51 protein-coding genes, 1 tRNA gene and 1 pseudogene (1 of these 53 running past the window's edge) are annotated in these 53,443 nt (G+C 30.5%); 34 read left to right on the forward strand and 19 right to left on the reverse strand.

Going from position 1 to position 53,443, the window contains the following annotated elements:
* Positions 1-1,364, reverse strand: the 5' portion of a protein-coding gene (locus OIU83_RS18600) for a hypothetical protein (protein WP_264207764.1). 1,957 nt of this gene lie to the left of the window's left edge; only the first 1,364 of its 3,321 coding nucleotides appear in the window; its start codon is at positions 1,362-1,364; its stop codon lies off the left edge, out of view.
* Positions 1,365-1,528: 164 nt separating this feature from the next.
* Between OIU83_RS18600 and gltX the strand changes: the two genes are divergently transcribed.
* Together gltX and OIU83_RS18610 are read left to right on the forward strand one after the other, a co-directional pair.
* On the forward strand, positions 1,529-3,052 hold the full coding sequence (gltX, locus tag OIU83_RS18605) for a glutamate--tRNA ligase (RefSeq protein ID WP_264207765.1): 1,524 nt from the start codon (positions 1,529-1,531) through the stop codon (positions 3,050-3,052).
* A 146-nt stretch (positions 3,053-3,198) separates the two neighbouring features.
* Positions 3,199-4,176 carry an SPFH domain-containing protein gene (locus OIU83_RS18610; RefSeq protein ID WP_264207766.1) on the forward strand — a complete coding sequence of 326 codons (978 nt, stop codon included), beginning with the start codon at positions 3,199-3,201 and terminating at the stop codon, positions 4,174-4,176.
* Between the two features lie 27 nt (positions 4,177-4,203).
* On the opposite strand, the gene OIU83_RS18615 is transcribed toward OIU83_RS18610, so the two are convergent.
* The 5 genes from OIU83_RS18615 to OIU83_RS18635 all read right to left on the reverse strand — a co-directional run bounded on the left by OIU83_RS18615 (position 4,204) and on the right by OIU83_RS18635 (position 9,430).
* Positions 4,204-4,458: a DUF6327 family protein gene (locus OIU83_RS18615; protein ID WP_264207767.1), complete on the reverse strand. Its 255-nt coding sequence runs from the start codon at positions 4,456-4,458 to the stop codon at positions 4,204-4,206.
* Between the two features lie 3 nt (positions 4,459-4,461).
* Positions 4,462-4,812 (reverse strand): competence protein, encoded by a 351-nt coding sequence (locus tag OIU83_RS18620; RefSeq protein ID WP_264207768.1) that lies wholly within the window; start codon positions 4,810-4,812, stop codon positions 4,462-4,464.
* A gap of 146 nt (positions 4,813-4,958) precedes the next feature.
* Positions 4,959-5,288 carry a YtxH domain-containing protein gene (locus OIU83_RS18625; RefSeq protein WP_264207769.1) on the reverse strand — a complete coding sequence of 110 codons (330 nt, stop codon included), beginning with the start codon at positions 5,286-5,288 and terminating at the stop codon, positions 4,959-4,961.
* 81 nt (positions 5,289-5,369) lie between these two features.
* Positions 5,370-5,849: a hypothetical protein gene (locus tag OIU83_RS18630; protein ID WP_264207770.1), complete on the reverse strand. Its 480-nt coding sequence runs from the start codon at positions 5,847-5,849 to the stop codon at positions 5,370-5,372.
* 1,460 nt (positions 5,850-7,309) lie between these two features.
* Entirely contained in the window at positions 7,310-9,430 is a 2,121-nt protein-coding gene (locus OIU83_RS18635) for a glutamine--tRNA ligase/YqeY domain fusion protein (protein WP_264207771.1), read from the reverse strand.
* Positions 9,431-9,548: 118 nt separating this feature from the next.
* On the opposite strand from OIU83_RS18635, the gene folB reads away from it, so the two are divergent.
* On the forward strand, positions 9,549-9,911 hold the full coding sequence (gene folB, locus OIU83_RS18640; RefSeq protein ID WP_264207772.1) for a dihydroneopterin aldolase: 363 nt from the start codon (positions 9,549-9,551) through the stop codon (positions 9,909-9,911).
* Positions 9,912-10,023: 112 nt separating this feature from the next.
* Positions 10,024-10,094 (forward strand) — tRNA-Cys (locus OIU83_RS18645).
* 299 nt (positions 10,095-10,393) lie between these two features.
* Here the strand turns inward: OIU83_RS18645 and OIU83_RS18650 are convergent.
* From OIU83_RS18650 to rnr, 3 genes are read right to left on the reverse strand one after another with little or no spacing between them, the layout of a single operon-like run.
* Positions 10,394-11,071, reverse strand: coding sequence for a LysE family translocator (locus OIU83_RS18650; RefSeq protein ID WP_264207773.1), 678 nt, complete (start codon positions 11,069-11,071; stop codon positions 10,394-10,396).
* A 17-nt stretch (positions 11,072-11,088) separates the two neighbouring features.
* The gene (locus OIU83_RS18655) at positions 11,089-11,757 is read right to left on the reverse strand and encodes a head GIN domain-containing protein (RefSeq protein WP_264207774.1); all 669 of its coding nucleotides are present in this window, start codon (positions 11,755-11,757) and stop codon (positions 11,089-11,091) included.
* Positions 11,758-11,782: 25 nt separating this feature from the next.
* Positions 11,783-13,963 carry a ribonuclease R gene (gene rnr / locus OIU83_RS18660; protein WP_264207775.1) on the reverse strand — a complete coding sequence of 727 codons (2,181 nt, stop codon included), beginning with the start codon at positions 13,961-13,963 and terminating at the stop codon, positions 11,783-11,785.
* Positions 13,964-14,070: 107 nt separating this feature from the next.
* Here rnr and OIU83_RS18665 point away from each other — a divergent pair, with 107 nt between their 5' ends.
* Both OIU83_RS18665 and rpiB read left to right on the forward strand, forming a co-directional pair.
* Positions 14,071-14,304: a DUF2007 domain-containing protein gene (locus OIU83_RS18665; protein ID WP_264207776.1), complete on the forward strand. Its 234-nt coding sequence runs from the start codon at positions 14,071-14,073 to the stop codon at positions 14,302-14,304.
* Positions 14,305-15,044: 740 nt separating this feature from the next.
* A complete protein-coding gene (gene rpiB / locus OIU83_RS18670; RefSeq protein WP_264207777.1) occupies positions 15,045-15,476 on the forward strand; it encodes a ribose 5-phosphate isomerase B in 432 nt (143 codons plus the stop codon).
* Between the two features lie 597 nt (positions 15,477-16,073).
* Here rpiB and OIU83_RS18675 read toward each other — a convergent pair.
* Positions 16,074-16,385, reverse strand: coding sequence for a DUF1294 domain-containing protein (locus tag OIU83_RS18675; RefSeq protein ID WP_264207778.1), 312 nt, complete (start codon positions 16,383-16,385; stop codon positions 16,074-16,076).
* Positions 16,386-16,547: 162 nt separating this feature from the next.
* Here OIU83_RS18675 and OIU83_RS18680 point away from each other — a divergent pair, with 162 nt between their 5' ends.
* From OIU83_RS18680 to OIU83_RS18690, 3 genes are all read left to right on the forward strand, one after another.
* Positions 16,548-16,892 carry a BRO family protein gene (locus tag OIU83_RS18680; RefSeq protein WP_404827710.1) on the forward strand — a complete coding sequence of 115 codons (345 nt, stop codon included), beginning with the start codon at positions 16,548-16,550 and terminating at the stop codon, positions 16,890-16,892.
* A 135-nt stretch (positions 16,893-17,027) separates the two neighbouring features.
* Positions 17,028-17,342, forward strand: a complete 315-nt coding sequence (locus tag OIU83_RS18685; RefSeq protein ID WP_264207779.1) for a hypothetical protein — start codon at positions 17,028-17,030, stop codon at positions 17,340-17,342.
* Between the two features lie 234 nt (positions 17,343-17,576).
* Positions 17,577-19,310: an SWIM zinc finger family protein gene (locus OIU83_RS18690; RefSeq protein ID WP_264207780.1), complete on the forward strand. Its 1,734-nt coding sequence runs from the start codon at positions 17,577-17,579 to the stop codon at positions 19,308-19,310.
* Positions 19,311-19,344: 34 nt separating this feature from the next.
* Here OIU83_RS18690 and OIU83_RS18695 read toward each other — a convergent pair whose 3' ends face one another.
* Positions 19,345-19,551, reverse strand: a complete 207-nt coding sequence (locus tag OIU83_RS18695) for a DUF1294 domain-containing protein (RefSeq protein WP_264207781.1) — start codon at positions 19,549-19,551, stop codon at positions 19,345-19,347.
* A 116-nt stretch (positions 19,552-19,667) separates the two neighbouring features.
* Here OIU83_RS18695 and OIU83_RS18700 point away from each other — a divergent pair, with 116 nt between their 5' ends.
* Genes OIU83_RS18700 through OIU83_RS18710 form a run of 3 tightly spaced genes read left to right on the forward strand, consistent with a single transcriptional unit; the run spans position 19,668 to position 23,973 of the window.
* The gene (locus OIU83_RS18700) at positions 19,668-21,791 is read left to right on the forward strand and encodes a Tex family protein (protein ID WP_264207782.1); all 2,124 of its coding nucleotides are present in this window, start codon (positions 19,668-19,670) and stop codon (positions 21,789-21,791) included.
* Positions 21,792-21,830: 39 nt separating this feature from the next.
* Positions 21,831-23,132, forward strand: a complete 1,302-nt coding sequence (locus OIU83_RS18705; RefSeq protein ID WP_264207783.1) for an AAA family ATPase — start codon at positions 21,831-21,833, stop codon at positions 23,130-23,132.
* A gap of 10 nt (positions 23,133-23,142) precedes the next feature.
* A complete protein-coding gene (locus OIU83_RS18710) occupies positions 23,143-23,973 on the forward strand; it encodes an HNH endonuclease family protein (protein ID WP_264207784.1) in 831 nt (276 codons plus the stop codon).
* Positions 23,974-24,089: 116 nt separating this feature from the next.
* On the opposite strand, the gene tatA is transcribed toward OIU83_RS18710, so the two are convergent.
* Positions 24,090-24,275, reverse strand: a complete 186-nt coding sequence (gene tatA, locus OIU83_RS18715; RefSeq protein WP_264207785.1) for a twin-arginine translocase TatA/TatE family subunit — start codon at positions 24,273-24,275, stop codon at positions 24,090-24,092.
* Between the two features lie 208 nt (positions 24,276-24,483).
* Here tatA and OIU83_RS18720 point away from each other — a divergent pair, with 208 nt between their 5' ends.
* From OIU83_RS18720 to OIU83_RS18740, 5 genes are all read left to right on the forward strand, one after another.
* Positions 24,484-25,002, forward strand: coding sequence for a peptidase (locus tag OIU83_RS18720; RefSeq protein ID WP_264207786.1), 519 nt, complete (start codon positions 24,484-24,486; stop codon positions 25,000-25,002).
* A 3-nt stretch (positions 25,003-25,005) separates the two neighbouring features.
* Complete coding sequence (locus tag OIU83_RS18725; RefSeq protein ID WP_264207787.1) at positions 25,006-26,493, forward strand: GH3 auxin-responsive promoter family protein; 1,488 nt, start codon at positions 25,006-25,008, stop codon at positions 26,491-26,493.
* A 28-nt stretch (positions 26,494-26,521) separates the two neighbouring features.
* Positions 26,522-28,201 (forward strand): DUF6909 family protein, encoded by a 1,680-nt coding sequence (locus OIU83_RS18730; RefSeq protein ID WP_264207788.1) that lies wholly within the window; start codon positions 26,522-26,524, stop codon positions 28,199-28,201.
* A gap of 139 nt (positions 28,202-28,340) precedes the next feature.
* A complete protein-coding gene (locus OIU83_RS18735) occupies positions 28,341-29,324 on the forward strand; it encodes a UDP-glucuronic acid decarboxylase family protein (protein WP_264207789.1) in 984 nt (327 codons plus the stop codon).
* Positions 29,325-30,674: an exopolysaccharide biosynthesis polyprenyl glycosylphosphotransferase gene (locus tag OIU83_RS18740; protein ID WP_264207790.1), complete on the forward strand. Its 1,350-nt coding sequence runs from the start codon at positions 29,325-29,327 to the stop codon at positions 30,672-30,674.
* Here OIU83_RS18740 and OIU83_RS18745 read toward each other — a convergent pair.
* The 4 genes from OIU83_RS18745 to OIU83_RS18760 all read right to left on the reverse strand — a co-directional run bounded on the left by OIU83_RS18745 (position 30,671) and on the right by OIU83_RS18760 (position 34,971).
* Positions 30,671-31,855 (reverse strand): glycosyltransferase family 4 protein, encoded by a 1,185-nt coding sequence (locus OIU83_RS18745; RefSeq protein WP_264207791.1) that lies wholly within the window; start codon positions 31,853-31,855, stop codon positions 30,671-30,673. The two genes, OIU83_RS18740 and OIU83_RS18745, sit on opposite strands and share 4 nt — an antisense overlap.
* Positions 31,855-32,943, reverse strand: a complete 1,089-nt coding sequence (gene wecB, locus OIU83_RS18750; protein WP_264207792.1) for a non-hydrolyzing UDP-N-acetylglucosamine 2-epimerase — start codon at positions 32,941-32,943, stop codon at positions 31,855-31,857. Before wecB ends, OIU83_RS18745 begins: the two co-directional genes overlap by 1 nt.
* Positions 32,944-33,090: 147 nt before the next feature.
* Complete coding sequence (locus OIU83_RS18755; protein ID WP_264207793.1) at positions 33,091-33,621, reverse strand: ORF6N domain-containing protein; 531 nt, start codon at positions 33,619-33,621, stop codon at positions 33,091-33,093.
* 39 nt (positions 33,622-33,660) lie between these two features.
* The gene (locus OIU83_RS18760; protein ID WP_264207794.1) at positions 33,661-34,971 is read right to left on the reverse strand and encodes a phenylacetate--CoA ligase family protein; all 1,311 of its coding nucleotides are present in this window, start codon (positions 34,969-34,971) and stop codon (positions 33,661-33,663) included.
* A gap of 133 nt (positions 34,972-35,104) precedes the next feature.
* On the opposite strand from OIU83_RS18760, the gene purD reads away from it, so the two are divergent.
* Entirely contained in the window at positions 35,105-36,379 is a 1,275-nt protein-coding gene (gene purD / locus OIU83_RS18765) for a phosphoribosylamine--glycine ligase (protein WP_264207795.1), read from the forward strand.
* Here purD and OIU83_RS18770 read toward each other — a convergent pair.
* Positions 36,371-36,601, reverse strand: a complete 231-nt coding sequence (locus OIU83_RS18770) for a DUF6341 family protein (RefSeq protein WP_264207796.1) — start codon at positions 36,599-36,601, stop codon at positions 36,371-36,373. The genes purD and OIU83_RS18770 overlap by 9 nt on opposite strands.
* Before the next feature lie 143 nt (positions 36,602-36,744).
* Here OIU83_RS18770 and OIU83_RS18775 point away from each other — a divergent pair, with 143 nt between their 5' ends.
* Positions 36,745-37,674, forward strand: a complete 930-nt coding sequence (locus tag OIU83_RS18775) for a DUF6427 family protein (protein ID WP_264207797.1) — start codon at positions 36,745-36,747, stop codon at positions 37,672-37,674.
* On the opposite strand, the gene upp is transcribed toward OIU83_RS18775, so the two are convergent.
* On the reverse strand, positions 37,669-38,322 hold the full coding sequence (upp, locus tag OIU83_RS18780) for a uracil phosphoribosyltransferase (protein WP_264207798.1): 654 nt from the start codon (positions 38,320-38,322) through the stop codon (positions 37,669-37,671). The genes OIU83_RS18775 and upp overlap by 6 nt on opposite strands.
* Positions 38,323-38,432: 110 nt before the next feature.
* Between upp and OIU83_RS18785 the strand changes: the two genes are divergently transcribed.
* Together OIU83_RS18785 and OIU83_RS18790 are read left to right on the forward strand one after the other, a co-directional pair.
* Complete coding sequence (locus OIU83_RS18785; protein ID WP_264207799.1) at positions 38,433-39,038, forward strand: DUF4254 domain-containing protein; 606 nt, start codon at positions 38,433-38,435, stop codon at positions 39,036-39,038.
* Positions 39,039-39,077: 39 nt separating this feature from the next.
* Positions 39,078-40,085 (forward strand): glycosyltransferase family 9 protein, encoded by a 1,008-nt coding sequence (locus OIU83_RS18790; RefSeq protein WP_264207800.1) that lies wholly within the window; start codon positions 39,078-39,080, stop codon positions 40,083-40,085.
* A gap of 109 nt (positions 40,086-40,194) precedes the next feature.
* On the opposite strand, the gene OIU83_RS18795 is transcribed toward OIU83_RS18790, so the two are convergent.
* A complete protein-coding gene (locus OIU83_RS18795; RefSeq protein ID WP_264207801.1) occupies positions 40,195-41,247 on the reverse strand; it encodes a ferredoxin--NADP reductase in 1,053 nt (350 codons plus the stop codon).
* Positions 41,248-41,371: 124 nt separating this feature from the next.
* Between OIU83_RS18795 and OIU83_RS18800 the strand changes: the two genes are divergently transcribed.
* From OIU83_RS18800 to OIU83_RS18860, 13 genes and pseudogenes are all read left to right on the forward strand, one after another.
* A complete protein-coding gene (locus tag OIU83_RS18800; RefSeq protein ID WP_264207802.1) occupies positions 41,372-42,835 on the forward strand; it encodes a DUF5687 family protein in 1,464 nt (487 codons plus the stop codon).
* Between the two features lie 59 nt (positions 42,836-42,894).
* Complete coding sequence (locus OIU83_RS18805; RefSeq protein ID WP_264207803.1) at positions 42,895-43,590, forward strand: ABC transporter ATP-binding protein; 696 nt, start codon at positions 42,895-42,897, stop codon at positions 43,588-43,590.
* 138 nt (positions 43,591-43,728) lie between these two features.
* Positions 43,729-46,293, forward strand: a complete 2,565-nt coding sequence (gene porW / locus OIU83_RS18810) for a type IX secretion system periplasmic lipoprotein PorW/SprE (RefSeq protein ID WP_449757789.1) — start codon at positions 43,729-43,731, stop codon at positions 46,291-46,293.
* Positions 46,294-46,295: 2 nt separating this feature from the next.
* The gene (locus OIU83_RS18815) at positions 46,296-46,703 is read left to right on the forward strand and encodes a bactofilin family protein (RefSeq protein ID WP_264207805.1); all 408 of its coding nucleotides are present in this window, start codon (positions 46,296-46,298) and stop codon (positions 46,701-46,703) included.
* Positions 46,666-46,896, forward strand: coding sequence for an AtpZ/AtpI family protein (locus OIU83_RS18820; RefSeq protein WP_264207806.1), 231 nt, complete (start codon positions 46,666-46,668; stop codon positions 46,894-46,896). Before OIU83_RS18815 ends, OIU83_RS18820 begins: the two co-directional genes overlap by 38 nt.
* 56 nt (positions 46,897-46,952) lie before the next feature.
* Positions 46,953-47,348 carry a hypothetical protein gene (locus tag OIU83_RS18825; RefSeq protein ID WP_264207807.1) on the forward strand — a complete coding sequence of 132 codons (396 nt, stop codon included), beginning with the start codon at positions 46,953-46,955 and terminating at the stop codon, positions 47,346-47,348.
* A gap of 119 nt (positions 47,349-47,467) precedes the next feature.
* Complete coding sequence (gene atpB, locus OIU83_RS18830) at positions 47,468-48,628, forward strand: F0F1 ATP synthase subunit A (RefSeq protein ID WP_264207808.1); 1,161 nt, start codon at positions 47,468-47,470, stop codon at positions 48,626-48,628.
* 94 nt (positions 48,629-48,722) lie between these two features.
* On the forward strand, positions 48,723-48,914 hold the full coding sequence (atpE, locus tag OIU83_RS18835) for an ATP synthase F0 subunit C (RefSeq protein ID WP_077374818.1): 192 nt from the start codon (positions 48,723-48,725) through the stop codon (positions 48,912-48,914).
* A 122-nt stretch (positions 48,915-49,036) separates the two neighbouring features.
* On the forward strand, positions 49,037-49,537 hold the full coding sequence (locus tag OIU83_RS18840) for a F0F1 ATP synthase subunit B (RefSeq protein ID WP_264207809.1): 501 nt from the start codon (positions 49,037-49,039) through the stop codon (positions 49,535-49,537).
* A 6-nt stretch (positions 49,538-49,543) separates the two neighbouring features.
* On the forward strand, positions 49,544-50,077 hold the full coding sequence (gene atpH / locus OIU83_RS18845; protein ID WP_264207810.1) for an ATP synthase F1 subunit delta: 534 nt from the start codon (positions 49,544-49,546) through the stop codon (positions 50,075-50,077).
* 37 nt (positions 50,078-50,114) lie between these two features.
* Positions 50,115-51,692 (forward strand): F0F1 ATP synthase subunit alpha, encoded by a 1,578-nt coding sequence (atpA, locus tag OIU83_RS18850; RefSeq protein ID WP_264207811.1) that lies wholly within the window; start codon positions 50,115-50,117, stop codon positions 51,690-51,692.
* A gap of 89 nt (positions 51,693-51,781) precedes the next feature.
* Complete coding sequence (gene atpG / locus OIU83_RS18855; protein ID WP_264207812.1) at positions 51,782-52,642, forward strand: ATP synthase F1 subunit gamma; 861 nt, start codon at positions 51,782-51,784, stop codon at positions 52,640-52,642.
* A gap of 379 nt (positions 52,643-53,021) precedes the next feature.
* Positions 53,022-53,159: pseudogene (locus OIU83_RS18860) on the forward strand (ABC transporter permease); the annotation flags it as partial.
* Positions 53,160-53,443: the final 284 nt, after the last annotated feature.

The raw sequence follows: 53,443 nt of genomic DNA on the forward strand, positions 1-53,443 counted from the left end.
GGGAGGTTACTTGGGAAAGAAAAAACAAACTGATCGAAAACATTGTTCTTAATGGCAATTGTTCCACGTTTGGCAGTGTTAGGTTTGTTGTGTTCGTAGTACACAACTTGTAGTTTCGACAATCCATAATCATCAGATAATTGTCCCAACATATAGTCCTTACCAAGCTTCAAACTATCGGGAGCAACACTTACACTGATTGTTGGGAACTGATCTTTGATAACTGAAAGCTGATAATTGAGTTTTTCGTAGTTTTTAACCTTATTATTAGATGTAAGAATTTGATATTCTGTATTTTGAGTTATATTTTTAGATAAAACAAAGCTGTTTTCTGCTTTAGCAAAAGGAATAGACGAACTTCCTTCTTTCCAATCAACATTTTGAGTCGATTTAGTATTCATTTTCCAAGTTACACGAGTACCTTCTGGTAAGATTGCATTACCCGTTCCACTAATAGTTTCATTCTTTTTATTTAAATAAGACGGAAAATTTAATTGCATTTCGAAGTTTGCAATAGACGGAACTGTAATAACTTTCAATTCATATGAAGGAGAAGTAACAAGATTACCTTCTAAATAAAATTCAACATTAGTACTAGGTTTCTCAATCTTGAATTCGAAAACTCCAGGTTTAGTAGATTCCATAAAATAACTTTCGTTATCAATATGAATCATAACATTCTCAGGAATTACTTTCCCTTCTGACTGAACTTGAAGAATGAAGTCTTTGTTTTGTTCTGTTTGTAAATTAGAATTTAAAACCACAAACTTAAAAGGAGCTGGTGGTAAGAAAGCAGCATTAAAGTGCACTACCCTATTCAAACTTTGAGAAAGAATATTGCTGTTTCCAGAAACATAAAAAACTAAAAAGAAAAGAATTGGTATTAATGCAAGAGGTAAATATTTCTTATTTGCATTAAGATTTATAGCATTACTAAAAGGAATTGGTTGTAATGAATTTGCTTTTTGTTCTATCGAAGCCAACATCAATTCTGATCTATCGCCATTATTATCCTCAGCAGAAAGCTGCAAAAAGTTTGTTAGTTTATCATTTACATCAGTGAAATGATTACCAATAATAGCTGAAGCCTGATTGTAATCAATTCCTTTTTGAAGTTTGAATAGTTTAAAAACGGGAAACATTATAAAACGAAATAACAGAAAAACTTCTACACATATAAAAGCACAGAATAATAGTGTTCTTCCTACTGGCTTTAACCAAAGAAAATATTCAATGAAAAGGGTAAATAAAAAGTATAATAAACCAAATCCAGTAAAAAGAAGCAAGCCTCGAATCAACTCATTGGTGTAATATTTCCTGATAAAATCCTCTAACTTTTGATATATAAATGGAACTGTTTTCAAAATAGTAATCTGTTTTACTTATAACCTATAAAAGTAGTAATTTTAATTAGATAATGATCAATTAGAAAATTAGTCAATTGAACTGCAAGCAACACATTATCACATTAAAACTCATTTTCAAATTCTCTAATTAGAATCGTATCTTTGCATCAAAATTTAAACAAATGTCAAAGCAAGTTCGTGTGCGTTTTGCACCAAGTCCGACAGGACCATTACATATTGGTGGTGTTCGTACTGCCCTATTTAATTATTTATTTGCAAAAAAACATAACGGTGTTTTTTATCTTAGAATTGAAGATACTGACCAAACCCGTTTTGTTCCTGGTGCCGAAGAATATATCATGGAAGCATTAGAATGGTTAGGAATTTCTCCTGAAGAAACTGTAGGTAAAAATGAAAAATTTGGACCTTACCGTCAGAGTGATCGTAAAGAATTATACCTACAATATGCCGATCAATTGATCAATTCGGGATGGGCTTATTATGCATTTGATACCCCAGAATCATTAGATGCTCATAGAAAACAACACGAAGCCGAAGGAAAAACATTTATATACAATCATCATAATCGTGAAAAACTAGATACTTCTCTAGTAATTTCTGCAGAAGAAACTGCTAAGAGAATTGCAAATGGTGAACATTATGTAATCCGTTTTAAAACTCCGGTTAACGAAACATTACATTTACAAGATATTATTCGTGGTGAAGTTAAGTTTGAAACTAATCTTTTAGATGATAAAGTTTTGTTTAAAAGTGATGGTATGCCTACTTACCATTTGGCAAATATTGTAGATGACCATTTGATGGAAACATCTCATGTAATTCGTGGTGAAGAATGGTTACCATCTATGCCTTTACACGTTTTATTATACAGAGCTTTTGGTTGGGATGCTCCAGAATTTGCACATTTACCATTAATTTTAAAACCAATTGGTAACGGAAAATTATCTAAAAGAGATGGTGATAAACTTGGTTTCCCAGTATTCCCATTAGAGTGGAAAACAGAAGAAGGTGTTTCATCTGGTTACAGAGAAAAAGGATTTTTCCCAGAAGCAGTTATAAACTTCCTAGCTTTATTAGGTTGGAATGATGGAACTGACAAAGAAATCTTTTCTTTAGATGAATTAGTAGAAGCATTTGATTTGAACAGAGTTCATAAATCGGGAGCAAAATTTGATCCAGAAAAAAACAAATGGTTCAATCACCAACATTTGATAAAACAAAATAATGAAGATTTAGCCAAAGACTTCACTCCTATTTTAGTTGAAAAAGGATTCTCGTCCTTCGACTCCGCTCAGGATGACATAACGAAGCTTACAAAAATCGTTTCTTTGATAAAAGAACGTGCTCATTTTGTTTCTGAATTTTGGGAATTAAGTGATTTCTTTTTCCAGGCGCCAACATCTTATGATGAAAAAGCAAGCAAAAACTGGAAAGAAGAAACTCCAGCTTTAATGCAAGAACTAACATCTGTTCTAGAAAATATTGAAGATTTTACATCTGTAAATATTGAAACTATAGTAAAAGATTGGATGACAAAAAATGAAATCGGTATGGGTAAAGTAATGCAACCTTTCCGTTTGAGTTTAGTTGGAGCTCTCAAAGGTCCTCACCTATTTGACATTGTAGAAATCATTGGAAAAGAAGAAACAATCTCAAGAATTCAGAAAGCAATAGTGACTTTATAAACAAATAAAGCCAACAATTATAAGAGCGTTAGGAAGACCAAAAACTGGGATTCTTAACGCTTTTTTATTTTAATGAAAACATAACGTTTTAAAATGGAAGAAATTTCGTAATTTGACAATTAATATTTAAACTAAATTTATCTGTTATGAACATTCCTTTTATTATCCTTATAATCTTCGGATTATTTATTTTCCTGTCCTCGTTCTTTACGGTGAAACAACAAACATCTGTAATTATAGAACGTTTTGGAAAATTTCTAAGTGTGAGAACTTCCGGTTTACAATTAAAAATACCCATGATTGATAGAATTGCCGGACGTGTGAATCTTAAAATTCAACAGCTTGATGTGATCATTGAAACAAAAACTAAAGACAATGTTTTTGTAAAACTTAAAGTATCTGTACAATTTATGGTTATCAAAGAAACCGTTTATGATGCTTTCTATAAATTAGAATATCCACACGATCAAATTACTTCTTATGTATTTGATGTTGTTCGTGCCGAAGTTCCGAAACTAAAATTGGATGATGTTTTTGAAAGAAAAGATGATATTGCAATTGCAGTAAAAAGAGAATTGAACGAAGCAATGACAACTTATGGATATACAATTATCAATACATTGGTAACTGATATTGATCCAGATATCCAGGTAAAAAATGCGATGAACAGAATTAATGCTGCTGATAGAGAAAAAACTGTAGCAGAATTTGAGGCTGAAGCATCTAGAATTAGGATTGTTGCAAAAGCAAAAGCTGAAGCAGAAAGCAAGAGATTACAAGGTCAAGGTATTGCCGATCAAAGAAGAGAGATTGCAAGAGGTCTTGTAGAAAGTGTTGATGTGTTGAATAAAGTTGGAATTAATTCTCAAGAAGCTTCAGCATTAATTGTAGTTACTCAACATTATGATACACTACAAGCAATTGGTGCAGATGCAAATTCAAACTTAATTTTATTACCAAATTCGCCACAAGCAGGAAGCGATATGTTGAATAATATGGTTGCATCTTTTAGTGCTTCAAATCAAGTTGGTGAAATGATGAAGAAAAACAATAAAAAGGTTAAACCAAAAACGGATATAAAACCAGATTATGAAACTCCTGAAACTCCAGAAGCAACAGAATAATCACAAAAATTCATATAAAAAAAGAGGCTAATGGCCTCTTTTTTTGTTCATAAACCATCCTATTAAATATGGAATGGCAGCTTGAATTATTTTCATATAAGAATTCGAAAGAATCGTTTTATAAGATCCCAAGAATCCGTTAATTATATTATGAGGCTCTAAAGACTCCTTGGTTTTTTGAACACTTAAAACTAATTTTTGATAATTAATTTGTTTCTCTATTTTCAAAATTTCCAATTCTCTATCAATTTGCGCGTATGATGAGTACTTTTTAGTTTCCATAGTTTAGTCGTTAAAAAAGATATGTGAAAATTTACCTAGAATTGGGCCTTCAACTATTTTATCTCTTATAAAGAAAATAAGTATTGTCGCTATCAAATATAATCCAGCTACAATAAGAAAACCAAAAGTATAACTTCCTAATGCATTGCTAATTGCAAAAGCTGCAGCAAAAGATCCAAATAACATGACCATACAGAAGCACAATGAAAGTAAAATGAATTTAAAAATTACTGTTGTAGATTTCATTGCTACTTTAAAACCCCACAGCTTATAATAAGCAAGATGACTATCAACATAAGCTTTCGCCTGATCTTGGATATTTTCGGTATGTTCTTTTAATTCTTCAAAAGCCATAATAACAATTTTAATTGATTTTAATAAAAAATGCAAAGTACACAATGAAACCAAAGTATTGTAATTCTTAAAATTAATTAAAAATTTTGAAACAATAACAATAAAATTCAATGTGTACTTTGCTTAATGCCTTAAAATAAAGCTATTTATTTATGAAGTTTCGCGTTCTGTGTTTTTAAGTCAGCCAATTTAGATTCAAGAAACGTAATTACTTCTTCGGTTTTATAACTCATATTAGAAAGTAAATTTTCATAAGTTCCATCTAAATCTTCTTTCGCATTCAAAAACTTTTCACGTAATTCATCAGTCGAAGATTCTAATTTATGTTTTAAATGATGTTTTGCATCATCAATCCCATGTTTAATACGTCCTCTGGTTTTTGAACCTTTATCTGGTGCAAACAAAATTCCAATCCCTGCTCCTATCGCTGCACCAGTAAGAAGTGCCAATATTGTGTTTCCTGTGTTGTTTGACATAACTATAAATTTTAAAAGTTAATAATAAAGGTAATCAAATTTGATAGATAAAATTCTGATTAATATATGTTTAATATAATTTTAATATATGTAAGCAACTGCCTGGTATTTTCCATCTGGTTTTTCGACAATAGAAACAAATGGATAACCATTATCTGCAGACTTAGTTTTAATACGTCTTTCTGTTTGCTCTCTTAAAGCCAAAGGAGATTCTCCCTTAGTTTTTGTAGCCATTCCAGAAAAAATTTCAACTTCTTTGAGTCCAATAGTTTGGCTTGGTTTCAAAACTTTCACTGAACTATAATCCTTTTTATTCGAAACAATAATTTTGGGAGAAATAGATTCCGATTTTGAACTTCCATTTTCGTTCAAAGAAGAAACAGCATATTTACTAATCGTAAATTGTTCCATACTTCCATTCAATGAATAATAAAGAAGATCATTATCTTGCTTTATATAATTAACATCTAATTGTTCTCCATTATGTTTCACTATTTTATGAGTTTGCGAAAAAGCAAAACTTGTAAATAATATACCTAAGATTAAAAATTTAATTTTCATAAATACTGTTATTAAGTTTAAAATATAAATTAAACCTCGTAAAGCAGATTTTTAAAAATGAAATAAATAATTTTAAAATAAGCAAAAAACTAATTTAGGCGATTTTACTAATTATGATATGGAGTTGAAAAAACACTTTAAAAAAAGTATTATCAAAACTAAATCACAATCAAAATACAAACGATAAATCAATTTTTAGAATTTTGTTTAAAATCAATCAAAAACTAAAATTTACATAATTACAAATTTTGAGATTTAAGAAATGATTTTTCAATCATAGCCCATTCCATTTTTATTTTTAAAATGAGTCAAATTGACATTTTAAAAATTGCCTTTTTGGGTTTTTATAAAAATAACACTTTTATGACAATTTCTATGTTAAGAACCCGTTAAACCAGTCTAAATTTGACTAAAAATTAAAATAAAGCACGCTAATTAATCCTTTTTACAAAACCAATATTAGAGTTATCCAATTTCAGAAAACGCCTTAAAAACAATCTATGGAAGCTGTTTTTAATCTATAAAAACTATACTTAAATAAAAAACTATAACAAATACTGATAATAGTGAAAACTATAAAAATTTGCATTTTATATGATTAAAAATGATACTTAACTCTAAACCTATTTTTGCAATAAAATTTTATTAGTTGACAGATTTCTATTTTAAGAGGAATCTAAATAATCTTAAAATTCCATTTTTTAAAATCTAAAAAGTAAAATACAGACAAAACAAAAAATAGAATTGTTAGTTGTCCAAAATATATCAAAATTGGAAAGATCCTGTACTTATAAACAATTCAATGTTAACAATGACTAAATCATATTGAAATTAGGTCTAAAATTAAAATAAAGAATTCTAATCAATTATTTTTACTAAACCAACAAAAGAGTCATCATAATTATAAAAGCGTCTTAAAAACAATATATGAAAGCTGTTTTTAATCTATAAAAACTATAAAAATTATAAAAACAATAATTAATACTAATAATAGATAAAATATAAATATTATAAAATTTACATAATTAAAATTGATACTTAGTTTTATCTCATTTTTGAAAAATATTTTTTCAATGAGCAGAATTATTTTTAGAGGAATCGAAATTATTTTAAATATGAAATGTAAAAAACAGAAATGTAAAACAGTAGCAAAGTGAAAAATTGAATTGAATATCGTGCAAAATACATCAGAATTGTAAATATCTTGTACTTATAAACATTTCGATGTTAACAACGACAAAATCATCTTGAAATTAAGTCTAAAATTAAAATAAAGAACGATAATTAATCATTTTTATAAAAACGGTAATTATACTGACTGATTATAAAAAACGTCTTAAAATCAATTTATGGAGGTTGATTTCAATCTAATAAATCTATATAATTTTAATTTTAGATAGAAATTATAAATAATAAAAAAAGCGCTTATAAAAAGCGCTTTTCGATAAATAAAATTGATATTATTTTTTTAACATTTCTTCCAAAAGTTCCTTTTCTCTATCGGAAGCATTTTTTGGAGGATTTGAATTTAATTTTTGAATTTCTTCTTCAAACTGTTTTACAAATTCAGAATCTGATTCTTTATCTCTTAAATTCAAAAGTGCTTTCGATCGAACATAAGTAGATTCACTTCGTAAGGACATTGTATAAAACTTTTTGATTTCTTCAACATCAAAATCAGAAGATTTTAAATTTGAAAACTTCAAGATGAAATTAGCAAACAACAAAGAACTCTTATTATTATTAATATTCTTTTTGAAAGAATTTTGCAATAAAGAAAAACTAGAAATAGTTGCGATGGTCTCCCCTATTGCATTTTCAATTGCTAAGCGTTCCGGTTTAGTTTCAACTTTAAAATATTTGTTGATTTCTTTTAAGGAATTATTAATGCTATTTTCTTCTTTTTTACCTTTTTCTTCCCAAGCATCTTTAAGTCCAACAGTTTTGTTAAATACTAATTTTGAAGGAGTTGAATCTTTATCAACGGTAAAATAACCTAAACGTTGGAACTGAAATTTATCTTCATTTTGAGATGTTGATAAACTTGGTTCAACAAATCCGGTAACAATTTCTAATGAATTTGGATTAACAAAATCTAAGAAATTTTTCTCTTTATAACTATCTGGTGCTTCATCTGTAAACAAACGATCGTATAAACGAACTTCGGCTTCTATAGCGTGAGCAATCGAAACCCAATGTAAGGTTCCAGATACTTTGCGTTGGCTTGCTTCGCTCCCACTTCCGCTTAAAGAATCGGTGTCATAAGTAACATGAATTTCGGTAATATTACCATTAGAATCTTTTATAACACTTTCTCCTTTAATGATATATGCATTTTTAAGACGTACTTCTTTTCCTAATGTTAAACGGAAAAATTTAGCAGGAGCTTCTTCTAAAAAGTCTTCTCTTTCTATATATAATTCTCTAGAAAAAGGAACTTTTCTGAATCCTGCGCTTTCATCTTCCTGGTTATTTTCGGCTTCAAGCCATTCTTCTTTTCCTTCAGGATAATTGTTAATAACCAATTTTATGGGATCTAAAACTGCCATTACACGAGGTGCAATTTTGTTTAAATCTTCACGAATACAAAACTCTAAAACAGATACACTTATTAAATTATCACGTTTTGCAATTCCTGTTGAATTAGCAAAATTACGTAATGAAGCAGCTGTATATCCTCTTCTTCTCAATCCAGAAATAGTTGACATTCTTGGATCATCCCAACCGTTAACATGTTGTTCTTTAACTAATTGTTGTAACTTTCTTTTGCTTACAACTGTATGCGAAAGATTACGTCTTGCAAATTCTCTTTGCTTAGGACGTAGTTTATTATCATCTATAATTTGGTCCAAAAACCAATCGTATAATTCACGGTGAGGCAAAAATTCTAGTGTACAAAATGAATGTGAAATTTCTTCCAGATAATCACTTTGTCCATGTGCCCAATCATACATTGGATAAATTTTCCATGCATCACCAGTTCTATGATGTTCTTTATGCAAAATTCTGTACATGATAGGATCACGCATCAACATATTAGTTGATTTCATGTCTATTTTTGCACGAAGAATATGAGTTCCAGCCTCAAATTTACCATTTCTCATTCTTTCGAATAAGTCTAAATTCTCTTCTACAGAACGGTTTCTATATGGACTATCTGTACCTGTTGTTGATGGAGTTCCTTTTTGGATCGCCATATCTTCAGATGATTGACTATCAACATAAGCTTTATCTTTTTTAATTAATAAAACTGCCCAATCATATAATTGTTGAAAATAATCGGATGCATAACGTTCTTCTGCCCAAGTATAACCTAGCCATTCTACATCTTTTTTAATTGCATCAACAAATTCTTGTTCTTCTTTTTCGGGATTGGTATCATCAAAACGTAAATTTACAGGAGATTGATAATCAATTCCTAAACCAAAATTTAATGCAATAGAACTTGCGTGACCAATGTGTAAATAACCATTTGGTTCTGGTGGAAAACGAAAATGAAGTTTATTTTTTGATAGACCTGATTTTAAATCTTCTTCTATGATTTGTTCAATAAAATTGAGTGATTTCTCTTCTGATGCCATTATTTTATAGTAATTTTAGCAAAGATAAAAAAGTTTACAGTTTTAGGTTTACAGTTTACATTTTTCTTTAGAAACTTCTCAGTAAACCTGAAACTTAGAACAAGAAATTAAAATTAAAATGGGAATTATTAAGCTAAAAAATATCCGTACTTTTTCTTACCACGGATGTTTAATTGAAGAAGGAAAAATTGGATCTGATTACGAAGTGAATTTAGAAATTCATGCTAATTTAAGAAAATCTGCAGACTCTGATCATCTTGCCGATACAGTAGATTATGTACATTTAAACAAAATTGTTGAAGAAGAAATGGCAATTCGATCAAAATTATTAGAACATGTTGCCAAAAGAATCAATACTAGGGTTCTGGAAGAAATACCTATGATTACAAAAACAATAGTCGAAGTATCTAAAATTAATCCTCCTATTGGCGGTGATGTTGAGTCGGTTACTATTAGGATGAAAGATACTAGAAAGAAATAATTTTGTGGATAAATCATATCTAAAATGATTTCTTATAAAAAAAATAAAAATAGTTGGCTTTAAGTTTTTAAAATTTAAAGATTATGGTTACTTTTGCCATCCGTTCAACAATGGCGTCGTGGCCGAGCGGCTAGGCTGGGCTCTGCAAAAGCTCCTACTCCGGTTCGAATCCGGACGATGCCTCAAAAACCTTCAAAGAAATTTGGAGGTTTTTTTTGTGCTTAATTTTTCCTCAATATTGTCAGACTAAGCGGAGTCGAATTCCATCTAATAACTCTACAATCTAAAAAATACTTTATCTTATTTCAATCTTTTAAATGACTGAATTATGATTATCATATTTAGAAATAGAGTAAATACTCAATCCATTTTCTCAGAAAGACAAGTCTGTATTTAGTTTTATGTATAATACTTTCGTTTATGAACATAAAAAAACCTCTCGTAATGAGAGGTTTAAACCTATATTATTGAGTTATTAACAACTACTTTTCTATCTTTTCAAAAGCGTTTCTAACCATTTGTTTTTCTTTTGGAAACCATCCCTGAACTATTAAAACAAATCCAAAAACCATCAAAACAATACTAATTCCCTTTTTAATTTTAAGAATATTAGTAGGTGTCATTTTAGATTTTAATTGTTTTGCTAAAGCAATTTTTATACAATCAATCACTAAATAAGTTAATATAACTGTAATAAAAAATGTCATCATTCTAGAGGTTTGCATTTCTAATTTTGGACCTATAGAAATGATTATAGCCATCCAAAAACCCAGAACTCCAATATTAATAACGTTTAATAAGAAACCTTTGGCAAAAAGACTCGCATAATTTCTTTTGATTATATCACGATCAATTTCTTCATCATTAAACTTCTCTTCTTTTTTGAGTTTAACAAACGAAATAATACCATAAGCCAGCATAATGATTCCACCAAATATAAAAAGTGCAGGTTTATCCTGTAAACTTTTTATTAATCGATAACTTCCTAAATAAGCAATTGCTATAAAGAATATATCTCCTAAAATTACACCAAGATCAAAAACTAGTGCAGCTCTAAAACCTTTGGTAATACTTGTTTCAAGTAATATAAAAAATACCGGGCCAACCATAAAGCTTAAAAAAACTCCCCATGGAATCCCTGCTAAAATATCATTTATCATTAAAATACAATTTCGATTTATTCTTTCTCTTCGATCTTACCGCCCAGAACAGTTTTTTGATTAATTTGTTTTGGTTTACCATATATGTAAATATAGCCTCCAGCGTTTACTTTTGCATCAACTAAGGTAGTAGCATAGATTTCGGCATTTCCTCCCGCAGAAACGTTTATTGTCGTTTGTGAGGTATGTAATCCTTTTGCTTTCAAGATTCCTCCTGAGCCTAAATTAGCAACTTGCGTTTTGGCATCACCAGATACTTTTATTGTTCCTCCGGATACTGCTCTTACTTTGGCATTATCAACATCTAAAATTACATTGATTTCTCCACCTTCTTTAGAATTTAAATCAATAGTTGTTTGCTTGAAAGTTTCTTTACTGGAAACAACACTTCCTTCACTTACATCAATACTTTCAATGCGTTTGTAATATAACTGGATCGAAACATCATCTCCAGACATAAGTTTAGGAAAAGGCATTCTTAATTTCAACTCACCGTTTTTATTAACAATTTCTACTTCACTTTCTCTGGCTCCTTTTATAACAATTTTATTTTCTGAACCTTGAATAAGTTTTATACTTAATTTATCGAATACTTTAACCTTATCAAAATCTCCTAAGTTTTTGGTTATCTGACCAAATGACATTTGTACAAATAAAATTGCAATGCCTATAACTACCTTTTTCATGTTTTCTTTTTTAAATGTTAACTATTTATTCTGCTCTCCTTAAAAAATGAAAATCCAATTGTTTTTTAACTAAATCTGCATTTTTTACTTTAACGTAAATCTCATCACCTAATTGTAAAATCTTATCTGAAGTAGCACCAACCAGTGCATATTGTTTTTCATCGAATGTATAATAATCATCTTTTATCTCTCTGATTCTTACCATTCCTTCGCATTTATTGGATACAATTTCTACATAAATTCCCCACTCTGTAACTCCAGAAATAACTCCCAAAAATTCTTCGTCTTTATGATCCTGCATGTATTTAACCTGCATGTATTTAATACTATCACGCTCGGCATTTGTTGCTAAACCTTCCATATTCGAACAATGTAAACACTTAGTTTCGTATGTTTCTTCGTCTACAGATTTTCCACCGTCTAGGTAATATTGTAATAATCTATGTACCATAACATCGGGATAACGACGAATTGGTGAAGTAAAATGACTGTAATAATCAAAAGCTAAACCATAATGACCAATATTGTCTGTCGAATATTTGGCTTTACTCATACTTCTAATAGCAAGAGTATCGATTAAGTTTTGCTCTTTTTTACCATTAACCTCTTCCATTAAAGCATTTAATGATTTCGAAATATCTCCTTTATTACGGAAATCTATCTTATAACCAAACTTAGCAATTACAGATTGCATTGCAATTAATTTATCTTCATTTGGCTCATCGTGAATTCTATAAACAAATGTTTTCTTTTGTTTACCAATGTATTCAGCAACTTTTCTATTTGCCAAAAGCATGAATTCTTCGATTAAATGATTGGCATCTTTCGAAATTTTAAAATAAACACCTTCAGGTTCTCCTTCGGCATTCAAATCAAATTTCACTTCGACTTTATCAAAAGAAATAGCTCCATTTGCCATTCTTTTCTTTCTTAAAATTTTAGCTAATTCATCAAGTTTTAAAGTTGCATTTACAATTTCATCCGAAACAACATAAGAACTTCCTGTAATAGAGGTTTCTTCCGGAATAGTATTATCTTTTGTTTCAATGATATATTGCGCTTCTTCGTAAGCAAATCGCTGATCTGAGTAAATTACTGTTCTACCAAACCATTGGTTAATAACTTGTGCATTTTCTGAAACTTCAAAAATAGCCGAGAATGTATATTTCTCTTCATTAGGGCGCAATGAACAAGCAAAATTAGATAATACCTCTGGTAACATTGGTACTACCCTATCGACCAAATAAACTGATGTAGCACGTTGATAGGCTTCATCATCAAGGATAGTTCCTTCTTCGAGATAATACGAAACATCGGCAATATGTATTCCGATTTCATAATTACCGTTTTCTAACTTCTTAAATGACAATGCATCATCAAAATCTTTTGCATCTTTTGGATCTATCGTAAACGTAAGCGTATCTCGCATATCACGACGCTTAGCAATTTCACTGGCTTGTATAGATGTATCTATCTTTTGTGCATAAACCTCTACTTCTGTCGGAAAATCTGATGGTAAACCATACTCAGCAAGAATAGCATGAATTTCGGTATCATGTTCTCCTGGTTTACCTAAAACTTTTACTACCGAACCAAACGGACTATCTGCACGTTTAGGCCAATCTTCTATCGTAACTAAAACAACATCACCGTTTTGAGCCTCACCTATCTTATCCTTTGGAATAAAAATATCAGTATACATTTTTGGATTTGCAGTAGAAACAAAAGCAAAATTATTTTGGATGTCAATAACTCCAACAAAATCTGTTTTATTTCTTTCAACTACTTCAATAACCTCACCTTCAGGACGTTTTCCTTTTCTTCTGTTATAAACGTAAACTTTTACTTTGTCTTTATCCAGTGCACGATTTAAATTATTCGTAGGTATAAAAACATCTTCTGTAAAATCGGGACAAATAAAATAAGCTGTTTTACGGCTTGTCATATCAATCGTACCTTCGTAGTAATCCTGACTGATTGCTTTGATTAAATATTTGCCTGGTTCAGATTCTATAATCTTATTTTGAGAAGCCAGAATCTTTAAATCTTTTATAATTTGGTTACGACTTTTAGTGTCGTCAAGTTCGAGCTTTGCTCCTATTTGTTTGTAATTAAATGGTTTATTAGCATTTTGCGATAAAATTTTTATAATCTTACTTGAGAAATCTTTCTCATTCTTTATCGGTTTTCTAATTTTCTTACTCATATATCTTTTCTTAAAGGTTTAAAATTACAAAGAAGATATCAGATAATGGTTTTTAGACCCCATTTTATTAAAAATATAACTTTCGTATCTTTACGAAAAGACCTTTTATGGAAAGCTTTAAAACCATTGCTATATTCAATTACCTGCACGAAACTGTTGTTCTAAAACATTTATTGGAACAAGAAGAAATTCCATACTTTATGGAAAACGAAATGACCTTGTCGGTTGTTCCTTTTTATTCGGCAGCTTTGGGCGGAATCAAACTCAACGTTCATCCAGAGGATTTCGAAAGAGTTCAGGAAATTCTAGACAATCTCAATAATCCACTTTCAATCGTTTAAATTCAATTTCTCAAATATTTTTTTCTTTTTAAATTTTAGAAGTTGTTAACATATATTATATATATAAAAAAGAAAAATTTAAATTTAATTAATTTTTGGTTGTTATTATAGTGTGTTAATATGTCATATAAATTTATTTTTAAAAGTATTGAAATGAAGTTTTGGTTACTTATCTTGAGTTATTAACATACTTATATTTACTCAAAGGATTAATTTACAAGACTTTTTATATTTTAATTAACATTGGTTAACAACTATAAATGAATTCATTTTGTAGATAACTTCATATGTTGATTTTTGTTGAAAATGTACTTTTTAGTATTGATAACTTTTCCAAAAATTCTGCAAACTTTATTAGGTTTATAAGTTCACGTTTTGGATTAGGTTTTTTTACGACACAACCAAAAAAAACTTCTAATTTTCTATCTCAACTTATTAACAAATAATGTTAATTTAAAGTTAACTGAATATCAACGAATTAGCATTCGCTATTAACAATATAAAATTTTAACAAAAACATTAAATAATTATAACTGATTATCAATTATTTATAGAATATTAAAATAGTTAATAACTCTGTAATATTCTGTTAAAATGGAAGTTATGATTCAACTAACTTTTATCCTTCAAATCTTAAAAAGAATCACATTTTGCAGCAATGCAAATAAACAAATGTTTAGTAAAGTATATCTGAAATTCTTTGGTTAAATTTGCACAACACAACTTTAATACAATATATAATGAAAATTTCAATAGGAAATGACCACGCAGGACCAGAATATAAAAAAGCAATTGTTACTATGCTTAAAGCAAAAGGATATGAGGTAACTAATTATGGTACAGATTCTGAAGATTCTGTTGATTATCCGGATTTTGGACATCCAGTAGCTACAGATGTAACTGAAGGTAAGGCCGATTTTGGAATTGTTATTTGCGGAAGCGGAAATGGAATTGCAATGACTGTTAATAAACATCCAAAAGTGAGAGCTGGTTTATGCTGGACTAAAGAAATTGCTTATTTAACACGTTTACACAATGATGCAAATATTGTAAGTATTCCAGCGCGTTTTACTTCGATTCCACAAGCAGTAGAAATAGTTGAAACGTTTTTGGCTACTAAATTTGAAGGCGGAAGACACCAAAACAGAGTAAATAAGATTGCTTGTCAGTAAAAAAGTAAAAAACGGGTGCTACGCACCAAATAAAACAATAAGCCGGACGGATTTTTAAAATTCATCCGGCTTATTGTTTTAATTTTTTAATTTAATTACTTGATAAATAATAGATTGTGTAGTTATTAACAACATAAAAATAACTCTTTTATTAATCGATTCTATAAGTAAAACAATACTTTTTAGATTGTGATTATCAAGGATAGTTCTAGTATTTTATTATAAAGGAAGGTTTACTGTTTTTATGTCTTTATAATAACAATGTTAATAATGAATATAGCGGTAGTAGTATCAGTAAATATTTAAAAATTTTAAGTTTAATGTATTGATTAATAATATATTATGTAGTTATTAACAACATAAAAGCAACAGTATTTATTAATCGATTCTATATGTAAAACACACTTTTTAAATTGTGATTATCAAGGACAGTTCTACTATTTTATTATAAAAGAAGGTTTACTGTTTTTATGCCTTTATAATAACAATATTAATAATGAATATAGCTGAATTAGTATCGGTAAATCTTTAAAAATTTTAGGTTTACTTGTTTGATAAATAGTATATTGTGTAGTTATTAACAATGTAAAAACAGAACTATTTACTATTACTTACCATAAACCACTCGAGAGTTTCTAGATCATAGTAATAAAAAAATATAAGGAAAGCGAATACGATCTGGAGGAGGATAATACCTGCATATTTTATCATAAACGATGGTTTACTCGTTTTATGTCTAAACAATAGCATTGCTAATAACAAACCAACACAACCGCCAATAGCAGTTATTGAAAACAGCATATTTTCGGAAATTCTGCGTTTATGTTTAACAGCTAAATATTTATCGTATCCAGCTAAGATAAAGGCAATACTATTTACGATAAAAAAATACACTAATAAAACTTTCATTGGCTTAAAATTAAAAACAAAGATATTATTTTAGTCGATTCAAAATTTAAGGGAAGAATATAAATAATGTAATTCATAATCAATGAGTCCAGTACAATTATTTGAGCAAAAAAAGTAAGAAGTCATTATGATGCTGAAAAGGAGATTTGATATTTCTCGGTAATTGATGTAATTCAGATTTTAACAGATAGTCTCAATCCAAGGGACTATTGGTATAAAATGAAAATTAGAGTAAAAACTGAAGACGGATTTGAACTGTCGACAGTTTGTCGACAGTTCAAAATGATTGCTGAAGATGGAAAAAACAGATTGACAGACACGGCAGATACTGAAACTTTATTACGATTAATTCAATCTATTCCTTCTCCAAAAGCTGAACCTTTTAAGCAATGGTTGGCAAAAGTAGGTTATGAAAGAATTCAGGAATTGGCTGATCCAGCTCAAAGTTTAGATCGCGCCCGCGAAAATTGGCAAAATTTAGGACGTAGTGAGAAATGGATTCAATAGCGAATGACAGGGCAGGAGACTCGTAATAAATTAACTGATTATTGGAAAGAATCTGGAGTAGAGAAGAAGGATGAAATGGAACGCAGTGGAATTCTTGAATTCCAAAATTAAAATAAAATACATGAAAAATTTGCAATGCTTACAAATATTATTCACCAAGAATGGACTGGACTATCTGTAAAGAAACATAAGGAAGTAAAAGGATTAAAATCTCAAAATTTGAGAGATCATATGTCTGAGGCAGAACTAATTTTTACCGCTTTAGCAGAGCTTTCTACCCGACAAATTGCTGAAAGTGATGAAGCTGTAGGACTTGTAGAGAATGCGAAAGCAAGTAAAAAAGGAGGAGCCATTGCAAAAAATGCACGTATAGCCTTAGAAGATAAAACAGGGAAAAGTTTAGTAACAGGAGAAAACTTTTTGGCTCCAGATAAAAAAAGGCTAAAGTAAAGTTGAATTCAATTTTGATAACATTAAAAAAGTAAATAACAAAAACCATTGCAAACTTTGTAAAACACTTTGCATCTCTTTGCGGTTAAAATTAAATAAGAATGACTAATATTCAATTCATTGTCAAATCTGTTCAAACAGCTGCAATAAACATTCAAAACGCAGTTAAATTACTTAGTTTTTAGCGCACGTTTGCAAATAAAATCATGTTATATCAATAAAAATAGTAAGCAAATGACACTCCAGAATTTTGAAAAACAGATAGATTCCAAAATCCTTAAAAGAGGAAAAGAATATTTTAATGACGGAAATGTTGAATTTATAGAAGAAACCGAAAAAAACATTTGGGAAGCCGATGTTTTTGGTACAGATGATTATCATGTAAAAATAGAATTAGGAGCTAAAAATGAAATTAAAGAATGGGAATGTGATTGTCCATATGATTATGGAGACATATGTAAACATGTTATAGCAGTTTTATATAAAGTTCTTGAACAAAAAACAATGGATGTAGCATCAGGAGAAGTCATTGAAAAAACGGCTAAGAAGGAGAAATTTACTTTTGATACTTTGCTTAATAAAATTGAAATTAAAGAATATCAGAATTTTATAAAATATTATTCAGGAATAAATAAAAATTTTAAAGATGAATTTACAATTTATTTTTCAGAAAAAGACGAATCATTCGACTTGGAACAAAAATTCACGGAACAAATAAAAAAAACGATAAAAACATACACTTATAGAGGTTTTGTTGATTATCATGCATCAAATAAGTTAGGAAAAGAACTTAATCATTATTTAGACACAGTCAATTCCTATTTGTCAAAAAACAATTTTAGAGATGCCTCCACGATAATTAAAATTATAATAAAAGAAGTTTCTGCTGTTTTTGAATACTGTGATGATAGTAATGGGTATATTTCAGATTCTCTAAATAGTGCTATTGAACAATTATATCAAATTAGCAAAGCTCCTGCTTCAATCGAATTTAAAAATCAAATCGCTGTTTTTTTGAAGATGGAACTTCAAAAGAAAATTTATTTTAATTACGGAGATACTGGATGTGATTTAACTAATTTATTTGGTGAACTATGCATTACTATTTCTAAAACGGACGATTTTATACAGTTTTTGGATGCTAAAATAGAATCGTCAAAAAAAGATGATTATAATCAAAAGTTTTTTATAGAAACAAAAATTTCTTTTTTAATCAAACTAGGAAAAAAAATAGAAATAGAGGATTTAATTCAGCAAAATCTGGAAGTTCCAGAAATAAGAGCTTTGGAAATTGATAGGGTTATAAAAGAAAAAAATTACGAAAAAGCAAAAAAACTTCTTGCAGATGGAATAAAAATTGCCGAAAATAAGCATCATAAAGGCACTGTAATGAAGTGGGAGAAAATATTGCTGCAGATTGCAGTTTTAGAAAAAGATATTAATATGGAGCGATATTTTTCTCGAAAGTTTGCTTTTGATAGCAATACTTTTTCTGCCGAATATTATGTTCAATGGAAAAAAACTTTTATAAAAGAAGAATGGACTGAAACCATTGAAAAAGTGATCAAAGCCATTATTGAAAAAGTAAAGGAATCAAATAAGAATAATAGTTTTTATAATCATCAAATATTACTATTCCATTTAGCGCCAATTTATATTCAGGAAAACTATTTGGATAGACTTTTACAGCTTGTTCAGAAACAAAATAGACTAGATACGATTTTAATATATCAATCTTATTTAATAAAAGAATATCCAAATGAATTGTTTGCTGTTTATGTTCCTGCTATAGAAGCAGCAGGTGATTATGCAAACGGCAGGGCACAGTATAAAAGTTTAGCTACTACGATGAAAAAAATTATAAAAGACTTTCCAGATAAGAAAGAAAGCATTTTAGAAATTGCCCATAAACTAAAAATAAAGTATCCTCGCCGTCCAGCGATGATTGAAGAGCTTAATAAAATTTGATAATAATAGTAAGAACATATTTAATCTGTAAAAGTTAAAATAAAAAAGAACTTTTTATTGTTTTATGTCTAAACAATAGCATTGCTAATAACAAACCAACACAACCTCCAATAGCAGTTATTGAAAACAGCGTATTTTCAGTAATTCTGCGTTTATGTTTAACAGCCAAATATTTATCATATGCCGCTAAGATAAAGGCAATATTATTTACTATAAAAAAATACAGTAATAAAACTTTCATTGGCTTAAAATTAGAAACAAAGATATTATTTTAGCAGAATTATTGATCAATTTACTATTTCATTTTAATAAGTAAATTATCTTAATTTACAATCAAAAAATTATTCCATTAAAAGTATGACTAATATTCAATTCATTGCCAAATCTGTTCAAACAGCTGCAATAAACATTCAAAACACAGTTAAATTATTAGAGGAAGATTGTACGATTCCGTTTATTTCAAGATATCGTAAAGATACAACTGGAAATCTTGATGAAGTTGTAATTGAGCAAATTGCAAAACTTCAAAAAGAATACGAAGTTATTGTAAAACGTAAAGAAGCAGTTTTAAAGTCGATAGAAGAACAAAAGTTACTTACACCAGAATTAAAACAAAAGATAGATCAGAGTTTTGATTTACAAGAGATAGAAGATTTTTATCTTCCGTACAAAAAGAAGAAAAAAACAAAAGCCGATGTGGCGCGTGAAAATGGTCTTGAACCGTTGGCTAAGATTATCATGTCGCAAGGCAATGATGATGTTGATTTTCTGTCGACACAATATATTAATGACAATGTTATTAACGAAGAAGCTGCTTTGCAAGGCGCACGCGATATTATTGCCGAATGGATTAACGAAAACTTATACGTTCGTAAACAATTACGTAGGTTATATCAACGTAAATCGACAATTGCAACCAAGGTTGTTAAGACTAAGAAAGATGATGAGAATGCGCAAAAATTTAATCAGTATTTCGATTGGTCAGAACCTTTAACCAAAGCGCCATCACACCGATTATTGGCAATGCTACGTGCTGAAAACGAAGGATTTGTAAAAATGAAAGTAGAGGTTGATATTGATGAAGCTTATGATGTTATTGATGAACTGGTTATAAAAGGACAAAATAATACCACGCCGCATATTCAGTTGGCGATTGAGGACAGTTATAAACGGTTGTTGAATCCTGCTATAGGAAATGAAACGTTGCAAGAAGCCAAAGCGAAAGCTGATGCTAATTCTATTCAGGTTTTTGCTAATAATCTAGGACAGTTATTGCTTGCACCGCCACTTGGTGAAAAACGAATTTTGGCCATTGATCCAGGATTTAGAAGTGGTTGTAAAGTAGTTTGTCTGGATGAAAAAGGTGATTTGTTATACAATGAAACGATTTATCCTCATGCGCCACAACATGAAGATGCTATGGCAATGAAAAAAATTCGTTCGATGGTAAACTCTTATAAAATTGATGCAATATCTATTGGTAACGGAACTGCTTCGCGTGAAACAGAATTTTTTATCAAAAAAATTGCGTTCGACAAACCTGTTCAGGTATTTATAGTTTCTGAGGCTGGAGCTTCGGTATATTCGGCATCCAAAATTGCTCGAGATGAGTTTCCTAATTATGATGTTACAGTTCGTGGATCGGTTTCTATAGGAAGAAGACTTTCGGATCCATTGGCCGAATTGGTAAAAATTGACCCAAAAGCAATTGGAGTAGGGCAATATCAGCATGATGTTGACCAATCAAAATTAAAAGAAGAACTTGACAATACCGTGATTCGTTGCGTGAACTCGGTTGGAATTAATATTAACACGGCAAGTAAACATTTGCTAAGTTATGTGAGTGGAATAGGAGAGAAGCTTGCCGAAAATATTGTACAATATCGCTCGGAAAATGGTCCATTTGAAGATCGTAAACAATTAAAAAAAGTACCTCGTTTAGGAGATAAAGCGTATCAACAAGGAGCTGCTTTTATTAGAATCACCAATGCAAAAAATCCGTTGGATAATTCGGCAGTACATCCCGAAGCTTATGGTATTGTTGAGAAAATGGCTAAAGATTTAAAACTAACAGTTAATGATCTTATTGCCAATAAAGAAAGAACAGCATTAATTAAACCAGAGAATTATATCACGCCCGAAATAGGTTTATTAACACTAAAGGATATTATTAAAGAATTAGAAAAACCAGGCTTGGATCCTAGGAAATCAGCTAAGGTTTTTGAATTTGATCCAAATGTAAAAACCATAAAAGATGTAAAAACCGGAATGATATTACCGGGGATTGTTAATAACATCACCAACTTTGGCTGTTTTGTTGACATCGGTGTTAAAGAAAGCGGATTGGTCCACATTTCTCAACTAAAAGCTGGTTTTGTAAGCGATGTAAACGAAGTGGTAAAACTACACCAACATGTAGATGTTAAAGTAACTGAAGTTGACGAGGATAGAAAACGTATTCAATTAACGATGATATTATAAAAGATAATCTTCGTATTTTTGTTAATAATTGAAATTGAAATGGAAAATAAAAAAGATGTTGCAGGAGAAAATAGAGATCATTCTTATTTCTATTCTTTAGAATTAGAAGGGATTAATTGTTTCAAGGATAAGCAAACTTTAGATTTATCGGATGAAAATGGCAATTATTCTCCTTGGACAATTATTTTAGGAGATAATGGCACTGGAAAAACTACTTTGTTGAGAATTTTAGATCGAATGCAGCCGTATGAACAGGTTATGGATTTAAGGAATAGAAAAAGTAAAGTTTCACTTTATTGTTTAAATAAAATTAAAAAAGAAAACTTTATTTCCGATAAGTTAAAGGTAAATTTTTCTATTATCAATAATGGAAAGATAATCCCGTTAAATATATACTCAAAAAAAGAAGGAGTGTTTACTCCTTATCCATTAAGATTTTCTAATATTTTTTTAATTTCTTATGGAGCTGCTAGGAGAATGAGTAGAAGTACTAATATCTCACAAACTGAAAAGAATGAAAATAAAATTACTTCGCTTTTCGATGAGTCATTAGAATTAATAAATGCTGAAGAATGGTTTCTGCAAAAAGAATGGGCATCAATAAAATCAGAAGGAATAACAAAGCTAAAGTTTGAGAACGAATTTAATTTAGTAAAATCTATTTTAATTGATATTTTACCAGATGTTCAAGATATCCAATCAAAACCTATTAATGAGAATAATTCAAACCCTATTTTTGAGGTTAATACATCATTTGGTTGGGTTAATTTGAGAGATTTAAGTTTTGGTTATCAAACTCTAACTGCTTTAATTGTTGATATTGCTTCTAGGATGATGGATCAGTATCCAAAAAGTAATAATCCACTAGAAGAACCTGTAATTATTTTAATTGATGAAATAGATTTGCATTTACATCCTAAATGGCAAAGAACCGTAATTGATAAATTATCTCAGCATTTTCCTAAAGCACAATTTATAGCAACTTCGCATAGTCCATTGATTGTACAAGCTGCTTTAGATAAGAAAGCAAATATTGTTGTATGTAGAAAAGAAGGAGATAAGGTTGTTATTGATAATAATCCAGAAAGTGTGAAAGGATGGAGAATAGATCAGATTTTAACATCAGATTTATTTGAATTAAGTAGTTCGCAATCAGTTAATACTGAAGAAATAAAAAGTGAGAAAATTAAGATTCTTTTAAAAAGTGAATTGACTGATTCTGATAAAGAAAGATTAGATTTTATAAATAATAAGCTTAATGAAAGTCCAATTTTTTCTACTAAAGAAGGAATTAATGCAGAAGAATTGATTAAAAAGACTGCTGAGCTATTAAAAAAATAGTTTTTCTATTATGATAAAGATAATTAAGAATTTAGCTCCTGAAAAATTAATAAAAAAAGGTTCAGTCCAAACTAAAATTGATTTAGAACAATATTCCAGCAATAAAACAAAATATGATTCTGGAGCATTAAAATTCGAAGCTTTAAGCACTATATATAATTCTGATAGTGTTCGAGAGACTTTAGAAACTATTCAAAAAAATAAATGTTGTTATTGTGAAACAAAAAGTACAAGAAGTAATAGTGATGTAGAACATTTTAGACCAAAAGCGGCCTATTCCTCAGATTTTAAAGGGAAAAGTATGTATCCTGGTTATTTTTGGCTAGCTTATGATTGGAACAATTTGTTTTTAGCTTGTCAAGTCTGTAATCAGATTTTTAAAAATGATTTTTTTCCAATTGAAAAAGAGCATACAAGAGCTCAATTACATGATTTTAAAATTGATAATGAAGTTTCCTTATTTATTCATCCCTCAGAAGATGAGCCGGAGGATGAAATAGGATACAGGGAAAGTATACCATTTGGAAAAACAAAAAAAGGGAAAAGTACAATTGCTTATCTTGGATTTGGTTCGATTGAACACGGTAAAGAGTTTGGTGTTGAATATTCTGATAAACACAAAATTAGAATTAATAGACTTTTTGAAGAAAGAGAGAAATTTTATAATGAAAAAGCATTAATTTTTACATCCATTAAAATATTTGAAAATATAGAATTAAATCAAGATCAATCAGATCATTTAGTACTATTGAAACAAGCAATGGAAAATGCTACAAAAGCAGATTCAGTTTGGTCATCTATGATTAAATGTGCAATAAAAAACGAATTCAAAGAATATTAGCTTTTATTGAAACATAGAAAGCGTATTCAGTTGACAATGATATTATAAAACAAAAAAATTCGAAATCCCAATATATTTATTGGTATTTCGAATTTTAAGACTTGAGAACATAAAGTCTATTTTACTTCTTCTTCTTTTTCTTCTTTTTTATCAGCAGGCTGATTATCGTCTTTAGCAGCATTTTTGAATTCTTTAATTCCACTACCTAAACCTTTCATTAATTCTGGAATTTTTTTACCTCCAAAAAGTAATAAAACAACTGCTAATATAACAAGGATTTCTGTAACACCTAATCTTCCCATGATTGAATATTTAATTGCCTGAGCAAATTTGTATAAAATAAAGACAAAGGTATACAGAATTAGTTAATATGAATTGTTTTTATTATAAAATATTTGTTTTTAATAGCGTTAAATATTTGATAAAATCCTATTTTAAAGGCTTTCATATTAATTTTTATGGGTTTTATCAACAGTATTAATTATTATATTTGTCAATTAAAGAGCCACGATGTCTGAGAATAGATTAAAACGAATTAAATTCAGAAACAAATTATTTGTCAAAAACCGTTTGGTTATTTTGAATGAGGATACTTTTGAGGAAATCTTCTCGTTCAAACTAAATTTGATGAATGTTTTTATAGTAGCAACTTCGGGAGCTATTTTTTTAATATTAATTACCACTTTTATAATTGCATTTACGCCATTACGAGAATTTATTCCGGGATATTCATCGACTGAATTGAAAAGAAATGCAACAGAACTGGCTTTAAAATCGGATTCATTAACTGCTGCGTTAAAGAATAATGAAGCTTATATTAAATCTATTCAAAAAGTATTAACGGGTAAATTGGAATATGCTAAGTTTAATAAAGATTCTATTTTATCCAGTGTTGATGAAAAAGTAGACGAGGTAGATTTGGCTCCTTCAAAAGAAGAATTAAAATTGCGTGAAGAAGTAGCAAAGGAAGATAAGATGGAAAGCACTATTTCTGTAAAAAAGAATAAAAGTGACAAAAAACAAAAGTAAAGAATGTCTATAAAATCAGTCGCTGCAAAATTATTTGCCAGCAAAATTTATCATAATACAATGGCTTGGGCCAATAAACCGGTCGAAACCCAGATGGAAGTTTTTAAGAGTTTAATAAATGGTGCAAAAGATACTGAGTTTGGAAAAGACCATCACTTTGATAAGATAAAGACCATCCATGATTTTAAAAACTATGTACCTGTAAGAGATTACGAAGATTTAAAACCTTATATAGACAAAGTAAGATTGGGTGAGAAAGACATCCTTTGGAAAGGAAAACCGCTTTATTTTGCCAAAACATCAGGAACCACTTCGGGAGCAAAATATATTCCGCTTACCAAAGAATCAATGCCATATCATATCGAAGCATCACGAAATGCAATTTTGCATTATATTCATGAAACTGGAAATGCAGATTTTGTAGATGGTAAAATGATTTTCTTACAAGGAAGTCCTGAATTAATCGAAAAAAACGGCATCAAACTAGGTCGATTATCGGGTATTGCGGCACATTTTGTTCCAAAATACCTCCAAAAAAATCGAATGCCATCATGGGAAACCAATTGTATCGAGGATTGGGAAACCAAGATTAATGCAATTGTCGATGAAACGATAGACGAGAACATGACTATTATTTCGGGAATTCCGTCTTGGGTACAAATGTATTTTGAGCGATTGGAGGAAAAAAGCGGGAAGAAAGTAGGTGATTTATTTAAAAATTTCAATCTCTTTATTTATGGTGGAGTTAACTACGAACCATATCGCGCGAAGTTTGAAAATCTGATTGGAAGAAAAGTAGATAGTATTGAGTTGTTTCCTGCTTCGGAAGGTTTCTTTGCTTATCAAGACTCTCAAAAATCAAAAGGAATGCTTTTGTTGTTGAACTCGGGAGTTTTTTATGAGTTTATAAAAGCAGATGAGTTTTTTAGCGAAAATCCAAAACGATTAACAATAGGAGAGGTAGAGTTGGGTGTAAATTATGTCTTGATAATATCTACAAATGCCGGACTTTGGGGTTATAATATTGGAGATACCGTTCAGTTTACGTCTTTATACCCGCATCGGGTTATTGTTTCGGGAAGAATTAAGCATTATATATCTGCATTTGGAGAACATGTTATTGGTAATGAAGTTGAGAATGCAATGAGGATTGCAATGGAAAACACCAATGTTAGGATCAATGAGTTTACAGTTGCACCACAAATTAACCCAACTGAAGGATTACCATATCACGAATGGTTTGTAGAATTTGAAAATGAACCAGAAAATATGTTAACTTTCGCCGAAGCAATAGATGATGCCATGCGGAAACAAAACATTTATTACGATGATTTAATTACTGGCAATATTTTGCAAAAAGTGGTGATAACCAAAGTTACAAAAAATGGTTTTCAAGAATATATGAAATCCCAAGGGAAATTAGGAGGACAAAATAAAATCCCGCGACTGTCTAATAATAGAGATATAGCAGACGCATTAATAAAAGAATAAGACTTAAAAGTTTCAAAAAATAATTAGAATGAAAGAATCAAAAAACATTTCGAGATCAAGAGCGCAAGAATCGTCAGCTGCCATTGAAAAAATGTACATTACAATGCGCCATTTGTTTAACAGAGGTTTTTATAAACCAATGGGAATCTCGGGCGATACATTACGTGAAGCATTATTGGCTTTGCGACCAGAAATTTATGGAAATATAGCCGAAGAGAAAGTAGAACTTAACGGACTTTTATATGTTATAGAACGACTTCCGGTAGGAATTGAACAATGTCGTTTTATCAATTTAACATCAGACGAAGGATATTCTAAATCGCATTTTCAAGCAATTGTTCCTCCTAAAAGAAGAAGAAATTGTTATAGAATTGATGAGGAACAAATGAACGTGGAAATTACCCGCGGACGTTCGGATATCTACGATATTTTAACGCATTTGACGTTTATTTTCATCGAATCTCATAAAATTAGAAATAGAGTTTTACTTGATGATGCCGGTGAAGTTTCGCGTGATTGGTTAAAACTAGAACAAGCTGTAAATCAAACTAAAAAGTTACCACTTGTAGAGAAAGAAAAGGCAATTTCACACGTTGCAAACATCTTAGGAAGAACATTTGAGGATGTTCTTAATATATATGACGCTTTTGGATCGGAAACGGCTCCGGATCGATTTTTACATATCATTTATTGGTTAGGAAAATTAGCAATCGAGGAAGTTATTGAAAATAATAAGCGTACAATTACATTTAGTCCTATTTTGCGAGAGCGTTTAGGACACCATATTCACGGAGAAATCTGGGCTACGAATATCAAGGAGGTTTTAAAAGCTAATGGACTTTTGGATCGCCCTATTCATGTAATTAGTGCTAATATGCATAGTGTGATGAATTCTATCTTTGCAACACCTTTATTGAAAACTAAGTTTAAAGATAAATCTGATTTCTTTATTTATGAAGAGTTAAGTAAATCGGGAGCAACAATACGTAAAGACGTTGAAGCAATTGCATTGAAAAATGGAATGATTTCGCTATTGGATACTTCAGGAACTAATATCGATGTACAAATTTTTGATACTGCCAAGATTGATTGGGCAAAAACTGCATTTCCTAAAGCCGATTTAGGAGATAAAAAACCAGTCATTATCGTAATGGACTATGCATTTGGTGAACAAGCGTATGAAACAATTGATGAGTTATTGAAGCCTTATAAAAAAGATACACTGCTTAATGTAAAATCTGTTTCGATTATGGGGAAAGCCGGAATTCTGGAAGGTGGAAAAGGAGATATCATGATTCCTACTGCACATATAAATGAAGGAACGGCAGATAATTACTTTTTTAAGAATGAACTAACAGCAGAAATGTTTGAAGGAAATGACATTGCTGTTTTTGAAGGTGCTATGGTTACTGTGTTAGGAACATCATTACAAAATCGTGATTTATTAAAATTCTTCCATGAATCTACCTGGAGTGTTATTGGTCTGGAAATGGAAGGATCTTATTACCAAAAAGCAATTCAATCGGCATCAAAAATCAGAAAGAGTGTTCCACACGATATAAAAGTAAGATACGCTTATTATGCATCGGATAACCCACTGGAAACAGGAAGTACTTTGGCTTCGGGAGGATTGGGAACTACAGGTGTAAAACCAACATACTTGATTACTATTAAAATTTTAGAACAGATTTTCAACGTAAAACAATAGTATAAATAAGTACAAAAGTATATCAGATTCAATAAGATCAAGAAATTGATACGAATTGAATTCTGATATACTATTTTAAAGGTTTTGGTTTAAAAATTATTTTTTAAATCAATTACATTTGTGACATAGAAAAATTACCATGAAAAGAATACTTATTACTGGAGCAGCAGGGTTTTTAGGATCACACCTTTGTGACCGTTTTATAAAAGAAGGTTATTATGTAATCGGGATGGATAATCTTATTACAGGAGATTTGAAAAATATAGAACATCTATTTAAACTTGAAAACTTCGAATTTTATCATCACGATATTACAAAATTTGTACATGTTCCGGGAGAGTTAGATTATATCTTGCATTTTGCTTCACCGGCAAGCCCTATAGATTATTTAAAAATTCCAATTCAGACTTTAAAAGTTGGTTCATTGGGGACGCATAATTTATTAGGTTTAGCCAGAGTTAAAAAAGCAAGAATATTAATAGCATCAACATCCGAAGTTTATGGGGATCCATTGGTTCATCCACAAACAGAAGAGTATTATGGCAATGTAAATACGATCGGACCTCGTGGAGTATATGATGAGGCGAAACGTTTTCAGGAATCAATAACAATGGCATATCATACTTTTCACGGAGTAGAAACCAGAATTGTGCGTATTTTTAATACCTACGGACCAAGAATGCGACTTAATGACGGTCGTGTAATTCCAGCTTTTATAGGGCAGGCATTGCGTGGAGAAGATTTAACCATTTTTGGAGATGGTATGCAAACACGTTCATTTTGTTATGTAGATGATCAAGTAGAAGGTATTTTCCGTTTATTGCATTCAGATTATGTTTATCCGGTAAATATTGGAAATCCAGATGAGATTACAATAAAAGACTTTGCCGAAGAAATTATAAAACTTACAGGAACTAACCAAAAAATTGTTTACCATCCGTTACCGATTAATGATCCATTACAACGCCAGCCAGATACGACTAAGGCTAAGGAATTACTTGGTTGGGAAGCAAAAGTTAATCGTGCTGAAGGAATGAAAATTACATATGATTATTTTAGATCGCTTTCCAAAGAAGAACTTTCTAAAGAAGAGCATAAAGATTTTTCAAATTATATAAGGTAAATGCGAACAAAAACAGGAAGATATTCAGGTTATATAAGACCTTTTTCATATTTGATAGATTTAATTATCATCAATATTTTCTCAGCTTATATAATTGATTTTCCATTTAACCCAATTGTATTTCCTTTAGCTTTAAGCTTTGCCTGGATATGTATAGCGGTTCATTTAGGTTTTTATGAAGTATATCGATATACAAAAGTAATTGCAATTTTAAACTGTGCACTTAAGCAATATGTCTTATTTGGCATAGCAACATTTGCTCTTGCTTTCTTTTATTCTCAAAAAACAAGTATACCATCAATAATAGTATTTATTAGTGCTTCTTTTCTGGTAATACTTACGTTTAAATTTTCTATTTACTTTTTTTTAAAAAAGTACAGGATTCTTTTTGGTGGTAACCATAGAAGGGTAGTATTAATGGGGAACCCTAAAAGTGTTGCTCCATTGCAGCATTTTTTTACTGAAAATTTAGATTATGGTTATGAGTTAATTGAAGTATTTGATATTGAGAATGATAAGTCAAAAGTTAATCAATTAATGGATTTTGTTTTATTAAATAGGATAGATGAAATGTATTGTTCTATGTGTGATTTGTCACAAAGTCAAATGAGTGAAATTATTTGTTTTGCTGATAATAATTTAATTACACTTAAGTTTATTCCTGATGAAAAACAAATGTTTTTTAGAAATTTCACTCTGGAATATTATGATTATATACCAGTTATTGCTCTAAGAGATATTCGCTTAAATGATAAATCTACAAAGGTTATAAAACGTGTTTTTGATGTTGTTTTTTCTATTACTATTATAGTTGGAATACTTTCTTGGTTGACACCAATTTTAGGAATTTTAATAAAATTGGAATCCAAAGGGCCAATTTTTTTTAAACAAAGAAGAAACGGATTAAATAATAAAGAGTTTGATTGTTATAAGTTCAGATCAATGAACCTTAATGATACGGCACATTTGAATCAGATTTCTAAAAATGATATTCGAGTAACCAAAATTGGTAAAATAATACGGAAAACGAGTATTGATGAATTGCCACAGTTTTTTAATGTTTTAAAAAACGATATGTCAGTAGTTGGACCAAGACCACACATGGTTAGTTATACAGAGCGATATGCGATTCAGGTTAACAAATTCATGGTACGTCATTTTGTTAAACCAGGAATTACAGGATTGGCTCAAACGAGCGGCTTTCGAGGCGAAGTCGAATCGGATAAAGACATTATCAATAGAGTGAAATATGATCTTTTTTATATGGAAAACTGGTCTATTTTATTAGATATAAAAATTATTTTCATTACAATTTATAACGTGCTGAAAGGCGATGAAAAAGCATATTAAAAAACGTTTTTTTGTATTAATTTGTTCATTTGATTATCGAGATTAAAATGAATTTTCGCATGATTAAAAATTTCTTTTTTTCTTAATTGTACAGCTACTTTTCCCTCTTCGGCAATTTCGATTAAAGTAGCATTCAACTGTTCAAAGTTTTCAACAGGAGTTATCCAGCCCAAATTATTATCTTTTACAATAGATTCACCTTCTCCACCTCCAAAATAAAGTATAGGAAAGCCTAAAGCACTATATTCGAAAATCTTAGATGGCACGGAGCCATATATTCTTGTTTTTAAAGGAACAAGTGCAATATCAAAATTTCTTAATGTTTCGTGCAAAGCATCTCTTTCCAGCATTCCATGAAAGAATATTTTTTTGGTGGGATTATCAGAAAGAAATTTTTCGATTTGAGTTTTTTCGGCACCATCACCAAAAATATGTAATTCAATATCCAGATCTTCTAATTTAAGTTGTTGTATTAATTCAAAAATACCTTGAGCAACACCCAATAAACCGGCATAGAATAGTTTAATCGTTGAACCCGAATTGTTTTTAAATTCAATGTTTTCTGTATAATGATCAGGGTAATTGCGATATAAAAAACATTCTTTGTCTGGGAAAATAGTATGAATATGTGAGATAATTTCGTTGGACTGACCAAAAACAAGAGTTGTTTTTTTATAGATAAAACGTTCAAAAAACAAGGATACTTTGTGAGAAAAACTATTTTCTTTCATTACACCTAGTTCGATAGCAGCAATGGGCCAAAGATCGGAAACGTTTAAAATTATTATTTTTCGCTTAAGCGAAAGTATAAAAACCGAAATAAAAGATAATAATAAAGGAGGTGATTGAACAATTACTTTATTGGGAGTTTTCTTGAATAATAGATAAAAGAACAATGACATCGAAAAAGAAAGAGTCGAAAAAATCCGTTTTAAGATAAGATGACTATTACTTGGATAAATCCAAAGACGGTGTATAGTAATGTTTCGTTTTTTTTCGGAAACAGAAAAATGACCTTTATATTCAGGAAACAATTCGCCTTTAGGGTAATTTGGCAAAGGGCAAAGTACAGTAACAGTATAATTATTTTGATCTAATTTTAGGGCTAATTGCTCTATTCTGTTTGCTGCAGCACCTTTTTCTGGCGGATAATAATTTGATATAATTAAAATGTTGCTCATTATTTTTTATCTAATAAAATAGAAATAATACGTTCCGAAGCTTTTCCATCCCATAATTCCGGAATGCCAGATTTTTTACCTCCATTTTCTAAAAATAAATTAAATATCTTTTTTAGATTTTCGAAAGAAGTTCCCACAATTGTATTTGTCCCAATAGTTTCTGTTTCAGGTCTTTCGGTATTATCACGCATGGTAAAACAAGGAACTCCCATAACGGTAGTTTCTTCAGAAATTCCACCACTATCGGTAATTACTGCAAAACTATTTTTAATTAAGAACATAAAATTTAGATATCCTTGAGGGGAAACAAAAACGATATTCTTAAAAGCCAAATCGGTTTCTTTTAAAATTGCTTTAGTTCTGGGATGAATAGGAAATATAATTTTTTTATCTACAACCATATTATCAATACCTCGAAGTAAGTGTAAAAGAGAGTTTTCTTCATCTACATTTGCTGGGCGATGTAATGTTAGGATAATATAATTTTTTTCTTTTAAATCATATTCATTCCAGAAATCGGGAGCAGAAATTCTATCTAGATTTTGATATAAAGTATCAATCATAACATTTCCAACAAAATGAATATTACTTGATTTTGCACCAAATTTCAGTAAGTTTTCTGATGCTGATGTTGAAGTCGTGAAGAAATAATCGGTAATACTATCAGTTACCATTCGGTTAATTTCTTCGGGCATTGTTAAATCTCCGGAGCGAATTCCTGCTTCAACATGAGCTACTTTTGTATTGCATTTTTTAGCAACAATTGCACAAGCCATAGTAGAATTTACATCGCCAACAACCAAAACTAAATCGGATGGGTTTTGTATTAATTCTTTTTCAAAAGCAACCATAATGGCGCCTGTTTGTTCGGCTTGGGTACCACTTTTTACTTCTAAATTTATATCTGGTTGTGGAATATTTAATTCTTCAAAGAATGTTTCACTAAGGTTTTTATCATAATGCTGACCTGTATGTACTAATCGGAATGAAATGATAAACCCTTCATTTTGCTTTTTCTTGATAGCATTAATGATGGGAGCTATTTTTATAAAATTGGGTCTTGCACCAGCAATTATAGTAATCTTCATAGATTGGTTTTGATTAATTAAGGATATAACTGCTTTAATTTTTTTAGATTAGTTTTTAAAAACTTTCTTTTGGCAAAAGTAAAATTTAAATTAGATTCTAGATTGGAATATTTTTTTTGAATTTGACCAAATGTAATTAAGCATAGTTTATTTTTTATATCCAATTTTTATTCTCTCAGTTTCTTTATCTTTTTTTTCTGTTAGCTCATCCAAATAAGAAAAAACTAATTCTATATTTTTATCGTGATTTTCTAATTTCTTTTGAATATGTAGAATATCTATTTTCATTTCTGTCGTGTCCAAAAGCATTTCTCTCACTTTTGTAAAAATACGCATGATTTGAATATTGGTTTGAATCGCTTTATCACTTTTCAATACACTTGATAACATCAAAACTCCATGCTCAGTGAAAACAAAAGGTAAATACTTTTGATGTCCACCTCTTCCATTCTTTAAGGTCGCAAATTGCGACCTTAAAGAATGATACTCAATTTCAGTAAGTTGAAACATAAAATCTTCTAGAAATCTAGATGTATTCCTTTTCACTTGTTCGTTTAATCTCTTGGTTTCGACTCCATAAAGCATTGCTAAATCACTATCAAACATTATTTTTTGATTGCGAATAAAGTATATTTTGCTAGAAATAGTTTCTTCTGAAAGTAATGATTGATCGTCCATAAGTTTTTAATTTAAAACAAATGTAAGATTTTATTTATATTAAATATAAGACTTAAACTGTTTAAGTTTTCCGCGATTGGTTCTTTCTAAAAGCGTTTTTCGTATAAAATTAAATTTCAAATTTGGCTCTAAATATAAAGCAGTTGCAGCTTCTATTTTCTTAATCTGATCTTGATTTAATTCAATTTCACTAACATATTCTATCTCAAAAGAATCTATTTTGGTTTGTTTGATGATAAACTCTTTTACGTTTCCGTCGTCTTCAATGATGCTTTTGGTAACATAATAAAAGGTCAATCCAGGTGATTTTTTCCCACTTGGTAATAAGGCCACATCATTGGTTCTTCCAGTTAATTGTTTAAGAATAGGCTTTTGCAATGTACTTTTTTCGTCCAGAATTCCTATATCACCTATATCATATCTAATAAAAGGGTGTGCTTTGTTATACAACGACGTGATTACAATTCGACCTTCAATGCCATTTGGAACTGGTTGATTGTCATCATCCAGAATTTCAACAAAAAGAGTTTCGGCATTTACTTGCCATTCTCCTTCTGGATTTTCAAAAGCAATTAAATCAAGTTCAGAGGCACCGTATTCATTTACAATTGGTATCCCAAATTGTTTCTTTAAAAGTATTTTATCGCTTTCGAAAAGCATTTCGGATGTTACGATACATACTCTTAAACTTGGGCACACATCTTTTAATACAATATTCTTTTTTTCTAAAAACTTAGCAAACAAAACAATAGAACTTGTATATCCGTTGAGATAATCAAATTTTTTGGTTTTGAATTTTTCTAAAAATTTTTCTAAAATAGCATCAGATAAATTAAAAACAGGAAATCGTAAACGATTGCCTAAAAAATCTTTAAATCGTTCTTTCGTGTTTCCAATAAAATCCATAGGAATACCATAAAATCGTGCTTGATAAGAAGTATTAAAATCAACTCCATGCCAACCAAATCGTATAATATTTGAACTCCAGGTTAAGGCATGACAATATTTATCTTTGGCAAAAACAAAAGGAGTTCCGCTTGATCCAGAGGTTTTGTTGAGGTAAACGTTTTTGATGGAATACCCTTTGGATAGTCTCTCAGAAAGAGATTTTTGTAAATTTTGCTTGTTTAAAATAGGTAAATCATTCCAGTTTTTGGAATTTTCAGAACCAACTAATGCTGCATAAAAAGCATTGTTTTGTAAATGAAAACCAACTATTTCTTCTTTTTTATTCTGAATGAATTGGGCATGTTCTTCTTCAGAAAACAGAATAATGGTATCCAATTCGGCTTTAGCTTCCTTAATTGGAAACCCATTTATAAAAAGAGAAAGATCAAAAAGTCGAAGCATTTAAAGGATAAATTTCATCAAAAATAATATTTACGAACAACTAAAGACCAAGAACCAACAACTTTTTAAAAATTAATTCTGTTTTAAGGTTAAAAGCAATTATTTTTGCACCACAACTAAATACAACTATACAATGACAATTTTACTATTGGGTTCAGGAGGAAGAGAGCATGCATTTGCATGGAAAATGATTCAAAGTCCGCTTTGCGAGAAACTTTTTGTTGCACCAGGAAATGCTGGAACAGCTGGTATTGCTCACAATGTGAATATTAGCCCAACAGATTTTGAAGCTGTAAAAGCTTTAGTAATTGAGGAGAATATAGGTATGGTCGTTGTTGGACCCGAAGATCCATTGGTAAAAGGGATTTATGATTATTTTAAAAATGACGAAAGTTTAAAACATATTCCAGTTATTGGACCATCAAAATTAGGAGCACAACTTGAAGGAAGTAAAGAGTTTGCCAAAGAATTCTTGATGAAACATAATATTCCAACAGCTGCTTATGATAGTTTTACTGCCGAAACAGTAGAAAAGGGATGTGCGTTTCTAGAAACATTGCAACCTCCTTATGTTTTAAAAGCAGATGGATTAGCAGCAGGAAAAGGAGTTTTGATTATTCAGGATCTTGAAGAAGCAAAAACTGAATTAAGAAATATGCTGGTTCACGAAAAATTTGGTGCAGCAAGTTCTAAAGTTGTTATAGAAGAATTCCTTGACGGAATTGAACTTAGCTGTTTTGTATTAACAGATGGTAAAAGTTATAAAATCCTACCAACTGCCAAAGATTACAAACGTATTGGTGAAGGTGATACAGGATTAAATACAGGCGGAATGGGAGCTGTTTCTCCAGTTCCTTACGTTGATGCTGTTTTGATGGAAAAAATCGAAACTCGTATTGTCAAACCAACAATCGAAGGTTTTCAAAAAGATGGAATCGAATATAAAGGTTTTGTATTTATTGGATTGATAAATGTAAAAAACGAACCAATTGTAATAGAATACAATGTAAGAATGGGAGATCCGGAGACAGAAGTTGTGGTTCCGAGATTAAAAACAGATTTAGTAGAACTGTTTTTGGCGGTTGCCAATGAAAAACTAGATACAATTTCTCTTGAGGTAGATCCAAGAAGTGCTACAACGATTATGGTTGTTTCGGGAGGTTACCCTGAGGATTTTGAAAAGGGAAAAGTAATTTCAGGATTAGAAAATATTTCAGATTCTATTGTTTTCCATGCAGGAACAAAGTTGGATAACGGAAACATCCTAAGTAATGGAGGTAGAGTTTTAACGGTTACTTCGTATGGAGATAATTTCCAAGAGGCCATAAAAAAATCTTATCAAAACATAGACAAGCTAAATTTTGATAAGATGTATTTTAGAAAAGATATTGGCTTCGACTTACTTTAAGAAAGAGTGAGCCGTTGTATCTTGGTTTTCTGTTCCCTGTGCATCGAAAATGCGTAATTGTTTAATCCAATATACCATTGCAGATGCGCAGATGATCATAAAAATCCAGTTAATTGTATTAGCACCAAACCATGATACAAGTTCTAATGAACGTAAAAAATCAAGTGGAGCAAATAAAATGTTTACGAATAAGTACTGTATTCCTTCAAAAAAAGTTGTCATAATTTATAAAATTATTTTGTTATTTATTGTTTTGTAACGCATTGAAGTTATAAATCCCGATATTCAGAATCTTTATTTCAAGTTGTTGGTTTCCTTTTTAAACAAGTATTATATTTACAGTCACAAAAGTATAAAATATCCTTATGATAACAAGTGTTTTTAAAAAATCTACACCATTAAATTATTCTTTGGTCGTAATTTTAATGCTGGTTTTCTTTTTCATCTCTCAATTTCAAGATATTTCTTGGGCAAAATCACTTATTTCTGTTTCAGAAAAAATAAGTCTATTGATAGTTGCATTGGGATCAATGTTGATAACAAATTTTGTTGTCAAGAAAAACGGACTCAGTAAAGACAATGGCTACACGATATTTTTTTACTTATTGTTGTCGTTGTTTTTTCCTTCGGCTTTAAATAATCCGAATATTTTATTGGCCAATTTTTTTGTGCTACTAGCACTGCGTAGGTTGTTATCATTGCAATCTCTAAAGGCGTCCAAAGAAAAAATATTCGATGCTTCTTTATGGATATTATTGGCTTCGTTATTCCACTTTTGGTGTATTTTGTTCATGATATTGGTATTTATATCAATTGTTTTTCACGTAGCCAGAGATTATAGAAACTGGATTTTACCATTTATTGCCCTTTTTGCAATTGCCACACTTTTTTTATTAGTGTCATTATTATTTAATATTGATGTAATCGCCTTTTTCCAAAACCGTGCTTATGTAGATTTTAGAATCAATTATTTTACTAATAATTACCAAAACGGAGCTTTGTCTATTTATGTAGCGGTTGCATTATTTTTTGTGTCTTCATTGTTACTAACTTTATCAAACAGACCATTATTACTACATTCTTCGTATAAAAAGATTGTAGCTTATTTCTTTATAGGAGTTATCATTTATATAATTTCTCCAAATAAAAGCAATGATCTGTTATTGTTTACAGTTGCGCCTTTGGCAATTATGGGAACAAGTCACATTGAATTTACACAACAGAAACTAAATAATGAAATTGTATTTGGTGTTTTGATTTTGTGTAGTCTATTTACTTTTTTCTCTCAATTATAATTTATTTCCATAGGCTAAGTCTCCTGCATCACCTAATCCTGGAACGATATAATTTTTTTCATTTAAGTTATTATCCAAGGCAGCAATCCATAAATGACAAGAATCCGGAAGATGTTTCTCCAGATACGCAACACCTTCTGGGGCCGCAATTACAACAGCCAGATGAATTTCTTTTGGTACACCATTCTGTATTAATTTTTCATACACCGCTACAATAGATTGACCTGTTGCAAGCATTGGATCTATTAATAAAAGAGTTTTATTATTGATATTGGTTAATGCTTGATATTCGACCAAAATAACAAATTCTGCATCATCATTAGGATGATGTCTGCAAGCAGAAACAAAACCATTTTCGGCTTCATCGAAGTAATTTAAAAAACCGATATGCAAAGGTAATCCAGCTCTTAGTATAGAGCATAGAACAAGTTTATCATCTATTTGGGTAGTATTCTTGGTACCAAGAGGTGTTTCTATTTCAATGTTTTTATAGGATAGATCTTTGCTTATCTCATACGCCATAATTTCACCAATGCGTTCAATATTTCTTCGAAAACGCATGCTGTCATTTTGAACGTTTATATTTCGTATCTGACCTAAAAAGTGGTTTAATACGCTATTATTTTCGGATAAATAATGGATTTGCATGATGGTATTTTTAAATTTATTTTGAAGCTATTTGTTATAAATAGATTTATGATTTGATATTTTTTTATAAAAGTATAAAAAGTATCTTTGTATCTATAAAATTTAAAGACATGTTTTCAAAATTAGCATATTCTGTATTCGAACAAAGTATCAAAGATTATCATAAATTTGATAATGTTGATCAGCCAATAAACAATCCATATCCTAAAGATAAATTTGAACATTTATTGTATTTAAAAAACTGGATTGATACTGTGCAATGGCATTTTGAAGATATTATTCGTGATCCGAATATTGACCCAGTTGCTGCACTTACATTAAAAAGAAGAATTGATGCATCAAATCAGGAACGTACTGATATGGTGGAATATATTGATAGCTATTTTTTACAAAAATACAGTAATGTAAAAGTAAAAGACGGTGCAAAAATTAACTCAGAAAGTCCTGCATGGGCGTTTGACAGATTATCTATTCTAGCTTTAAAAATTTACCATATGAATGAAGAAGCTACTCGTGCAGAGGCTACTCAAGAACATAGAGATAAATGTCAGGAAAAACTAAATATACTTTTAGAACAAAGAAGCGATTTGTCTACGGCAATTGATGATTTGTTAACAGACATCGAAAACGGAGATAAATTCATGAAAGTGTACAAACAAATGAAAATGTACAACGACGATGATTTGAATCCTGTTTTATACCAAAACAAAAAATAATTGGCAGAATTGTCCAATACAATTAAGCATATAGCCGTCATGAGACTCTCCGCAATGGGAGATGTTGCCATGACGGTTCCGGTTTTACGCACTTTTGTAAAACAGTATCCAGAGGTAAAATTAACTGTAATTTCCCGCCCTTTCTTTAAACCATTTTTTGATGGAATTCCTAATTTAACTTTCTTTGTTTTTGATGATAAAGAACGTCATAAAGGATTTCTGGGATTAGTGCGTTTATATAAAGATTTAAAAAAGCTTCATATTGATGCTTTTGCAGATTTACACAATGTTTTACGCTCTAAAATAGTTCGAACTTTTTTCGCTTTAAGCGGAAAAAAAACTGCTTTTGTTGATAAAGCCCGAGAAGAGAAAAAGGCATTAATGCGTGCAGAGAATAAAATCTTCAAGCCATTGCCTACTATGTTTGAACGACACAAAAAAGTGTTTGAAGAACTAGGATTTCCATTGGATTTATCCAATCCTGTTTTCCCTACAAAATCAATTCTAAGTCAGGAAATAGTTGATTTAATTGGAGATAAATATCAAAAATTAATAGGTATTGCTCCTTTTGCACAATATGAATCCAAGGTATACCCTCTAGATTTGATGCAGGAAGTAATAGCAAAACTAGCTGAAAATAAAAATTATACAATTTTGCTTTTTGGTGGAGGAAAAAAAGAGATCGAAATTCTGGATTCACTTTCCAAACCTTATGAAAACGTTGTTAATATGGCTGGAAAAATTAAGTTTCAGCAGGAATTACAACTTATTAGTAATCTTGATGTAATGCTTTCTATGGACTCTGGTAATGCTCATATTGCAGCAATGCTAGGCGTAAAAGTAATTTCTCTTTGGGGAGCAACACATCCTTACGCAGGATTCTTACCATTTAATCAAAAACTAGAAGATGCACTGACATCAGACAGAACTAAGTTTCCTTTATTGCCAACATCGGTTTATGGAAATAAAATAGTTCCTGGTTATGAAGATGTAATGCGAACAATTTCACCAGAGAGAATAGTTTCTAGTATTCAGTCGCAGTTGTAATAATTCAGTATTCAGTTACAGTTACATAAAAAAAGAGTTTGCATTGCAAACTCTTTTTTATGGATTTATATTTTATATTCAATATATGTCTGAAAACTGTAACTAAATACTAAACATCATCGTAATCTACATAAATAGACTCCGATGTTGGATGCGCTTGGCAAGTAAGAATTAATCCGTCGGCTATTTCTTTATCGGTTAGGATTGAGTTCTTTTTCATCTCGGCAGTACCTGAAGTTACACGAGCAAGACAGCTGCTACAAATTCCACCTTGACAAGAATAAGGAGCATCGATTCCTTGTTTTAAAGCTGCATCAAGGATAGTTTGTTTTTGAGACATTTCGAAAGAAACTTCTTCGTCATCAACTAAAACAGTAATTTTTGAATGTCCTTCTAAAGACGTATCGATTTTATTTTCTTGTGTAGAAGAAGTAAACAACTCAAACTTTATAGCCGATTCTCTAACATTTTTTTCTTTTAAGATTCCCGAAACAGTATTAATCATTTCTTCGGGACCGCATAAATAGAATTTATCAAACTCTAATTCTTTGTGTTTGTTATTCAATACATAATTCACAGCCGATTTATCAATTCGACCAAATAATGCATTTTCTGCTTTAGCTTGACTAAAAACATAATGTACAAATAAACGCCCTACATATTGCAATTGTAAATCGTGTAATTCTTGGTGAAAAATAGTGTCTTCGACAGTTTTGTTTCCGTAAACCAATACAAATGAACTTTTTGGTTCACTTTTTAAAACCGATTTTAAGATTGAAAGTACTGGAGTGATTCCGCTTCCAGCAACAAATGCAGCGTAGTTTTTTTGTTTTTCCGGTTCAGGCTCAAATGTAAATTTACCTTCTGGTTTGCCTACTTCAAGAACATCTCCAGCTTTTAATTTTGTAGTTGCAAATTGCGAAAAAACACCATTTTTTACAGCTTTTACAGCAATGCGTAATTCACCACTTTCTGGAGAGGAACAAATAGAATAAGCGCGACGAAGTTCTTTATTGTCTAGCGTTAATCGTAAATTAATGTATTGTCCTGCTATGAAATTATAGTTTGATTTTAGTTCTTCTGGAACATTAAAAAGTATTGAAACCGCAGACGCAGTTTCGCGTTTTACTTCTTTTATTATGAGTTTTAGGAATGAAGGCATGATATTATTTTTTTGCAAAAGTAGCAAACAGCTATTAAATGATAGGTATTAAAGAGTAATATTTTATTTTGTTTGTAACGTTTTCCTACATTTACATACTTACTAGCTAACTAAACCCTAAAAAATGATTAAAAAATTTATTTATCTCGAATGGAAATCCTTTTCAAGATCGGCATCTTTTGGTGTTAATGTAGCATTGAAAATCGTAATAGCATTTTTGGTGGCTTATTTTGCTGTTGTTTTTATAGCACTTGGAGTAGGTGTTTTTTATCTTCTCAAAGACATGAATTTGGATCCCTTGCTTTCTATAAATAAATTCTTGCTTTATTATTTCCTGTTCGATTTGGTAATTCGACTTTTAATGCAAGCTATCCCTGTGCTTAATATAAAGCCGCTATTAACATTGGCAATCCAAAAGAAAACCATTGTTCATTTTTCAGTTGGTAAAACAGCCTTATCTTTTTTCAATATCATTCATGCTTTCTTTTTTATTCCTTTTGCAATAATATTATTAATAGAAGGTTATGATATAATAGGTGTTATATTTTGGCTTTCGGCCATTGTTTCATTAATTTATATCAATAATTTTTTGAATATTTTATTAAGTAACATTGATAAATTGTTTGTTATTTTTCTTGGAATTATTGCTGTATTAGGAGGTTTACAGTATTACAATTTCTTTAATATTACGAATTATACCGTTCTGTTTTTCAATGGACTTTATAACATGAAGGGACTTTTTCTTGTCCCGGTTTTGGTTTTGATTGGATTGTATTATGTGGCTTTTAAATATTTTAAAAACAACTTATACCTAGATGCAGGACTTTCGGACAAACATGATATTGCTGCAACCGAAAATCTTACATGGCTTAATCAATTTGGGACTTTAGGAACTTTCCTAAAAAACGATATTAAACTTATAAAAAGAAATAAAAGATCTAAGATGACTATTATTATGAGTCTTTTCTTTTTGCTTTATGGATTACTGTTTTTTAGTGCAAACACACATCAGCAACCAGTAATGCAAATTTTAGCTGGAATTTTTGTTTCGGGTGGATTTCTCTTTACTTTCGGACAATTTGTACCAAGCTGGGACAGTTCGTATTACCAACTTATGATGACACAAAATATTCCATACAAAGGATACATTACTTCCAAGTGGTGGCTAATTGTTATTGCTACAGTTGTATCGACTATCATTGCATCATTTTATCTTTATTTTGGATGGAAAGTTTACCTAACAATTGTTGTTGGGGCGATTTATAATATTGGAGTCAATTCACATTTAGTGCTTTTGGGAGGTGCATTTACAAAAACGCCAATTGATTTAACTTCTACAAGTGGAGCTTTTGGAGATAAAAAGGCATTTAATGTAAATGCAATGTTGCTTACGTTGCCTAAAATGTTGTTACCGTTAGGATTATACTGGATTGGGATTAGGCTCGGAAATCCAAATATAGGATTAGCATTAGTTGCTCTTGCAGGAATAATTGGTTTTGCTTTTAAGGATAAAGTCTTTTTGCTAATCGAAAAAAGATATAAAATCGAAAAATATTCAACCATAAGTGCTTATAAACAAAAGAATTAATTTATTAAATAATTAACTTCAATTGATGTAATCTAAAATCAACAATCTAAAATTAGGCCATGATACAAGTAAGTAAACTTTCAAAAACATATAACGGGACAACAGTTTTAAAAATAGATAATCTTGAAATCCCAAAAGGACAAAGTTTTGGATTAGTAGGTAATAATGGAGCAGGGAAAACTACTTTTTTTAGTTTATTATTGGATTTGATCCAGCCATCAACAGGAAATATCACCACAAATACGATTCAGGTAAACAATGACGAAAGTTGGAAATCGTTTACAGGTTCTTTTTTAGATGAAAGTTTTTTGATAGGATATTTAACTCCCGAAGAGTATTTTTATTTTGTAGGAGATTTACGCGGACAAAATAAAGCGGATATTGATGCCTTATTATTAAAACATGAAGAATTTTTTAATGGAGAAATTCTTAAAAATAAAAAGTATTTACGTGATTTATCCAAAGGGAATCAAAAAAAGGTAGGAATTATAGCTACACTTATTGGTAATCCCGAAGTGATTGTTTTAGATGAGCCTTTTGCAAATTTAGACCCGACAACTGTAAGCAGATTAAAAAAAATAATCAAAGAACTATCTGATAATAAGTTGGTTACTGTTTTGGTTTCTAGCCATGACTTGCAGCATACGGTAGAAGTTTGCGATAGAATTGTGGCTTTAAATAAGGGTGAAATTGTAAAAGATATAGAAACTTCGAGAGAAACACTTCAAGAGCTCGAGGCGTTTTTTGCAGTTTAAATATAAATATGTCAAAAAGAAGCGTATTTTTACCAGTCATTATACTAAAAAGCTTTTTTAGATGTTAAATGATAAAAATGTTTCCCATTGAAAAACAATCGCCTTAAATACATTTTTCCGGTCTTATTTATTTCCCTTTTGATAGCTTGTTCTACCAAAAAGGATACTTTTTTAGCAAGAAATTCTCACGCTTTGAGTACAAAATATAACATTTTGTATAACGGACAACTTGGTTTTGATAAAGGGATGAAAGCTATAGAAGCTACTTATACAGATAATTTTTGGAAATTATTGCCTGTAGAAAGAATGCAAATAGACGAAAGTTCATCAGATACAAAAACTAAAAATCCTGATTTTCAACTTGCCGAGACTAAAGCTACCAAAGCGATTCAGAAACATTCGATGAATATCGGTGGTCGAGAGAAAAATAGTCAAATCGATGAAGCATATTTAATGCTTGGTCAGGCACGATATTATGATCAGCGATTTCTACCTGCACTAGATGCTTTTAATTATATTTTATACAAATACCCAACAAGCAGTAATATTAACACAGCCAGAATTTGGCGTGAGAAAACCAATATGCGTTTAGGTAACGATGAATTGGTTATAAAAAACATTTATAAAATTTTAAAAGGGGTTAAAGTTAAAAAGCAAGTATATGCCGATGCACATGCTTTATTGGCAGAAGCCTTTATTAATTTAGAAGAAAAGGACAGCGCGATTACGAAACTTAAAGTAGCGGAGCAGTTTACCAAAAAAAATCCAGAACGTGCCAGATATCGTTTTATTCTAGGACAATTATATCAGGAAACATCCAAAAGAGATAGCGCACTTTATTTTTATCAATCAGTAATTGATATGAATAGGAGATCCGAGCGAAAATACGTAATACACGCTTACGCAAAAAAAGCACAGTTATTTGATTATCAAAACGGAGACAGCGAATTATTTGTAAAAACATACAATAAATTAGTTGCGGATAGAGAAAATAGACCATTCTTGGATGTGATATATTATGAAATGGGAGTTTTCTATGATAAAAAACAGGATCAGGAAACAGCATTAAAATTTTATAATTCCTCTTTAAAAAGAAAATCCAAAGATCCCTATTTGATGGCATCAGCTTATAGAAATATAGGGAATATGTATTTTAAGAAAGCTAGTTATACATTGGCAGCAAAATACTATGATAGTACTTTGGTGAAAATGGAACCAAAGACCAGAGAATATGTATACATCCAGAAAACGAGAAAAAACTTGGATGATGTAATAAAATATGAAGGAATTGCAAAACGTAATGATAGTATTATAACAGTTGTTGGACTTCCGGATTCGGCTCGAATAAAATATTTTGGGGATTATATTGCAAAGCTAAAAACGGCAGATGAAGCGAAACGTATTTTAGAAGAAAAGAAAAAAGAGAAGATGGCTATTATAGAGCGCAACTCTAATGCTAGTGGATTGGAAACATTAAATGTACCTGGCGCACTACCTGGAAGCCCTGATAAAACTGGGGTTCCTGCACCACCAACAGGAAAAGAGACTGCCAGTGTTTTTTATTTTTACAATCCATCTACAGTTGCTTACGGAAAACTACAGTTTAAGAAATTATGGGGTAATAGAATTGTAAGTGGCAATTGGAGATTATCAAATAATAAATCCAATACATCATCAGATGATGATAAATCGACCGATGTTGTAGCAAATGATACTATTAAAAAAGAGGTAATAGTTGAAAAATATACCACAGATTTTTACGTAAAACAACTTCCAAAAAATAAACAGGCAGTAGACAGTATTGTAGAAGAACGTAATTTTTCATACTATCAGTTAGGGCTTATTTATAAAGAGAAGTTCAAAGAATATGATTTGGCCAGTAATAAGTTAGAGCAATTATTGCGTAATAATCCCGAAGAAAAATTGATTTTACCATCAATGTATAACCTGTATAAAATTTATGAGATTACAAATCCTGCGAAAGCAGCAGCGATGAAAAATGAAATTTCTACTCGTTATCCAACTTCACGTTATGCACAAATTATAAACAATAATGGCCTAGATGAAGAGTCGGCTAGTAAAACACCAGATAAAGAATACCAGAAGTGGTATAAACTATTTCAGGAAGGACAATATGCAGAAATGTTAAGTAATATTGATAATCTTATCAATCAATATTCCGGAGAAGAAATTGTATCTAAGTTTGAATTGTTAAAAGCAAACACATTAGGAAAAACTAAAGGATTGGTTGCTTACAAAAAAGCAATTGAGAATGTAGCCGAAAATTATCCAAATACAGAGGAAGGTAAAAAAGCGCAGGATATATTAACGAATCAGATTCCGTTTTTGGAGAAACGTGTGTTCACAAGTACAGATACAAAAAATTGGAAGATTCTATATAAAATTGGCATTAAAGACGAAAAAGCAAGAAAAATAATTGAGGATAATATTAAAAAATTCCTTGCTGACGAAAACTTCCAGAAACTTACAATTTCTTTTGATAAATATGACATAGACTCTGGATTTGTTACCATACATGGTATAAAATCAGAAATTTATGCAAATGATGTTGCCAAAATATTAAAAGAGAATAAAAAATATAATTTGGTAGAATATCCAGCAATAATAATATCCAGTGAAAATTATAGTATAGTACAAATCAATAAAAATTTAGAAGCCTATCTAGCTCCTAAAACCCCTTAACCATGTTTAATAAAGCCCCCAAATTTAGCACAGAGAATCTAGGAAAAACAAATAGAATAGTCGAAGGAACTATAATAACAGGTGATATTGTATCGCAAGCCGATTTTAGATTAGACGGCGAATTAATAGGTAATTTTATTTCTAAAGGAAAAATTGTTATCGGACCCGCAAGTAAAGTCAAAGGAGATATCATTTGTTTAAATGCCGATATTGAAGGAGAATTTACCGGAAAAATTAAAGTCACAGAACTTTTAAATGTAAAAGCAACCGCAAAAATCGATGGAGAAGTTACAGTTGGAAGATTGTCTGTAGAACCTGGCGCCGATTTTAGTGCGACTTGTATAATGTTGATGGATTCTAAAAACGGAATAAATGAAAGACAAGGAACCAAACAAAAATCAGAGAAATAAATGGATTGCACTCATTAACATTCCAATACAGATGGGAGCGATTATATTTTTGTTTTCCTATCTCGGTCATTGGTTAGACGAAAACCACCCAAATCCCAAAGTATATTACAATAAGATTTTGGTCATGGTAGGTGTCGTGATAGCATTATATAATGTAATTCGTCAGGTAAACGAAATTAACAAACCAAAGTAATTTAAATAATAACACCAATAAATAAATGTTGCACCTTTGCGGCTAATAACTATTTAATGATGAATTTTAAAAATTACAAACCATTACTCAATTTATTTATTTTATCAGCAGTTGTTTATGTACTCCATAAACTTGCTTTTTATGTTTTTAAAATAAATGATCAGGGTTTTCATTATAATGTGGAGACTTTATATTTACTGTTTTTTGCAATCGCAAGTGTACTTTTTATTGTTTTAATGACTGTAAAACAGAAGAGTTTTGACAATGTTGGAATGGCATTTCTTTTAGGAACAAGCCTTCAGATGGTACTTTGTTATTTAATTTTAAGACCAATTTTACAAGATAAAATTCAGAACACATCAATAGAGAAAACGAATTTTTTTATAACATTTATTTTGTTTTTGTTAATTGAGACCGTTTTAACTATCCGAATATTAAACGAAAAGCAATAAAATAAGGGTTCTTTAAAAATAGGTTCAAAAATAATTTTTCTTATCCTTTTGAATATTAATAAAAAATGTACCTTTGCACCAAATTTTAGAAACGTAAAAAAATAAGATATTTAACAGTTATGGTGATTTCAAACAAACCACTTAGATTTATAATAGCGACTTTAGTAGCGTGTCTTCCTTTAATGAGCTTTGCAAATTCAGAAGTGGATTCGACAAAAGCAGTAACCGAAGTAGCTCATGAGGCTACTACAGAAGGACATCACGAAGGAGCGCATACAGAACCAACAGACGAAAAGTCTAAAATCAAAGCTTTTATAAAACATCACGTTTTAGATTCTCATGATTTTACTTTTACTCAGGATGATGTAACAGGAAAGCATTATGGTTTTCCATTACCAGTTATTCTTTGGGATAATGGTTTGCACATTTTTTCTTCTTCAAAATTTGAACATGGAAAAGCTGTTGCAGAATCAAATGGTAATTATTATGTAATAAACCACCATGATGGTAAAATATACAGAACAGATGTTTCGGGAAAAATAACCGAAGACGAGAAAACTGGTTTTCCAACAAATGTTCGTCCAATCGATTTTTCAATCACTAAAACTGTAATATCTATTTTGGCTGCAGCTTTATTAATGATTTGGTTGTTTAGCAGTTTGGCAAAATCATATACTAAAAACGGAGGAATTGCTTCTGGAGCTGGTAGAATTTTCGAACCAGTTGTATTATACATCCGTGACGAAATTGCAATACCTAATATAGGAGTGAAACACTATAAGAAATACATGAGTTATTTATTGACTATCTTTTTCTTTGTTTTGTTTTTAAACATCTTCGGTTTAACACCACTAGGAATTAATGCTACAGGTAATTTAACAATAACATTTTCGTTAGCAATTCTAACCTTCTTAATTACAAATCTTACAGCAAATAAAAATTACTGGAGTCACATTTTCTGGATGCCAGGTGTGCCAAAAGCGATGAGAATTGTATTAGCACCAATAGAATTATTGGGAGTTTTTATCAAACCGTTTTCATTAATGATACGTTTGTATGCTAATATTTTTGCAGGACATATTGTATTGATGAGTATTATTAGTTTAATGTTTATTTTTAAAAGCTGGATCGGAAGTAGTTTATCTTTCGGATTGTCGTTTGTACTTTCTATTCTAGAAATTTTAGTAGCATTTTTACAAGCTTATATTTTTACAATGTTATCAGCTTTGTACTTCGGTTCAGCTGTAGAAGAGCATCATCACGACGAAGCTCATCATTAATATCGTTTAATTGTTAGTTGTTTAATCGGTTAAACGAAAAACAAATTAACGATTCAACATCAAATCAGAATGTTTAATTTTTAATATATATATTATGCAAATTCCAACTATTGTAGGAGCAGGATTAATTGTAATCGGAGCAGGTTTAGGTATTGGTAGAATTGGTGGTTCAGCAATGGACGCTATTGCTCGTCAACCAGAAGCTTCAGGAAAAATCCAAACAGCTATGCTTATTGCAGCTGCACTTATTGAAGGTATTGGTTTCGCAGCATTATTTGCAGCTTAATTAAAACAAAAAGATGGTAGTTTCAACGGTTGGTTGAAACTATCGTTTTAAAATTAAAACATTAAAAATTGCTTACTATAGCATTTTAAAAAGTCATAATTTAAAATTTATAATTATATATAATGGATAAGTTAATAAATCAGTTTGAATTCGGTTTGTTCTTTTGGCAAGTAGTAATATTTGTTGGATTGGTACTTTTGTTGAAAAAGTTTGCATGGAAACCTATTCTTGATGCAGTTAATGATAGAGAAGAAGGAATTAAAAACGCATTACTTTCTGCTGAAAATGCAAGACAAGAAATGCAAAATCTTCAAGCAGATAACCAAAGGATTCTTAATGAAGCGCGTGCAGAACGTGATGCTATGTTAAAAGAAGCTCGCGAGATGAAAGAGCAAATGATTGCAGAATCAAAATCCGAAGCACAAGCGCAAGGTCAAAAAATGATCGAGCAAGCTAAAGCTGCTATCGAAAGTGAAAAAAATGCAGCTATGGCTGAATTGAAATCACAAGTTTCTACATTATCATTGAGTATTGCAGAAAAATTATTGAAAGAAGAACTATCTAACAAAGAAGCTCAAACTAAATTAGTTGAGAAATTGTTAGGTGACGTAAAGTTAAACTAAGTAATTATGGCAAGTACAAGAGCAGCAATTCGCTATGCAAAAGCAATTCTAGACTTAGCAAACTCAAAAGGTGTTGCCGAAGCTGTAAATAACGATATGGAATCTATTGCTTCAACAATTGATGCAAATGCAGAATTAAGTACTTTTATTCAAAACCCAACAACAAAAGTTGAAGTTAAAGAAAAAGCACTTTTAGAAGTTTTTGCTAATGTAAATGGTGTAACTCAAGGGTTGTTTCATTTATTGTATGAAAACAAAAGATTCGAAATTCTAGATGCAATAGCAGTAGAATACAGCAAATTATTTGATGAAAGCAATGGAGTAGAAGTAGCACAAGTTACTACTGCAATTCCTATGGATGCTGCACTTGAAGCTATAGTATTAGCTAAAATTGCAACTTTATCAGATAAAAAAATAACGATAGAGAATATAGTAGATGCTTCAATTATTGGAGGATTTATTTTAAGAATAGGTGATAAGCAATACAATGCTTCAATTGCCAATAGATTACAAGTATTAAAAAGAGAGTTAAGTAATTAGTTTTATCACACAATAAGTGTCTAAATTATAAATTAAGATGGCGGAAATCAAACCTGCTGAAATTTCAGCAATATTAAGAAAGCAAGTAGAAGGTTTTGAATCTGGTGCTACGCTAGAGGAAGTAGGAACAGTACTTCAAGTTGGAGACGGTATTGCTCGTATTTACGGGTTATCGAATGTACAATATGGTGAGTTAGTTGAATTTGATAACGGACTTGAAGCTATTGTATTGAATCTTGAAGAAGATAATGTTGGTGTGGTACTTTTAGGACCATCAACAGGAATCAAAGAAGGTTCAACAGCAAAAAGAACACAACGTATTGCTTCTCTTAAAGTAGGTGAGCAAATGGTAGGTCGTGTAGTAAACACTCTTGGTTTTCCTATTGATGGAAAAGGACCAATCGGTGGAGACTTATACGAGATGCCTTTAGAAAGAAAAGCACCAGGTGTTATCTTCCGTCAGCCAGTTACTGAGCCATTACAAACAGGAGTAAAAGCAGTTGATGCTATGATCCCGGTTGGTCGTGGACAACGTGAGCTTGTTATTGGTGACCGTCAAACAGGAAAATCTACTGTTTGTTTGGATACTATCTTGAACCAAAAAGAATTTTACGATGCAGGAAAACCTGTATTTTGTATATATGTTGCAATTGGGCAAAAAGCTTCAACTGTAGCAGGAATTGCTAAAATGTTAGAAGAAAAAGGTGCAATGGCTTATACAGTTATTGTTGCAGCTAATGCTTCTGATCCAGCTCCAATGCAAGTTTATGCTCCTTTCGCAGGTGCTGCAATTGGAGAATATTTTAGAGATTCTGGTCGTCCAGCACTTATTGTTTATGATGATTTATCTAAACAAGCTGTTGCTTACCGTGAGGTTTCTCTTTTATTAAGAAGACCACCGGGACGTGAGGCATATCCTGGAGACGTTTTCTACCTACACAGTAGATTATTAGAGCGTGCTTGTAAAGTAATTGCAGATGATGGAATTGCTAAAAACATGAACGACTTACCAGATTCTATCAAGTCAATCGTAAAAGGTGGTGGTTCATTAACTGCTTTACCAATTATCGAAACTCAGGCTGGTGACGTTTCTGCATATATCCCAACAAACGTAATCTCGATTACAGATGGTCAAATTTTCCTTGATGGAGATTTGTTTAACTCAGGAGTTCGTCCTGCTATCAACGTAGGTATCTCTGTATCTCGTGTTGGAGGTAATGCTCAAATTAAATCAATGAAAAAAGTATCAGGTACTTTAAAATTAGACCAAGCACAATTCCGTGAATTGGAAGCGTTTGCTAAATTTGGTTCTGATTTAGATGCTGTAACTTTAAATGTAATTGAAAAAGGAAAAAGAAACGTTGAAATCTTGAAACAAGGTTTGAATGATCCTTATACAGTTGAAAATCAAGTAGCAATTATCTACGCTGGTTCTAAAAACTTATTAAGAAACGTTCCTGTAAATAAAGTAAAAGAATTTGAAGCAGATTTCTTAGCTTACCTTAACAGCAAGCATAAAGACACTCTTAATGCACTTAAAGCAGGTAAACTTGACGATAACATTACTGATGTTATTGAAAAAGTAGCAAAAGAAATTTCAGCAAAATATAACTAATAAGATAATTAGGCAATTAGATAATTAGAATATCTCAAGATTTTTTAATTATCTAATTAACTGATTGTCACATTTTCTAATTAGAAAAAATGGCAAATTTAAAGGAAATCCGTAATAGAATTACTTCCGTTTCATCTACGATGCAAATTACATCGGCAATGAAAATGGTTTCTGCTGCAAAGCTTAAGAAAGCACAAGATGCAATCACAGCGATGCGTCCTTATGCCGAGAAATTAACGGAATTATTACAAAATCTTTCTGCAACACTTGATGGTGATATAGGAGGAGATTTTACTACACAACGTGAAGTAAAAAAAGTATTAATTGTAGCAATAACTTCTAATAGAGGTTTATGTGGTGCATTTAATACCAATGTAATTAAGGAAGCAAAAGCACGTTCTGAATTTTATGCTGGTAAACAAGTTGATATTTTTGCAATTGGTAAAAAAGGAAATGACGTTTTAAGCAAAACACATTCAGTAATAGATAATCAAAGTGCTGTTTTTGATGATTTGACTTTTGATAATGTAGCTGAAATTGCTGAAATCTTAACGCAACAATTCTTAACAGGAAAATATGATAAAATTGAATTGATTTACAATCAGTTCAAAAATGCTGCGACACAAATTGTACAAACGGAACAATTTTTGCCTTTAGCTCCTATAAAATCAGATTTACCAGTTTCGTCAGGAGATTATATCTTTGAACCTTCAAAAGAGGAAATTGTATTGACTTTGATTCCAAAATCATTAAAAACACAATTGTACAAAGGTATTCGTGATTCATTTGCTTCAGAACATGGTGCTCGTATGACTGCAATGCATAAAGCAACAGATAACGCAACAGATTTAAGAAACCAATTGAAATTAACTTATAATAAAGCACGTCAAGCAGCTATTACAAACGAGATTTTAGAAATCGTTGGTGGTGCAGAAGCATTGAAAGGATAAGTAAAATTTTCAATTTTAAAACACGAAGTTGTTTATTCAAATTATATAAAAAAAGAGCCAATATTTATTGGCTCTTTTTTTATATAATAGTTTTTGTTTTTTTTAGATGAAAATTACAAAATGGTAATTCCCAATTTTTTTTAAACTGAGAATTATTACCATTTTATAAATCTATTCGACAGATATGTTTCTGCGATGCTTTGTCTTTTTTGGGAACAAACTAGCTTTATCAATCCCAATGCTCTGTTTTTTAAGGGTTACATTTCAGCAGAATCAATCCCTTTGGTAAATTTACGAAGGAACAACTTAGTGAAGTTTACATAATTTTTACTTTTTAATACATATTTCCCATGTATAGTTATCTCAAGAAGTATTAGTTCAAGCGCCATTTTATCTTAATTGGGGATATGTGTTATTGTTGAATCTGCTTACTATAACGGTTTGTTTTGTGGTGTTATTAATTCCTTCCTATATAATAACGAAGATTTCGCCAGTCAAAGCAATTCGTTTCGATTAATTTCAGGAGCTATTTCCTTCTATCCGCTTCAATCTTCTCCTTTTTAAAGAAAAAAGGACAAGGATTTTCGCTACTATCAGGGCTAAAGGAGGAACCTAAGAGAGAATGTTGAGTGAATAACAGATGGTTTTAGAGACAAGCCAAAGAGATTTCCCTGTAAATTCAGGTAATCCAAGACAAAATAACTAGCTAAATACGTAAAGATGATAAAAACGTAAGCTTGCAAAAAACTTATAATCAGCATATTAATAAATAAACCAAAAATAGTCAATAAAAAGTATTGG

Origin of the sequence: Flavobacterium shii (assembly GCF_025847235.1) — a bacterium.
Taxonomy (GTDB): Bacteria; Bacteroidota; Bacteroidia; order Flavobacteriales; family Flavobacteriaceae; genus Flavobacterium; species Flavobacterium shii.

Excerpts from the sequence above, each read along its gene's own strand:
- atpE (WP_077374818.1), top strand. The coding sequence starts at position 48,723 with ATGCAAATTCCAACTATTGTAGGAGCAGGATTAATTGTAATCGGAGCA.
- OIU83_RS18630 (WP_264207770.1), bottom strand. The coding sequence starts at position 5,849 with ATGAAAATTAAATTTTTAATCTTAGGTATATTATTTACAAGTTTTGCT.
- OIU83_RS18755 (WP_264207793.1), bottom strand. The coding sequence starts at position 33,621 with ATGGACGATCAATCATTACTTTCAGAAGAAACTATTTCTAGCAAAATA.
- OIU83_RS18800 (WP_264207802.1), top strand. The coding sequence starts at position 41,372 with ATGATTAAAAAATTTATTTATCTCGAATGGAAATCCTTTTCAAGATCG.
- OIU83_RS18795 (WP_264207801.1), bottom strand. The coding sequence starts at position 41,247 with ATGCCTTCATTCCTAAAACTCATAATAAAAGAAGTAAAACGCGAAACT.
- OIU83_RS18625 (WP_264207769.1), bottom strand. The coding sequence starts at position 5,288 with ATGTCAAACAACACAGGAAACACAATATTGGCACTTCTTACTGGTGCA.
- wecB (WP_264207792.1), bottom strand. The coding sequence starts at position 32,943 with ATGAAGATTACTATAATTGCTGGTGCAAGACCCAATTTTATAAAAATA.
- atpA (WP_264207811.1), top strand. The coding sequence starts at position 50,115 with ATGGCGGAAATCAAACCTGCTGAAATTTCAGCAATATTAAGAAAGCAA.
- OIU83_RS18785 (WP_264207799.1), top strand. The coding sequence starts at position 38,433 with ATGTTTTCAAAATTAGCATATTCTGTATTCGAACAAAGTATCAAAGAT.
- purD (WP_264207795.1), top strand. The coding sequence starts at position 35,105 with ATGACAATTTTACTATTGGGTTCAGGAGGAAGAGAGCATGCATTTGCA.
- OIU83_RS18620 (WP_264207768.1), bottom strand. The coding sequence starts at position 4,812 with ATGGCTTTTGAAGAATTAAAAGAACATACCGAAAATATCCAAGATCAG.
- OIU83_RS18655 (WP_264207774.1), bottom strand. The coding sequence starts at position 11,757 with ATGAAAAAGGTAGTTATAGGCATTGCAATTTTATTTGTACAAATGTCA.
- atpB (WP_264207808.1), top strand. The coding sequence starts at position 47,468 with ATGGTGATTTCAAACAAACCACTTAGATTTATAATAGCGACTTTAGTA.
- OIU83_RS18840 (WP_264207809.1), top strand. The coding sequence starts at position 49,037 with ATGGATAAGTTAATAAATCAGTTTGAATTCGGTTTGTTCTTTTGGCAA.
- OIU83_RS18675 (WP_264207778.1), bottom strand. The coding sequence starts at position 16,385 with ATGAAAGTTTTATTAGTGTATTTTTTTATCGTAAATAGTATTGCCTTT.
- OIU83_RS18705 (WP_264207783.1), top strand. The coding sequence starts at position 21,831 with ATGGAAAATAAAAAAGATGTTGCAGGAGAAAATAGAGATCATTCTTAT.
- OIU83_RS18820 (WP_264207806.1), top strand. The coding sequence starts at position 46,666 with ATGAAAGACAAGGAACCAAACAAAAATCAGAGAAATAAATGGATTGCA.
- OIU83_RS18685 (WP_264207779.1), top strand. The coding sequence starts at position 17,028 with ATGCTTACAAATATTATTCACCAAGAATGGACTGGACTATCTGTAAAG.
- OIU83_RS18700 (WP_264207782.1), top strand. The coding sequence starts at position 19,668 with ATGACTAATATTCAATTCATTGCCAAATCTGTTCAAACAGCTGCAATA.
- gltX (WP_264207765.1), top strand. The coding sequence starts at position 1,529 with ATGTCAAAGCAAGTTCGTGTGCGTTTTGCACCAAGTCCGACAGGACCA.
- OIU83_RS18730 (WP_264207788.1), top strand. The coding sequence starts at position 26,522 with ATGAAAGAATCAAAAAACATTTCGAGATCAAGAGCGCAAGAATCGTCA.
- OIU83_RS18695 (WP_264207781.1), bottom strand. The coding sequence starts at position 19,551 with ATGAAAGTTTTATTACTGTATTTTTTTATAGTAAATAATATTGCCTTT.
- OIU83_RS18710 (WP_264207784.1), top strand. The coding sequence starts at position 23,143 with ATGATAAAGATAATTAAGAATTTAGCTCCTGAAAAATTAATAAAAAAA.
- OIU83_RS18745 (WP_264207791.1), bottom strand. The coding sequence starts at position 31,855 with ATGAGCAACATTTTAATTATATCAAATTATTATCCGCCAGAAAAAGGT.
- OIU83_RS18650 (WP_264207773.1), bottom strand. The coding sequence starts at position 11,071 with ATGATAAATGATATTTTAGCAGGGATTCCATGGGGAGTTTTTTTAAGC.
- OIU83_RS18735 (WP_264207789.1), top strand. The coding sequence starts at position 28,341 with ATGAAAAGAATACTTATTACTGGAGCAGCAGGGTTTTTAGGATCACAC.
- upp (WP_264207798.1), bottom strand. The coding sequence starts at position 38,322 with ATGCAAATCCATTATTTATCCGAAAATAATAGCGTATTAAACCACTTT.
- OIU83_RS18790 (WP_264207800.1), top strand. The coding sequence starts at position 39,078 with ATGAGACTCTCCGCAATGGGAGATGTTGCCATGACGGTTCCGGTTTTA.
- OIU83_RS18770 (WP_264207796.1), bottom strand. The coding sequence starts at position 36,601 with ATGACAACTTTTTTTGAAGGAATACAGTACTTATTCGTAAACATTTTA.
- OIU83_RS18805 (WP_264207803.1), top strand. The coding sequence starts at position 42,895 with ATGATACAAGTAAGTAAACTTTCAAAAACATATAACGGGACAACAGTT.
- OIU83_RS18720 (WP_264207786.1), top strand. The coding sequence starts at position 24,484 with ATGTCTGAGAATAGATTAAAACGAATTAAATTCAGAAACAAATTATTT.
- rnr (WP_264207775.1), bottom strand. The coding sequence starts at position 13,963 with ATGAGTAAGAAAATTAGAAAACCGATAAAGAATGAGAAAGATTTCTCA.
- tatA (WP_264207785.1), bottom strand. The coding sequence starts at position 24,275 with ATGGGAAGATTAGGTGTTACAGAAATCCTTGTTATATTAGCAGTTGTT.
- atpH (WP_264207810.1), top strand. The coding sequence starts at position 49,544 with ATGGCAAGTACAAGAGCAGCAATTCGCTATGCAAAAGCAATTCTAGAC.
- OIU83_RS18760 (WP_264207794.1), bottom strand. The coding sequence starts at position 34,971 with ATGCTTCGACTTTTTGATCTTTCTCTTTTTATAAATGGGTTTCCAATT.
- OIU83_RS18775 (WP_264207797.1), top strand. The coding sequence starts at position 36,745 with ATGATAACAAGTGTTTTTAAAAAATCTACACCATTAAATTATTCTTTG.
- rpiB (WP_264207777.1), top strand. The coding sequence starts at position 15,045 with ATGAAAATTTCAATAGGAAATGACCACGCAGGACCAGAATATAAAAAA.
- OIU83_RS18740 (WP_264207790.1), top strand. The coding sequence starts at position 29,325 with ATGCGAACAAAAACAGGAAGATATTCAGGTTATATAAGACCTTTTTCA.
- folB (WP_264207772.1), top strand. The coding sequence starts at position 9,549 with ATGGGAATTATTAAGCTAAAAAATATCCGTACTTTTTCTTACCACGGA.
- OIU83_RS18610 (WP_264207766.1), top strand. The coding sequence starts at position 3,199 with ATGAACATTCCTTTTATTATCCTTATAATCTTCGGATTATTTATTTTC.
- OIU83_RS18690 (WP_264207780.1), top strand. The coding sequence starts at position 17,577 with ATGACACTCCAGAATTTTGAAAAACAGATAGATTCCAAAATCCTTAAA.
- atpG (WP_264207812.1), top strand. The coding sequence starts at position 51,782 with ATGGCAAATTTAAAGGAAATCCGTAATAGAATTACTTCCGTTTCATCT.
- OIU83_RS18725 (WP_264207787.1), top strand. The coding sequence starts at position 25,006 with ATGTCTATAAAATCAGTCGCTGCAAAATTATTTGCCAGCAAAATTTAT.
- OIU83_RS18615 (WP_264207767.1), bottom strand. The coding sequence starts at position 4,458 with ATGGAAACTAAAAAGTACTCATCATACGCGCAAATTGATAGAGAATTG.
- OIU83_RS18665 (WP_264207776.1), top strand. The coding sequence starts at position 14,071 with ATGGAAAGCTTTAAAACCATTGCTATATTCAATTACCTGCACGAAACT.
- OIU83_RS18815 (WP_264207805.1), top strand. The coding sequence starts at position 46,296 with ATGTTTAATAAAGCCCCCAAATTTAGCACAGAGAATCTAGGAAAAACA.
- OIU83_RS18825 (WP_264207807.1), top strand. The coding sequence starts at position 46,953 with ATGATGAATTTTAAAAATTACAAACCATTACTCAATTTATTTATTTTA.
- OIU83_RS18635 (WP_264207771.1), bottom strand. The coding sequence starts at position 9,430 with ATGGCATCAGAAGAGAAATCACTCAATTTTATTGAACAAATCATAGAA.